Source organism: Streptomyces sp. NPDC050560, from assembly GCF_044457285.1.
Lineage (GTDB): Bacteria > Actinomycetota > Actinomycetes > Streptomycetales > Streptomycetaceae > Streptomyces.
The window spans coordinates 170,557-228,227 of sequence record NZ_JBITGT010000004.1 but is presented as its reverse complement, the minus strand read 5'-3'; the positions used below and the strand labels follow the sequence as shown (position 1 = coordinate 228,227).

Below are 57,671 nucleotides of genomic sequence, written 5' to 3'. Positions count from 1 at the left end.
AGACCGCGCTCGCGCTCCAGGGCCTCGGCGGATATCCGCTGCGGCTCGCGGGCGGCGAGGAGCAGCGCCGCCGCTGGCTGCCGGGCGTCACCGCGGGCTCCGCCGTCGCCGCCTTCGCGCTGAGCGAGCCAGGCGCCGGCTCCGACGCCGCCGCCCTCGAACTGACGGCGCATCAGGAAGCGGGCGGGGACTGGCGGCTCACCGGCACCAAGAGCTGGATCTCCAACGCCCCCGACGCCGACGTCTACACCGTCTTCGCGCGTACGGGCCCGGAGGCGGGCGCCCGCGGCATCACCGCGTTCCTGCTGCCGGGGGACCGGCCGGGGCTCACGGGGGAGCGCCTCGACATGCTCGCGCCGCACGCCATCGGCACCCTCGTCCTCGACGGGGTCCCGGTCGGCCCCGGCGACGTGCTCGGTGAGGTGGGCCGCGGCTTCGGCCTCGCCATGCGCACCCTGGACCTGTTCAGGCCGAGCGTGGGCGCCTTCGCGCTCGGCATGGCCGAGGCCGCGCTCGACGCCACGCTGCGGCACACCGCGAGCCGCGCCGCGTTCGGCGGCACCCTCGGCGACCTCCAGGCGGTCCGGCACCGCGCCGCCGAGATGGCCACCCGCACCGAGGCCGCCCGGCTGCTGGTGTACGCCGCGGCTGCCGCCTACGACCGCGGTGACGCGGGGGTCGCGAAGACGTCGGCCATGGCGAAGCTCTTCGCCACCGAGGCCGCGCAGTACGTGGTGGACAGCGCCGTCCAACTGCACGGCGCCCGCGCCCTGCGCCGCGGCCACCCGCTGGAACGGCTCTACCGTGAGGTGCGGGCGCCCAGGATCTACGAGGGCGCGAGCGAGGTGCAGCGCACCGTCATCGCCAGGGAGCTGTACCGGCGGCTGCCGCCCGAGGAGCCGCCTGCGGACGCCACCGCCCCCTCCCACACCGGGCCCGGCGCCACTCAGGAGACCCCGTGAGCGGCCTGCGGCGCCTCAACCCGCCGGGCCTCGCGCCCGCCACCGGCTTCTCGCACGCCGTGGCCGTCACCGGCTCCCGCCTCGTCTTCCTCGCCGGGCAGACCGCGCTCGACGCCGACGGGCGCGTCGTCGGGGCCACCCTGCCCGAGCAGTTCGCCATCGCCCTCGGCAACCTCCTCGCCGCGCTCGACGCCGCGGGCGGCACCCCCGGCACGCTCGCCCGTGCCACCGTCTACACCACCGACGTCGCCGCCTACCGCGGCCACGCCCCCGAACTCGGCAGGATCTGGCGCCGTCTGGCCGGCCGCGACTACCCCGCGATGGCGGTGATCGGCGTCGTACGGCTCTGGGACGACACGGCCCTCGTGGAGATCGACGGGATCGCCGTCCTGCCGTGAGCACACCCGCCGTGACACGCGGGCCCGGCCCCGTCGCACGGCCGCGGGCCCGGCGGTGGCAGGGTGACTGGGGGACGGCACCCCACGGGGGCGCGCCATGCCGACGGGAGGAGCGCGGATGCCACGGATCGAACTGACCCCGGGCACGATCGAGTACGAGGACACCGGCGGCGGGGGACCCGTCGTCGTCCTGCTGCACGGCCTGTTGCAGAACGCCACCGTGTGGCGGAAGATCGTGCCCGCGCTGAGCCCCACCCACCGGGTCATCACGCCCACCCTGCCGTACGGCGGCCACCGCATCCCGATGGACCCGTCCGTGCCGCTCGGCCCCGACGCGGTCAACGACCTCGTGGTCGAGTTCGTCGAGCGCCTCGGGCTGCGCGACGTCACCCTCGTGGAGAGCGACTGCGGCCGGGCCCAGACCGTCGCGGCCCGCCGCCCCGACCTGCTCGCCAGGCTCGTGCTGATCTCCTGCGAGGCGTTCGACAACTACCCGCCCGCACTGCCCGGCAAGATGCTCGTCTTCGCCTGCCGCACCCCAGGGGTGCTGCCGCTGCTGGTGCGGATGATGGGCCTCGGCTTCGTGCGGCACGGGCCCACCGGGCTCGGCGCGCTGGTGCGCCGCCGCATCCCCGACGACATCGTGGACGGCTGGTGGCACGGGCTGCGCACCGACCCCGCGATCCGTGCCGACTTCCGCCGCTACGGCCGCGCCGTCCGCGGAAGCGAACTCCTCGAAGCCGTCCCGGGGTTGCGCGCCTTCGACAAGCCCGCGCTGGTGGTGTGGGGCGCGGACGACCGGATGATGCCGCGCGAGCACGGCAGCAGGCTGGCCGCGCTGCTGCCCGGCGCACGCCTCGTGGTGATCGACGACTCCGGCACCCTGGTCCAGGAGGACCAGCCGCAGCGCCTCATCGCCGAACTCACCGGCTTCCTCGCCGAGTCCACACCACCCGGCGTCCCCTAGGAAGCATCGCGGCGCATCGGCTGCTCGGCGCGCCGCAGCCGCAGGGTGCGGATCTGGAACGGGCGCAGCGCGAGCCGCACCGCACCGCCGTCCACGGGCAGTTCGGCGCCCGGCGCCTCAAGGAGGTCACAGTCGTGCGCCGCCGCGAGCGGGAAGCCCGCGGTGAGGCGGGCGGTGGCCGCGCCGCCGCCCGCCTCGTAGAGCCGCACCACCACGTCACCGCTGCGGTCGTCGGCCAGCTTCACCGACTCCACCACCGCGTCCAGGGCGTCGTCCCCGGCGAGCGCCACCAGCGGCGCCGTCTCGGCGGCGGCGGGCCGCAGCGGCAGGTTGAGCGCGTAGCCGCCCGCCACCGCGTCGGCCAGGTCGGCGCCCGCCACCAGCGCGTACGTGAACGAGTGGCGGCCGCGGTCGGCGTCCGGGTCGGGGCTGTGCGGGGCCCGCAGCAGCGAGAGCCGCACCGTGGTCGTCGTACCGCCGTCCGCGCGGGTGTCGCGGCCCACGTCGTGGCCGTAGGTGGAGTCGGTCAGCAGTGCGGCGCCCCAGCGGCGTTCCCCGACGTGCACCCAGCGGTGCGCCCACAGCTCGAACCGCGCCGCGTCCCAACTGGTGTTCTCGTGCGTCGGCCGCTGCACATGGCCGAACTGGATCTCCGCGCTCTCCCAATCCGCGTGCACGTCCAGCGGCCAGGCCGCCTTCAGCATGGTGTCGCGCTCCTGCCAGTCGATCTCCGTACGCACCGTCAGCCGCCTGCTCTCCGCGGTGAGTTCGAGGTGCTGCACCAGTGTCGAGTCGCCGAAAACGCGCTCCACCCGCACCGACGCGAGCAGCGGCCCCCGCTCCGTCAGGGTCACCGACACCGCCTCGTCCAGGTCGCGCACGGTGTCGCGGTAGTACGGGTCGATGTTCCACGCCGACCACAGGTTCGGGTCGTCGGGGTGGAGCTGGAGCAGATTGCCCGCGGCGCCCGGCGCGATCGACTCGCGGCCCGCCCGGTGGTCGAAGACCGACCGTACGAGCCCGTCGCCGTCGACCACCACCGTCAGCAGCCCGTTCTCCAGCACGAAACCGCCGCCCTCGGCGCGCGCGGCCACCGGCGCCCCGGGCGCGCCCACGGGGCCGCCGCTGCCGAGGGCCGGCGCCTGCGCCAGCACCGCGGCCCGCCCGTCGGCGAGCCGCTGCGCGCCCGGGAGGGCGGCGGCGCCGTCGACCACGGCCACCTCGCGGCGGGCGAACGGGCCCGCGTTCAGCAGCGCGGGCCCGCCCCCGGGGCCGCCCGCCGCCTCCGCGATCACCGCCTCCAGCTCCTCGCGGATCTCCGCGTACACCCGCTCCGCCTCCCGGTGCACCCAGGCGATGGAGGAGCCGGGCAGGATGTCGTGGAACTGGTTCAGCAGCACCCGCCGCCACAGCGATTCAAGGCGCTCGTACGGGTACGGGGCGCCGGTGCGCACCGCTGCTGTCGCCGCCCACAGCTCCGCCTCCCGCAGCAGCGCCTCGGCGCGCCGGTTGCCGCGCTTGGTGCGGGCCTGGCTCGTGTAGGTGCCCCGGTGGTTCTCCAGGTACAGCTCGCCCCGCCACACCGGCAGGTGCTCGTACTCCTCGCGGGCCGCAGCGAAGAAGGGGCCCGGCGCCCCGACCTCGACGCGCGGCGAGCCCTCCAGATCGCGCAGCCTGCGGGCGCGCTCCAGCATGGAGCGGGTGGGGCCGCCGCCCCCGTCGCCGAAGCCGAACGGCGCGAGCGAGCGCGTCGCCACCCCCTTGTCCCTGAAGTTGTCCTCGGCATGCGCGAGTTCACGTGCCGCCAGCTCGGCGTTGTAGGTGTCGACGGGCGGGAAGTGCGTGAAGATGCGGGTGCCGTCGATGCCCTCCCAGGCGAAGGTGTGGTGCGGCAGCCGGTTGGTCTGGTTCCACGACAGCTTCTGCGTCAGGAACCACGACGCCCCCGCGAGCCGCGCCAGTTGGGGGTAGGCGGCGGTGTAGCCGAAGGAGTCCGGCAGCCATACCCCGTCCTGCCCGGTCCCGAACTCGGCCGCGAAGAACCGCCGCCCGTACACGAGCTGCCTGGCCAGCGCCTCACCGCCCGGGAGGTTGCCGTCCGCCTCCACCCACATCCCGCCCACCGGCACCCAACTGCCCGCGGCCGCCGCCCGCTTCATCCGAGAGAAGACCTCAGGGCGCTGCTCCTTCATCCACGCGTACTGCTGCGCCGACGAGCAGGCGAACACCAGCTCGGGGTACTCCTCGGCGAGCGTCGTCATGTTGGTGAAGGTGCGGGCGCACTTGCGCACCGTCTCGCGGACCGGCCACAGCCACGCCGAGTCGATGTGGGCGTGCCCGACCGCGGTGACGGTGTGCGCGGACGCGTGCGCGGGCCTGGCCAGCACGTCGGCGAGGCGTGCGCGCGCCGCCCCCGCCGTCCCGGCCACGTCCGCGGGGTCGACGGCGTCGGCGGCGCGGCGCAGCGCGTACAGGATCTCGTGCCGCCGCGACGAGCCCTCGGGCAGCTCGTGCATCAGCCCGTCCAGCACCTCGATGTCGTGGACGAGGTGCCACACGTCCTCCTCGCGCACCGCGATCTCGGCCTGGTCGAGCCGGTAGAGGTGCGCCTCGCCCGCGGTCTCCCTGAGGCCCTGGTGGGTGCCCCGTGCCTGGCTGCCGGAGATGTTCGGGTTGGCGGCCATCTCGACCAGCAGGTCCACCCGCTCCCCGCCCGCGGCGGCCCGGCTGAGCAGCACGCTGCGGCTGTACGGGTGCAGCCCCTGGAGGGGCGCGCCCGCCGCGTCGTGGACAAGACCCTCGGCCTGCCCGCCGGGGCCCCTCGTCAGGTCGAAGCCGAGGTCGAACACGGCCTCCACCCGGCGGCCCGCCCACTCGGCGGGGATCTCGGCGCGGGCCCTGATCCAGCTCGTCGACCAGGGGGCGCCCCAGGTCTCGCCCGTCTTCCACGGCTCGTAGGCGGCGGCGAGCGCGTCGGCGACGGGCACCGGCTCGCCCTCGACGTGCCAGACGGCGAGTTCCAGGGGCCGGGCGGGGCCGTAGAGGGCGGGACGGACGACTCGGTCGAGGAGTTTGCGGACGCGGTCTTCGATGATCCGGCGGTCGTCATGCACGGGGGCGGGTTCCCTTCCGGGGGTGCGCGGGACGTGGTGGTACGGGCGGTCGGGTGCCGGGGGAGGGGAAGCGGGCGGCGCGGTGGGTGCGGGGCCCGCGAGCGGTGCGGGTGTGTGGAGTGCCGGGGCCGGTGCGGCCGGGCGCGGGTGCGGGGGTCAGGCGTGCAGGTCCTCGTACGCCTTCTCGAACTCGGCGCGCGCCTTGTCGCCGACCTTCCTGCGCCAGTCCCGCACCGCGTCCCGCAGTTCGCCCCAGTCGGTGGAGCCGCGCATATAGCCCTTGATCGGGCCCTCGCGCAGCAGTTCCACGGCGGCGCCGCCGAGGGTGACATCGGTCTCGGAGTACAGGCCCTCGGCGGAGTTGGGCACCAGGACGGCCGTCGCCCGCTGCTGAAAGGCGTACTGCTTGCGGACGGCGTCCGTGTTCTTGGGGTAGTAGATGCTCTGCGGCGCGTCGGTGGTGAACCCGGTGGGCAGGCCGATGTCGAGGACGCCCTCGGGAGTGAGGAGGGGGTCGTGGCCCTTCCAGTGGAAGTCGTGTCCTGGGACGCCGTACTTGCGCAGCAGGTAGTGGTCCGTGCCGAACGGCGCGGCCATGAGGTCGAAGGCGCGCAGCAGTTGCTCGATGCGCTGTCTCGGCGCCTTCTTCAGGCAGAGCATGGCGAACGACGACAGGCCCGCCCAGTGGGTGCCAGGACCGCCGTCGAAGCCGGGGGCGACCATGGCGTCGATGGCGAAGTCGGGGTCGGTGGCGCCGTACTGGTCGAGGTAGTTGTTCCAGCCGGTGATCCCGTCATAGTTGACGGCGGTCTGCCCGGTGCCGAACCAGTCCTTCGTCTTGGCGTTGCCCGCGATGGTGAAGCCGTCCGGGTGGACGGCGCCCGCCTTCACGAGCTGCCGCATGGCGTCGAGGGCCCGGTGCAGCAGGTCCAGCTCCTCGACCCAGTAGGTGAAGCGGCCGCCCTTCTCGCGCCACAGGTTGGCGCCGCCCACCATCTCCAGGACGAAGTACAGCGCGAACAGCGGGTCGCCGATGGCGTACTTGGCGTGCTTCGGGTCCGACACGTCCGTGCAGAGCCGGAAGAACTCCCTGAAGCTGCCCGGGTGCGGGTCGACGCCCTTCTTCGCGAAGATGTCCGCCCGGTACATCATCGCGGAGCCGCTGTTCAGCCGCGGCATCGGCAGCCCGTACAGGCCGCCCGCGATGACGGAGTCCGCCCATGACTTGGCGGGGATGTTCGCCAGGTACGGGTACGCGCGCACGGCGGGGCCCGACAGGTGGGGCGACAGGTCCTCGAAGAGCGCGGGCATCATCTGGGACTGGGCGGCGGCGGTCGGCAGCACGAGCATGCCGTCCGGGAGCTGCCCGCCCGCGATCGTCAGCGGGAACTTCTGCGCGTAGTCGGTGGCCGGGGAGATCTCGAATTCCAGGTCGGTGCCCAGGGTCTCGTTCAGCCGCCGCCACATCGGGTTCTTCCCCGCGGGCGGTGGCACCGGGTTGTAGGTGATCGTCATGACCCGGATCGAGGGGCCCTTCGCGGGGGGCCCGTCGGGCGCGGCGGGCCGCGGGTGCTCCGGGTAGTGGAAGTAGCCCGCGAGCACCCCCTTGTCCGTCGCCGGCAGGTCGGCCGCGACGCCCTTGTAGGGGACGTGGTCGGGCAGCCGCACCTTGGCGTTGTCCCCGGCCCTCGCGGCGGGGCCGCCGTCGCCGCACCCGGCGAGCCCGGCCGCCGCCGCCACCCCGGCACCCGCACGCAGCAGGTTCCTCCGGCTGAGGTACGCACCCATCGCGCGCGCCTCCTTTCTCTGCGTCTCTCGGGGTTTCCCAGCGTGTCGCCGGGTTTCTCTGCGTTTGCTCGGCGTTGCCCTGCCGGGGCCGGTCAGCCCTTGACGGCGCCGACCATCACGCCCTTGCCCATGTGCCGTTGCAGGAAGGGGTAGATGACCGCGATCGGCAGGACCGACAGGATGAGGATGGCGGCCTGGAGGGACAGCGTGGGCGGCAGCGCCGCGCCCGGGTCGGCGGTCTGGCCCTGGCTGATCGCCGCGTTGTTGACGACGTAGGTGCGCAGCACGAGCTGCATCGGCCACTTCGCCGAGTCGTTCATGTACACCAGCGCGTTGAAGAACGCGTTCCAGTACGACACCGCGTAGAACAGCCCGATCACGGCGACCGACGCCTTCGACAGCGGCAGTACGATCCTGGTCAGAATGCCCCACTCGCTCGCACCGTCGATCCGGGCCGCGTCGATCAGCTCCGTCGGCAGACTGGCGAAGAACGACCGCAGCACGATCACATTGAATGCGTTGATCAGGGTGGGCAGGATCAGTGACCAGTAGCTGTCGATCAGCCCCAGGTTCTTGATCAGCAGATAGCTGGGGATGACACCCGGCACGAACAGCAGGGAGAGCACCAGCATCAGCAGGATCGGCCGCTGCCCGTACGCGCCCCTGCGGCTGAGCCCGTACGCGAGCCCGATCGAGGCGGCCAGGCTCAGCAGGGTGCCGACGACGGTGACGCCGATGCTCACCAGCATGGCGCGGGAGACGATGCCGCCGCCGAGTATCGCCTTGTAGGCGCCGAGCGTCGGGTGCTTCGGCCACATGACGAAGCCGCCGGTGTCGTTGAGCTGCCCGGCGTCCGCGACGGACGTCGCCAGCACCGCGAGGAAGGGGATCGCCACCAGCAGCACGCAGACGAGCAGGAGCACCGACTTCAGCGCGCGCCACGGCGGGGAGCCCGGGGCCTGCCCCGGTACCGCGCTGTATCCGCCCCGGGGCCCTCGGCGCACCGGCCGGGTGGGGGAGAGTGTGGTCATTTCTGGTAGACGCCTTCCTCACCGAAGATGTGGGCGACCTTGTTGGCGCCGAGGACGAGCGCCACCCCGACGAGCCCCTTCACCAGGCCGACGGCCGCGCTCACGCCCCACTCCCCGTAGACGAGACCGTTGTTGTACACATATGTGTCGAGGACTTCCGTCGTGTTACGTTCCAGGCCGGTCTGCTGGAGCACGATCTGCTCGAAGCCGACGCTCAGCGCGTCCCCGAGCCGCAGGATCAGCAGGAGGACGATCAGCCCCCGCAGCGAGGGCAGCGTCACGTGCCAGGTCTGCCGCAGCCTGCTCGCGCCGTCCACGGCCGCCGCCTCGTACAGGTCGTTGTCGACCCGGGACAGCGCGGCGAGGAACAGGATGGTGCCCCAGCCCGTGTCCTTCCAGATCACCTGCGAGGTCAGGACCTCCTTGAAGAGGTCGGGGTTGCCGACGATGTTCCAGGAGCCGAGGTCGTTCGCGTGCAGGAAGACGTTGACGAGCCCGGCGTTGCCCAGCATCTGCTGGAAGATCGCGACGACGACCACCCAGGACAGGAAGTGCGGCAGATAGAGGACGCTCTGGATGCTCTTCTTGACCCGCTCGCTGACCAGGCTGTTCAGCGCGAGCGCCAGCAGGATGGGCGCCGGGAAGACGAACACGACCTGGATCAGGGTCAGTTCGAGGGTGTTGACGAGCGCGTGCAGGAACGCGGGGTCGCCGTTGAAGAGCACCGTGAAGTTGTCCACCCCGGACCACCTGCTGTGCATGATGCCGATGAACGGCTGGTAGTCCTGGAACGCGATGACGTTCCCCAGCAGCGGCACATAGTGGAACAGCAGCAGGAGCACGGTGCCCGGCAGCGCGAACCAGAACAGCGCCAGGTCGCGCCGCCTGCGGGGGCGTTTGCGGCCCTGCCGCGCCGAGTCCCGGGGCGGGTCCGCCGTGTCCGGCCTGGGCGCCGGATCGTCGAGGGTCGTCATGTCGGAAAAGCCCTTTCGTGGTGATACGGGCGTCGTGCGGTCGCACCGGGACCGGCCGGGCCATGTAATTCCGGCCAGTTGGCCCCCGTCAATGCTTTGGGCAGGAAAAGCTTTCCCAGGGCGGTTTCCTGTGGTCTTGGCCGCGCTGGGATGCACTCCATAGAAAACGTATTCCTGCTGGTCGCCGCCGTCCGGGAGGGGCGGCCCGGCGCAGGTGTGCGCCAACAGGTCGATGCGCGTGGGCGGGAAGCACTCTGCCGCCCGCCCCGGCGCCGACGGCCGCACGCACTCCCGGCGCCCCTGCCTCCCCTGGCAGTGAACGCTTTCCTCATCTGTCCCCTTCACCTCCCCGGCCTCCTCGGAGGGTGAGTGGCGTACCGCCTGGTCGACGGCCCAAGAGTCCGTGCAAAGCGGCACGTTAAGGTCGCTTGCGGTCCCCCAGGACCCCGCCGCACCCGCCCCACCACCCATGTGAAGCGTTTACTATCCAATGGGTGCCGAGGCATTGACCCCGCGCCGCGCGGTGGCATTTCATGGCGGTCGCGGCGGGCCGTGGCCCCGCCCCGAGGGGCGCCCCGGTCGGACGCGCCTGCCGTCCCGCCCCACGCACCCCCGGGCCCGTGCGCCCCATGCCTGCGCACGCCGCTCTCCCCCGCTCCCGACCCGAGGAATCTCCCGCCCATGGACCCCTCCACCGCCGCCGCGCCAGGGCCGAGCAGGCTCGCGGACGTCTTCACGCCCGCCCTGGTGGCGGCCCGTATGCCCGCCATCGGCGCCTGGAGCCCCGTACCGTCGGCCGACGACCACGGCGCCTGGCCCTTCGACGACGCCGACAGGGCCCGGGTGCTGGAGACCGCGGGCGCCGCGCTGGGGGAGCCCTGGCCCGCGCTGCCCGCGTCGCTCTTCGCCCGGTTCGCGCGCGACGGCGACAGGGCCGCCTACCAGGCGCCCTCGGGGGCCCGCCGCACCCGGCTCGGCTGGGCGCTGCTCGCGCTGGCCGCCGCCGGGGGCGCGGACGCCGAGCGGTTCGCCGACGAGGTGATGGACGGGGTGTGGGCGCTGTGTGAGGAGACCTCCTGGGTGTGGCCCGCGCACGACTTCCGCGTCCTGGACGAGCGGCGCGGACTGCTGCCCGACCCCGCGGTGCCCACCCTCGACCTGGGCGCCGCCCACACCGCCGCACTGCTCGCGCTCGCCGACGCGATCGCCGGGAACGCGCTCGACCGGCGCGATCCGCTGCTGCGCGCCCGGCTGCGCCGCGAGGTCCACACCCGGGTGCTCGGCCCTTACCTGGAGCGCGCCGAGTGGGGCTGGTACGACGGCGGCACCGCCAAGCTCAACAACTGGAACCCCTGGGTCCACTCGAATCTGCTGCTCGCCACCGCCCTCACCACCGAGTCGGCAGAGCGCCGCGCCGCGCTCGTCGACCGCGTGGTGCGCGGCCTCGACAACTACCTCGCGGCGCAGCCGGGCGACGGCGGCTGTGACGAGGGGCCGCACTACTGGTGGCGGGCGGGCGCCTCGCTCTTCGAGTGCCTGGAGACCCTGGAGTCGCTGCTCGGCACCGGGGGCGCCCTCTTCGCCGACCCGCTGGTGCGGGCCATGGCGCGCTACCCGCTCGCGACGTGGATCGGCGACGGCTGGTCGGTGAGCTTCGCCGACGGACCCGCGCGCGCCCGCGAGACCGCCCCCGCCGTGCTGCACCGCTACGGGCGCCGCACCGGCCTGGCCGACGTCACCGCGCACGCCCGCGCGCTGCGCGGCGCCGCGGACGCCGTACTGCCAGGCCCCGGCGAGCCGTTCGACCTGCGGCGCGTCCTGGACGCGCTGTTCGACGCCGAGTGGTGCGGGCGGAAGGGCGCCGATGAAAGCGAGGGCGGGGCCGCGTTCCCGCTCCCGGAGCGCTGCTGGCTCCCCGACACCCAGGTCCTCGTCGCCCGCGCCACCGGCGGCACCACCCGGGGCCTGCTGCTGGCGGTGAAGGGCGGCCACAACGACGAGAGCCACAACCACAACGACGTCGGCTCGTTCCTCGTCGCCCTGGACGGGCGCCCGCTCGTGATCGACGTGGGCGTGGGCACGTACCGCCGCGAGACCTTCGGCCGCGAGCGGTACGGCATCTGGTCCATGACCAGCGAGTACCACAACCTGCCCGTGGTGAACGGCCAAGGCCAGTGCCACGGCGGGCAGTTCGCCGCCCGCCGCGTCGCCGCGCACCGCGACGGGCACACCGACGGGCTCACCCTGGACATCGCGGGCGCCTACCCGCCCGCCGCCGGGCTGCGCTCGTGGACCCGCACGGCCGCGCTGGTACGGGGCGAGGGGGAGCGGATCGAGGTCGGCGACGCCTGGCGCCTCGACAGCGCGCCCCGCAGCCTCGCCCTGCATCTGCTGCTGGGCGGCGCGGTCACCGGGCTCGGCGGTGGCCGCGCCACCGTGTCGGCCGACGGCGGCCGGGGCCTCCAACTCGCCTGGGACGACGCCGCGTTCGACGCCCGTGTCGAGACCGTCCCCCTCACCGACCCCGCCTTCGCCGACGTCTGGGGGCCCGAGGTGTACCGGCTGGTGCTCACCGCCCGCCGGCCGTTGGCGGCGGGCACCCACCGTCTGACCGCCGCGCCCGCCGCGCCATGACCGCCTGACACTCCCGGCCCGGCGCACCACCGGCACCACGGGCCCCACAAGGGTCCGCGCACGGCAGCCCGTACCCCCTCCGCACGGCCAAGGAGTCACCATGACGTCAGCAGCACACCCCGCGGCACCGCTCTCCAGACGCGCCGCGCTGACCGCGGGCGCCCTCGCCGCGGCCACCGTCGCCCTCGGCCGCACCCGCGCCGCCGCCGACATACCGGGGGAGTCCAATGGCGGCGTACGGATCATGCCGCTCGGCGACTCCCTCACCGATGGCTTCACGCCCTACCCCGGCGGCTACCGGGTGGTCCTGTGGCAGCTCCTCGCCGCCGACGGCACGGCCGTCGACTTCGTCGGCTCCCTCGCCAACGGCCCCGCGGAACTCGGCGACCACGACCACGAGGGCCACTCCGGATGGCGCATCGACCAGCTCGACACCGGCATCGACGCCTGGCTCACCGCCACCGCCCCGCACACCGTGCTCCTGCTGATCGGCACCAACGACCTCAACCAGAACCACGACGTGCCCCACGCGCCCGCCCGGCTCTCCGCGCTGATAGACCGGATACGGGCGCGCCGCCCCGACGCCGAGATCTTCGTGGCGACCGTGCCGCCCCAGGAGAACGCCACCCAGCAGGCCCGCGTCGTCGCCTACAACGCGGCGATACCCGGGGTCGTCGCGGGCAAGGACAACCGGGTCCATCTGGTGCCCATGTACGACGCGTTGACCACCGCCGACCTGGCCGACGGCATCCACCCCACCCGGGCCGGCTACGGCAAGATGGCCGCCGTCTGGCACGACGCGCTGCGCTCGGTGCCCACCGCCCTCGCCCCGCACGCGGCGCACACCGCGGCCGCGCGGCCCTGACCCCCGACCGGGGCCGGGCGGCGGGCCACCGCACCCCCGGCCCCACCCGCCCCGCGGCCCCGGCCGCGGGTTGGCGCCACCGTCCCCCACCCGAGCAGAGGTGTGCCGTGCACAGACGACAGAAGACCATGTTCCGTACGACGCTCGCGCTGGGCGCGGCCTCCGGCCTGATCTGGGCCGGGTTCGCCGCCGTGCCACCGGCGGGCGCGGCCCCGACAGCGAGCGGCGAGTCCGCCGCCAGGGCCGCCGCGGCGCCGAGCGTGAAGGGCAAGGTGTACGCGGGCTACCAGGGGTGGTTCGCGGCCGCGGGCGACGGCTCCCCGGTGAACGCGTGGCAGCACTGGGCCTCCGGCACCCCCGCCCCCGGCAACCAGAGCTTCGAGCTGTACCCGGACGTGTCCGCGTACCCCGACAGCGCCCTCCACCAGACCGGTTACGCCGCACTCGGCGACGGGCAGCCGTCGAAGCTGTTCTCGTCCTACGCGGACGCGGTCGTCGACCAGCACTTCAAGTGGATGCAGCAGTACGGCATCGACGGCGCCGCCATCCAGCGCTTCGGCGGTGACTTCACCTCGCCGGGCAACCCGCGCAACCTCCAGAAGAACGGCATCACCCAGAAGGCGAGGACCGCCGCAGAGAAGTACGGCCGGGGCTTCTACGTCGAGTACGACATCAGCGGCCTCACCGACGACAACCTGGTCTCGTCCGTGCAGAAGGACTGGACGGACACCGTCACCGGCTCCATGAAGCCGACCGACTCCGCCGCCTACGCCCACCAGGACGGCAGGCCCGTGGTGGAGCTGTGGGGCATCGGGGTCTCCGGCAGGAGCGGGACACCCGACCAATTCGTGCAGCTCGTCAACTGGTTCAAGGAGCGGGGGGTCTACGTCATCGGGGGTGTGCCGCGCGGCTGGCGCACCGACACCTCCGGGTTCGCGCCCGCGTACGACGCGCTGGACATGGTGTCGCCGTGGAACGTCGGCAACAAGACCGTCGACGACAAGCTGTTCGCCGACGACGAGGCCAGGCTGGAGGCGAACGGGCAGGACTACCAGCCGGTGATCTTCCCCGGCTTCGCCTGGTCGAACTGGCACGAGGGCTCCCCGAAGAACGAGATCCCGCGCGACGCGGGCCAGTTCCTGTGGGACCAGGCCCTCGGGGTGCGCAAGGCGGGCGCGAACTCGGCGTTCGTGGCGATGTTCGACGAGTACGACGAGGGCACCGCGATCGCACCGGCCGCCGAGGACGCGTCGATGATCCCGACGAACCAGTACTTCCTCACCCTGGACGCGGACGGCAAGCACATGTCCTCGGACTTCTATCTGCGCCTCGCCGCCGCGGCCACCAAGATGATCAACGGTTCCGCGGATATCAGCGAGACGGTCCCGATCCCGCTGGAGAACTGACAGGTTCCGATACGCCCCCGCGTCCCGCGGCACCGCGCACGGTCCGGCCCGCCCCCGGCGACCCAGCCAGGGGGCGGGCCCGTGCGCACCGCCCGCCGGGAGAGTGACGTTCGCCACATCCAGCCCCTCGGGGGGCGCCCCGGTGCGGCCTGCGGCCGGGACCGTGCGCCGCCGTCCACGGCCCCTCGCGCACCACCGCCCCGGCCGCCCCCACCGCGTGCCGCCGGGGGCGGGTCGAGCCAGGTGGGAGCCCGAAAATGAGTCGTTTCAATCAACGGCTACCGCATGCCGAAAGCCCCCTTCCGCACGCACCTCGCGCCGCCCGCCACACTCCTACGCCGCCCTTCGTGAGCGCCGCGGCGGCCGTTGCGCCGCCCCCGCGCGGCTCGCTGCGCGACCCTTGTGACCTTTGAGCGCGCTGTGCCACCGTCGAGCGACGATCTTCTGGAGTGCGGTCCTGGCCGGAAAACGCCGCCCGGGGCGCGCGGGAGCCTGCCCTTCCGCCGTGCCCGGCGCCGTATGGCGGGGCCGCTTCGCACGTGAGGAGTTGGGGTCGTGATCCGCCGTCGAGACGTCCTGAGAGGCTCCGCAGTACTGACCGTCTCCGCACTCGCCCCCGCCGCCGCGGGCGCCGCGGCCTCGGCCGCCACCGGCGCGGCGACCGGCGGCGGGGACGCGCTCGGTTGGCTGCCGTTCACCCACGAGATGCGCCCGTGGACCCGCTGGTGGTGGCTCGGCAGCGCGGTCACCGACGAGGGCCTGCGCGACCACCTCACCCGCTTCGCCGAGGTCGGCTTCGGCGGGGTGGAGATCCAGCCGATCTACGAGGCCCAGGGCTACGAGGACCAGATCCGCAGCTACCTCGGCCCCGCCTGGCTCGACGCCCTAGGCACCACCACCGCGACCGCCGCGGAACTCGGCCTCGGCGTCGACCTGACCACCGGCTCGGGATGGACGTTCGGCGGCCCCTGGGTCACCCCCGAGATCAGCGCCGGGCGCGCCCTGACCGAGACCTGGCACCTCACCGGCGGGCAGCGGCTCGACGCTCCGGTGCGCACCACGCAGCCCCCGCACCCCGCCCTCGTCGACGAGGAGAAGCTGTCACGCCCCGACCTGCGGCCGCCGATGCAGCCGCTGCCCGAGCCGCCGCTCGCCGCGCTCGTCGCCCGGGACGCCGACAGCGGCAGGACCGTCGACCTCACCCGGCACGTCGGCGCCGACCGGATGCTCGACTGGACCGCGCCTGCCGGCGACTGGCAGCTCCTCGGCGTGTTCAGCGGGCTCGTGCTCAAGCGTGTCGAGCGCGCGGGACCCGGCGGCAAGGGGCTGATGACGGACTACTTCGACGCCGGGTCCATCCGCCACCACCTCGACCACTTCGGCGACGCGGTCGGCGAACAGCCCGGTATCCGCGCCCTGTTCCACGACTCCTTCGAGCTGGAGCGCACCGACTGGACCGGCGCCGCACTCGCCGAGTTCGAGCGGCTGCGCGGCTACGACCTCGCCCCGCACCTGCCCGAGGTCTTCACTGGCGCGGGCTCCGCCGAGGTGCGCTCCCGGGTCATGACGGACGTACGGGAGACTTTCTCCGACCTGTTTTTGAAACGTTTCGCCCAGCCGTGGGCGGAGTGGAGCGGCGACCGGGGCTGGCTCACCCGCAACCAGGCCCACGGCTCCCCCGCCAACCTGCTCGACATCTACGGCGCAGCCGACATCCCCGAGACCGAGTACCTGGGCGCGGAGGAGCTGCCGATCCCCGGCCTGCGCAAGGGCGCGGGCTCGACCGAGCCGCCGAAGTCGCTGGTGTGGCGCATGGCGTCGTCCCCCGCACACCACCAGGGCAAGCCGCTGGTGGGCGCCGAGACCGCCACCTGGCGCGACGAGCACTACCAGGTGTCGCTGTCCCAGGTGAAGCCGCTGGTGGACGTGGTGTACGCGGCCGGGGTCAACCACGTGGTGTTCCACGGCACCGCCTACTCCCCGAAGGAGGCGCCCTGGCCCGGCTTCTCGTTCTACGCGGCCACGGAACTCAAGCCCGCCGACACCATCTGGCACGACCTGCCGCAGCTCACCGGCTACATCACCCGCTGCCAGTCCGTCCTCCAGACCGGCTCCCACGACAACGACGTCCTCGTCTACTGGCCCCAGCACGACCTGTGGGCCGAGCCGGACGCGGGTCTCGGCGACGCGGCCGAGGACCCCGAGCTGACACCCGACTACAAGTGGCAGGGCGACCCGTGGATGTACGGGCACCCCACCGGCGCCGACGACGTCGCGGGCGGTCTTGAGGCGCGCGGCTGGCAGTTCGACTGGGTGTCGGACCGGCAGCTCGCCGGCTTCCACGGCGGCAGGTCGGGGGTGGCGGGCGAGCACGCCGCCTACCGGGTGCTGGTCGTGCCGGGGGCGCGGCTCATGCCGCTCGACACCCTGGCCAGGATGCGGGACCTGGCGTCGGCGGGCGCCACCGTCGTCTTCCACGGCGGGCTGCCCGCCGACGTGCCGGGGCTCGCCGACCTCGACCACCGCCGCTCCCGCCTCGCCGGTCTGCTGCGCACCCTGAAGGCGCACCCGGTGCCCGGACGGCACGGCAGCTACCGCGTCGGCGCGGGCCGTGTGGTGGTCGCCGGGGACGCCACCGCGCTCGACCGCGCCCTCGCGGCGACCGGCGCGGTACGCGAGCCGGTGGCGGACTCGGGCCTGAAGGTGCTGCGCCGCAGGCACGGGGACGGGCACCACTACTTCCTGGCCAACTCCGGTGCCGAGCGGGTGGACGGCTGGTGGGCCCTCGGTACCGGGCCCGCGGCCGTCGGGGTGCTCGATCCGCTGCGCGACACCCGTGGCACGGCCCCGACCCGGCACCGCCGGGGCGCCCTTGAGGTGCGGCTCGCGCTCGACCCCGGCGAGTCCCTGATCCTGCGCACCTTCGACAAGCACCGCCCGCACGCCCCCGCGTACCGGGTCAGGGTGCCGACCGGCCGCGAGAAGACCCTCGAAGGCCCCTGGAAGCTGACGTTTCTCGACGGCGGCCCCAAACTGCCCGCGGACCGCGAGCTGAAGCGGCTGGTCTCCTGGACCGAACTCGGCGACGCCGAGGAGGAGTTCTCCGGCACCGCCCGCTACACCCTCACCTTCCGCTCACCCGGGCACGCCCGCCACGGCGGCGGCTGGCTGCTCGATCTCGGCGAGGTCAGGGAGAGCGCCCGGGTCCGCCTCAACGGCCACGACCTGGGCACCGCCTGGGCCATCCCGTTCCGCCTGCCCCTGGGCGAAGCGCTGCGCGACGGCGACAACGTCCTGGAACTCGACGTCACCAACCTCGCCTCCAACCGCGTCCGCGCCCTGGCCCGCCACGCCGAGCTGACCACCAACTTCTATATGAGCTGGCGCTCGACGCCCCCCGACCAGTGGGAGATCCAGCCGTCCGGGTTGCTGGGGGCGGTGCGGTTGGTGGAGGTGGCCGGCTGACCCGGGGCCCGGCCCCCGACGCGCGAGGTCGGGGGCCGGGACCTGTCGCTGTCAGCCGGTCACCTCCCGCAGCAGCCGGGTCGCGCGTCGGGGCCCGGCCATGCCGTCGTGGGCACGCGAGCCGATGAGGACGACCTCGGCCACGGAGGGCTCACGGGCCGAGGCGCGCCGCAGCGCTCCGAGGGCACAGGAGGCGGCCGGTCCCGCGGTGTCGGGGGGCGGGGAGGGTTCGGGGGTGTGGGGTGCGGAAGGCGTGGATGCCACGGAGGTCTCCATGACGGACGGCCCCGCCGCGTACGGGAGGGGCGGGGGAGGGAAAGGGGCTGCCCGTGTGGGACCGCCCCACCACCAGGCACGGACCCGGAGACTTCACGCCATGCCGGGGGCGGTAACACCGCAGGACGACGGCGTCCGCTCCTTTTCCGCGCAGGAGCCGGAGCCAGGGGGGTGCCGTACCCGGACCTTGCCCGGGGCCGCCCCGCTCCCGCGCACGATGGTGGCGAACGGCCGTGATGCCTACCATCGGGGGATGGGTTCCGCGGTTGTCGGGGTGGTTGGCGGGTTACTGGCGGCTGTCATCGGGGCGTGGGCGGTTTTGCGGGCGCGGCGTCCGGTGGACTCCCGGGTGGAGTTGGTCGACGTGTCGGTTCGCGTGGGCGCGCCTGAGCATGATGGCGAGGCCGAGGTGCCGGTCGTGGATATCAAGGTCCGCAACGTGGGCGGCCAGCCCGCTGTCCTCAGGAGGCTGGTCGTCGAGGTGGTCGAGGCGGGGCTGTTCCGGCAGGAGCCGCTGCACCCCGATATGCGGACCGGCGCCGGAATGCCGGTCTCCGGGCGCTACGACGTGCGGCTGCCCCCGTCCTACGAGGCCGCGGGGCACCGGCAGGCGGTGCCTCTCGACCAGGTGGTCCCGCCCTCGGACACGGACCGGTTCTTGGCACGCCTCGGCGCGGACCGCGAACCCGGTGATTTGGTCTATCTGCTGCGGTTCGAGGTCGTCCACGACGCCGCCGAGCGGCGGGTGACGTCTTCGCCGGTCGCCGTCGGCGTCCCCGTGGAGGACGAGATCGTCCGGGTGGGGTGCGCCCGTGAGGCCGTCGAGCGGTTCTGGTCCGAAGTCGAGGAGATCCGGAGCGGCGTCGACCGGGAGATGGCCGCGCGTGGTCTGCCGGTGCCCGACTGGCGGGCGCATCCCCCGCGGCGGCGCGGCGAGCTGCCCCGGGTGCTGGCCGCGGTGGACGGAGGCGTTCCCGGGGACGACGGCGGCATCGTCACGGACGGCGAGCACGTCCAGGTGAACGAGGCGTTCTGGGAGCCGGAGCGCGCCGTGGAGGAGTACCTTCGCGAGGCCGAGGAGCAGTGCCGGGCCCTCGTCGGCCTGGTGGCGCGTGCCGAGGAGGCCCCCGACAGTCTGCGGCGGTCCGCCCGGCTGGCCGCGGAGGAACTCGCGCAGCTTTCGGCCCTCCGGAGCCGCCCGAGTCGCTAGGCGCCACATACCGGCACCCCGGCTGTCGGCTCAGCGGACGCGCGCCCCCCTAGCCGTCCCCCGCGTACGCCCGCCGTCCGCCGTGAGACCGGCCGTCAGCGACGACCCGTGCGGCAGTGCGCTGGTGACCCGCAGGGTGAGGGACGCGGAGGCCCCCGGGGGCAGGGCGGCCGTCACGGGGACCGGGAACGCGTTCGGGTCGCGGCCGGCGACCTTCGGGGTGCCGTGGGTGTGCGTCAGGCTGTCGAGGCGTACGTCGTAGGCGGTGCCGCCGCCGTGGTTGGTGATCTCGACATGCCAGGTGCTGGTGCCGTGCCTGCCGCCGCGCCCCGTGACCCTGCCGGTGAGCCTGGCCCGCCCGCCATGCGCGCCGTCGTCGATCTCCAGTACCAGGGTGTCCCAGCCGTAGCCGCTCGCGACCGGTTCGACCGCGCGCGGTGCGAGCCCGCCGGGTGCGGCGTTGGTGAAGGCGATCGTGTTGTCACCTGCCCTCAGCAGCGACGCGGGGAAGCTGAGCACCGCGCGCCGCGGATAGGCGCTGCGGTCGGCCTGTCTGCCGATCGACGAGTCGTTGCCGCGCGGGAGTTCGCCCGAGACGCCGTCCGCGGTGCCGTTGACGGCGACGGCGGGCGGGGTGCCCTGCTGCATCGACGACGACACCGTGAGGTACGCGGTGCCCGACGGCGCCTCGTCGAGCGGGAAGTGGACCGTCCAGGTGCCCGGGTTCGGGTGCGCGTAGTACCAGTCCTCCGGCTCCCAGCTCGCACCGATGGTGAAGTGCAGATCGCCCGGGATGCGCGACGGCTTCTCGTACGCGCGCGGGCTCGGCCGCGCCGGGGACCCGGTGGCGAGGGCGTACTCGCCGCCCGTGCGGTCGGCGGTGCCGATCTGCCAGCGGAAGGTGCCATGCCGCGCGGGCGACCAGACGACGGTCGGCAGTTGGTGGTGCCGCCCGTGGAAGGTGAGCCCGGTCCTCTTGTACTGGTCCGTCGCCGAGCCCCCGGCGGAGAACACGTACAGGGTGTAGCTGCCCGGGGCCGTGCTGCCGGGGCGCCACGCGGGCGGCACGCCGGGGAGGGTGAACGAGCCGTCGGCGCCGGTCCGCACGAAGTGCACGCCCTCGTGGAGGGTGTACACGTCGTCGAGGTCCTGGGTGCTCAGCAGCACCCACAGGTCCGCGGCGGGCCGTCCGTCGGTGAGCCGCACCCTGCCGGAGACCGTGGTGCGCTGCTCGGGCTCCGGGTAGAGCGGGTCCCGCAACCAGGCCGCGCCCGCGCGGTGTTCGTCGATCTCGGCGTGCGCGGTGCGGGCCGCCTCGTCGATCATCGCGTCCGGGTCGTCGGGGTCGCCCGTGGTGAGGAAGGTGAACCAGGGGCCGTAGAGCCGCCGGTAGCCCGCCGGGAGTTCGTAGCCGGGCAGCCCGTAGTGATTCGGGCTGAAGTAGTTGAGGATCAGGGCGTCCTGATGGATCGCCAGGTCCTGGCGCTGCGGGCCGACGCCGTAGAAACCGGCGAGCGTACGGTCGGAGACACCGCTCAGCGGGGTGAACCAGGCCCCGAAGCCGTTGCCGTAGTGCCCGAACATCGGGTTCTGGTAGTGGTAAAGGCTCCAGTTGTACTTGGTGTAGACGGTGCCGGGCGCGAGGCCGCCCGCGTTGTTCTCCGGCGAGGGCAGGTCGGGGTTGTCGACGCCGTCGATCCGCCAGGTCTCGTCGCTGAGCGGTTCCTGGGTGGCGAGGTAGGCGTAGGTGGGCTGCTGGCCCTTGCCGCGCTCCCAGTTGAAGCAGTGGTCGAGGACGGCGCGGTCCCAGCGGGTGTTCATACGGACCTCGCCGATGGAGGTGTCCGCGGTCGCGGTGAGGATGTTGTACCCGTACAGACCGCGTCGGCCCGCCCGCATGACGAGGTGGTGCTCGTGGCGCAGCGGGTCGCTCGTGACGTCCGCGAACGCCACCTCCACCAGGTCGTGTTCGACGCGTACGACGTCGACGCGGGTGCACACCAGGCGGGACTTGCCGCCCGCCGCGTCGATGTAGAAGGAGTGCTGCCTGTCGGGGTCCCTGGGCTCGACGCCGCCCAGGTGGTGCGCCAGCTCGGTGCCGTCGACGACGACCGAGGTGGCGGTGATCGAGACGTCGTCCCAGCCGGTGACGATCCCGCCCGTGGCGTCGTCCCTGCCGAAGGTGAAGCGTACGAGGCCGTTGTCGAGCACGATCTCGGCGGCCTCGCCGGGGAAAGCGTACGAACCGGGCGCGGCCGGCTCGCCGTTCACCAGCACGGTGACCGCGCCGCCGCCCCGGCCGCCGCCCGCGCCGCCGGTGGCGTCCGCCTCGTCCGCCCGCGCGCCGCCCGCGGTGGCGGCGGTCAGCGCGACGGCTCCGCCGCCGATGAGGCCCAGGGTGGTACGGCGGTTCGGCTGGGGCTGGTCCCAGGACATCGCGAACTCCTCGCTGACTCGTGCCGACGGGATGGGGAACGGAGGGGAACGGAGGGGGCGGAAGGGAGGAAGGGGACGGAGGGGGGAGGAAGGGGCGGTGCCCCGGGGCGGGGAGGCGTGGGTGTCGGCGCCATGGTGGGCGCTGAAGTGCGGCGCCGCCGCCCTTCGGTCGGCGCGTCCCGGTCGCGGCCGGACCCGGTCCTGAGATGGGGACGGTGGGCGTGGTGTGCGGCCTGGCGTGGTGTGCGGGCGTGCGGGGGCCGCCGTCGGCGGGGCGCGGCCGGGGAGAGTCGGCCCCGCGCCATGTGGGGCCGAAGCAATTGAAACGTATCCAGAAAGCGCTTTCGCCGGTCAACGTAGCGAGTGATTCCCCGGAAGGGAAGAGGGGGGACGGAACGCCGCCGGGGGCCGGGTCGCGTACCGACCGCGGTCCTGGGCGCGGGACTTGCCCCGGAATGCCCCCGACCGGCCGCCCGACGGCCCGGCTGACCGGTTCAGGACCGGGGGACCGGGTGATTCCGGCTGCGGCCCCGCGGGCCGCCCAAGTCGCCTGCCGGGCAGCGGTGGAGTGCGCAAAAGGGTGTCGTGCGCGGCGCGGGGCCGCCCGCGCCCGCCGCCGGGGGCCGGAAAACCCCATGCCACGAAAAACGATTCAACTGCGCTGTTGACACCGCCGCTCGGACGGCCTTAGCTTCCCAGTCGAAACGGCTATATGAATCCGATGCGCGTACATGAACACCCGTTGAGCGGTGCGGGTGCGTTTGCACCGGCGCTCCCCGTGAACCAGGAGAGGCTGCCGCATGGGTCCATCCACGAGCCGGGCGACGATCGAGGGCGTCTCGGTGCGGGTCTTCCGCACCACCACGCGTCTTGTCACCGACTCGGACGGCCACGCCCACCCCGGTGAGCGGCACACCGTGACCCGGGCCCTGCTCACCCTCACCGACTCGGAGGGCGTCACGGGGCGCTGTCTCGCCGCGGAGGCCGACCTCGGCGAGGCCCAGGTGGCGGGCCATCTGCGCCCCGTCCTGCTGGGCCGCGACCCGTCGGAACGCGCCGCGCTCTGGCAGGAGTTGGCGCGCCGTCAGCGCGGCAGCGCCGGCACCCTGCGGGACCGTACGCTGGCCGCCGTGGAGCAGGCCCTGTGGGACCTGCTCGGGCACCGCCTCGGGCAGCCCGTGTGGCGGCTGCTCGGCGGGATGCGCGACCGGGTGCCCGCGTACGGCAGCACGATGTGCGGCGACGAGGTGCCCGGCGGCCTCGCCACCCCCGAGGACTACGCCGCGTTCGCCGAGAAGCTGGTCGCCGACGGCTACCACGCCGTCAAGCTCCACACCTGGATGCCCCCGGTGCCGTTCGCGCCCAGCGTCGACATGGACATCCGCGCCTGCGCGGCCGTACGCGAGGCCGTGGGCCCCGACGTGCCGCTGATGCTGGACGCCCACCACTGGTACAGCAGGGCCGACGCGCTGCGGCTCGGGCGGGCCCTCGACCGCCTCGGGTTCCTCTGGTACGAGGAGCCCATGGAGGAGTACTCCACCCAGTCCTACCGCTGGCTCGCGGACCAGCTCGACACGCTGGTGATCGGCCCGGAGAGCGTCGAGGGGCGGCTGCACGCGCGCGCCGAGTGGATCGCCGCTGGCGCCTGCGACATCCTGCGCGTCGGCGTCCCTACCTCGGGCGGTATCGACCCCGCGCTCAAGTCCGTACACCTCGCCGAGGCGTTCGGCATGGAGTGTGAGCTGCACGGCGGCGGCGCGGGCACCCTCGCCCTGCTCGGCGCCGTCCCCAACAGCCGCTGGTACGAGCGCGGACTGCTGCACCCGCACTACGACTTCGACGAGGTGCCGCCCCATCTGACGCGCGCCGCCGACCCGTTGGACGCCGAGGGCTGCGTCCGCCTCCGCGAGGAGCCCGGCCTCGGCGAGAGCTACGACCTCGACCACATCGAGGCCGAGACCGTGCGGCAGTGGTGACCGCCCGCCACCCCGCGCCCCGCGCGGCGCACTGACCCCCCGGCCGCGAGCACGCGTCCGGTCCCCGACCCCCGAACCGTCCCCGAAGGAGCAAGCACCATGAAGATCCCGGTCACCGTGGCGCGCCGTGTCCGGCCCGTCCACGCCGCCGCCATCGCCGCCCTGCTGCTCGCCTCGCCCGCCCTGGCCGCGTGCGGCGGGGACTCGGACGAGTCCGCGGACGGCACGGTCAGGCTCTCCTTCTCCTGGTGGGGCGACTCGTCACGGGCCAAGGCCACCGAGGCGGCGATCGACCAGTTCGAGAAGGCCAACCCGAAGATCAAGGTCAGCACCTCCTACGCCCAGTTCGGCCCGTACAACCAGAAGCTCGCCACCCAGATGGCGGGCGGCGGCGCCCCCGACGTCATCCAGATCGACTGGGGCAACCAGAGCCAGTACGCGGGCAGCAACACCCTGATGGACCTGGCCAAGGGGCCCGCGAAGGTGGACTTCTCCGGGCTCGACCCCAAGTTCGCGGGCAGTGGCAAGGACGGTGACAAGCAGGTCGCGCTGCCGTTCGGGCAGACCACCCAGAGCATCGTCGTCGACACCACCAAGCTGAAGGACCTCGGGGTGCCCGTGCCCAAGGCGGGCTGGACCTGGGACGACCTCGCCGAGTTCGGCAGGCAGGTGCACAACAAGTCCAAGGGCAAGCTGTACGGCATCACCGACCCGGGCGCCACCTGGGCCGCCTTCCAGTCCTGGCTCGACCAGAAGGGCACCGCCCTCTACACCGACGACGGCAAGCTGGGCTTCCAGCAGTCCGACCTGGAGGGGTTCTGGACGTACTGCGACGGGCTTCGCAAGTCGGGCGCCGCGACCCCCGCGAACCAGAGCACCACCTTCAACAACGGCCCCGCGGAAGACCCGTTGGCGAAGGGCACCGCCGCCGCCGAGTGGGACTACGACAGCATCTACGCCAGCCACGCCGCCGCGACCAAGGACACCCTGGCGCTGCTGCCGCTGCCGACGGTGGACGGCAAGACCGGTATGTACGCGAAGCCGTCGATGCTGCTCTCCGTGTACGCGCGCTCCAAGCACCCCCAGGAGGCCGCCAAGTTGCTGGGCTTCCTCGTCAACGACCCGGCGGCGGCGAAGTCCCTCGGCACCAGCCGGGGCCTCTTCCCGAACCTGGACGCCCGCAAGGAGCAGACGGCGAAGTTCACCGGCGGCGACAAGGTGGTCTCGGACTTCGAGGCGTCCGCGCAGTCCGGCCTCAGCCCGACCCCGCCCGCCCCGCCGAAGGGCGACGGACAGCTCATCACGCTGATGCAGCGCGAGTACGGCTCGGTCAGCTTCGGCCAGGAGAGCGTGGCGGCCGGGGCGAAGAACTTCATGACCCAGGCCCAGCAGGCGCTGTCCAAGTAGCCCGGAACCGAACCGCGTTGGGCACGCCACGACACGGAGCCCAGCAGCACGGAATCAGGCAAGCGAGGGAAGGAAGCCGGTGAGTTCGACGGCCAAGCTCGACGTCCGCACGCCGCCGCCCCGGGCCGCGGCGGGCAGGGGACGTCCCGGCGGGGGACAGCGGCGGGGGCTCGCCGACCGCACCGCGGGCTATGTGTTCCTGCTGCCCTGGTTCGCGGGGCTCGCGGTGTTCACCGTGGGCCCGCTGGTGTACTCGCTGTATCTGTCGTTCACGGACTACAGCCTGCTCCAGTCGCCGCGCTGGATCGGCCTCGCGAACTTCCGGGAGATGTTCACCGCCGACCCCCGCTTCTTCCACGCGGCCAAGGTCACCCTGGTCTACGTGGTGGTGTCGGTGCCGGTGAAGCTCGCGCTCGCGCTCGGGGTCGCGGTCCTGCTCAACCGCAGACGGCGCGCCACCGGGCTCTACCGCTCGCTCTTCTACCTGCCGTCGCTGCTGGGCACCAGCGTGGCCGTGGCGCTGGTGTGGCGCTCGCTGTTCGCGCAGGGCGGCGCGGTCGGCAACGGACTCGGCGCGCTGGGGCTGCCGAGGACCGACTTCGTCAACAACCCCACCTGGTCGCTGCCCGCGATCATCCTGCTGACGTGCTGGCAGTTCGGCGCCCCGATGGTCATCTTCCTCGCGGGCCTCAAACAGATCCCCACCGAGCTGTACGACGCGGTGTCGGTGGACGGCGCGGGGGCCTGGGGCCGCTTCCGGCACATCACACTGCCGCTGCTGTCGCCGGTGGTCTTCTTCAACATCCTGCTGGAGACCATCAACTCCTTCCAGGCGTTCACCCCCGCGTTCATCATCAGCAACGGCACCGGGGGACCCGCGGACTCCACGCTGTTCTACACGCTCTACCTCTACCAACGCGGCTTCACCGACTTCAGGTTCGGCTACGCCTCCGCCATGGCGTGGGTGCTGCTCGCCGTCGTCGGCGTGGTCACCGCGCTGATGTTCCGGGTGTCGAGGGTCTGGGTCTTCTACGGGGACGGAGCGGAGCGATGAGCCGTTTCTCCACCGCGCCGGGGCACACGCCCACGGTCGCGAAGGCGCCCGGGGCCCGCGGGGGCGCCCGGCGGCGCGGCAGGTCGGTGCTGTGGCACACCGCGGTGATCGTGGTGGTGCTCGTGGTGATCTACCCGGTGGTGTGGATGGTGGGCACCTCGTTCAAGCCCGCCACCGAGATCGTCACGTCCAACAGGCCCTGGCCGCTGCACGGCACCCTGCACAACTTCGGCGCGGGCTGGAGCGCCAACCCGGGTGTCACCTTCGGCAGGTTCTTCGCCAACTCCCTGCTGATCTCCGCGCTCGCGGTGGTCGGCACCCTGCTGTCCTGCGCGCTCGCCGCGTACGCGTTCAGCAGGCTCACCTTCCGCGGCAGGACGGTGCTCTTCGCGGTGATGGTGGTGACCATCCTGCTGCCCTACCACGTACTGATCGTGCCGCAGTACGCCATCTTCAAGCAGTTCGGCTGGATCAACACCATCCTGCCGGTGGTGGCGCCGAAGTTCCTCGCCACCGAGGCGTTCTTCATCTTCCTCATGGTGCAGTTCATGCGGGGGGTGCCGCGGGAGATCGACGAGGCGGCGCGCATCGACGGCTGCGGCCCGTACCGCACCTTCTGGTGGGTGGTGCTGCCGCTGACCAGGCCCGCGCTGATCACCAGCGCCATCTTCAGCTTCATCTGGACCTGGAACGACTTCTTCACCCAGCTCGTCTACCTCAACGACCAGAGCAAGTTCACGGTCCCCATCGGCCTCTCCCTCTTCGTCGACCAGACCGGCATGACCTCGTACGGGCCGATGATGGCGATGTCCGTCCTCGCGCTGCTGCCGGTGTTCCTGTTCTTCCTCGCCTTCCAGCGCCTGCTGGTGGACGGCGCCACGTCGAGCGGTCTGAAGGGGTGAGCCGCCGATGACCACCCACCCCCGGCCCGGCACCCGGGCGGCCCGCGGCGCCGAGCGCGTCGAGCTGGTACGGGTCGCCGCCGAGACCCTGGCGGTCGGCGCGCTGTTCGCCCTGTTCAGCCTGCCGGTGGTCACCGCGGGGGCGGCCTGGTGCGCCGCCGCCGAGACCACCGCGGCCTGGCACACCCACCGCGAGCCGCCGCTGCTGCGCACCTTCACGCGCGTGGTCGGGCGCGACCTGGCGGCCGGACTCGCCGGGCAGTGCGCGGTGCTGCTGGTGGGCGCCGTGGCCTGGTTCGAGATCCACGTCGTCGTACGGTCGCGGCTGCCCGGCTACCCCCTGGAGGCGGCGGCGCTCGGACTGCTGGCGACGGCGGCGCTGGCGTTCGTCCTGCTGACGGTGGCACACCGCGCCCATGACGCGGCCGGCGGCGCCGCCCCACGCTGGCAGGACGCGGCCCGCGCCACCGCCGCGCTCGTGCGCACCGCGCCCTCGGCACCGGTCCTGGTCGCCGCGGGCTGCGCGGCGACGGTGGCACTGGTGGCGGTGATCCCGGCGTTCGCCGCAGTCATGGCGGGGCCGCTCGCGTACGCGGTGTCGGCGGTGCTCACCCGGGCGCGGCGAGGCACGCGGGACGGGCGGGAAGCGGGCCCCGGCTCCCGTCAGGAGTGACACGGGACGGGAGGCGTCAGACGTCCCAACGGGCGTCGAGCCGGGCGGGTTTGCGGAAGACGAGGCCGTAGGGCGCGCTCGCCTCCGGGTCGGCCAGGCGCAGCGACGGCAGCCGTTCGAGGCAGGCGCGCAGCGCCACCCTGGTCTCCAGGCGCGCCAGATGGGCGCCGAGGCAGTAGTGCGGGCCGTGCGCGAAGGTGAGGTGGGAGCGGGCGTTCGCGCGGCGCGGGTCGAAGCGGTCGGGGTCGGGGAAGACGGCCGGATCGCGGTTGGCCCCGGCAAGCGACACCACGACCAGGTCGCCCGCGGCGATCCCGCCGCCCGCAAGTTCGGTGTCGCGCGCCGCGTAGCGGTCGACGACGGCCGCGCCCGGCTCCATCCGCAGCGACTCCTCGATCACACCGTCGAGCAGGCCGGGCTCCGCGGCGAGGAGTTCCGCGGTGCCCGGGGTGGTGAGGATGTGCAGCAGCGCGTTGGCGATCATGCCCTCGGTGGTCTCGATGCCGCCGAAGAGGAGCACCGCGGCGTTGGACGCGACCGCGGTCGTGTCCAGGGCGCCCCCCGCGGCGGCCCGTACCAGCAGCGAGTCGTCCCGCCCCGCGTCGAGGGTGCCCGCGACCGCGGCGCGCAGCGCGCCGTAGGCGGCGCCTCCCGCGTCCCCCGGGTCACCGCCCCTGGTGAGGGTGTCGACGGCGCGCACGATCGCGTCGTACCAGCCGAGGATGTCGGCCACCGGTACGTCCCGCAGGCCGAGGGCCTCCGCCATCACCACGGCGGCGAGCGGCCCGGCGAAGCCCCTGCGCAGCTCCGCGCCGCCGTCCGGTGCCAGGGCGTCGAGCAGCAGGGCGCTCTCGCGCTCGACGAGGCCGGCGAACGAGCCGTGCACCGCGCGGGGGCGGAAGGGCCCGGTGAACGGGTCCCGGTGCGCGGCGTGCGCGGCGCCGTCCAGGGAGAGCATGCTCGGGCCGATGACACGCGCGGTGGTGAACCTCGGGTCGTCCACGGTGAACCCGGCGGGGTCCCGCATCACCGCCACCGCGCTCTCGTACCCCGTCACCATCCACCCGCCGACGGCGGGCACCCAGGTCACGAGGGACGACGCGCGCAGCGCCGCGAGACGCGGATGCGGGTCGGCGGCGAGCGCCGCCGTCGACACGCCCGCGGCGCCGTGCGCTGTGTTCTGCCCGGTCACGGCCATCCCTGGAGTGTACGTCGGGCCCCCGCGGCCGGGCCGGGCCCGGGGTCATGCCGCCTTGAGGCCCAGCGCGTCCGCGGCGAGCGCGCCCACCTCGGCCAGTGAGGCCGCGTCCGGCATCCTGGCCACGCCGCGCTCTCCGGGGCGGTGCACGAGCACGGGCACGTACTCCCTGGTGTGGTAGCCGTGGCCGATGGTGGGGTCGTTGCCGTGGTCGGCGGTGACGAGGAGGCGGTCGCCCGGTGTGTCCAGGAGGCCGACGAGCGCGGCGAGCCCCGTGTCCACCTGTTCGAGGACCTCCCCGTAGCGGTCCGGGTCCTGCTGGTGGCCCGCGAGGTCGCTCTCCTGGACGTTGGCGACGACGAGCGCGTCGCCCGGCGCCCGCACCGCGTCGAGGGTGTGCGCCAGCACCTCGGAGGTGGCCACCGCGGGGTGTCGCACGGCCGGTTCGCAGGCGAGGATGTCGGCCGCCTTGCCGACCAGGGTCACGGGCACCCCGGCGCGCGCCGCGCGCTGCGGCAGTTGCCGGGTGGGGTCGAGCGGCGCGCCGAGGTGCTGCACCGCGAGGCCGCCGTTGCGGTAGAAGCCGCTGGCGGGGGTGGAGAAGCCGACGGTGCCGCCGTCGCCCTCGCGCACGAAGTCGCGCAGTGGGCCGTCGGCGTGCCCGCCGACCGCGATCACCCGCGCCACCGGCGCCACCGCGCGCACCGTGCGGGCGATGGCGAGGATGGCGTCGAAGGAGGTCTCGTCGAGGCTGCCCGAGGCGTTCCAGTTGATGCCGGGGTCGGCCTCCAGGCTGTCGTGGACGAGCACCGCCCCGTCCACCACCAGCAGCGGCCTGCCGTCGAGGAGCGCGGTGCGGTGGCCCGCGCGCTCCAGCGCGGCGCCCACCTCGTCCAGGTGCTCGGCGAGCCGCGCCACCGTCACCCGGCTGAAGTCGGCGCCCATCATGGTCTGGTGGCCCGCGTAGGTGTCCGCGCCCGGGTAGCCGAGCGCCGCGCGGCCCACCGCCACCGGCAGCCGGGTGCCCGTCGCGAGGTCGCGGTGCGGGTGGACGAGCCCGAGCCCCAGCGCGCCCAGCGCGGGCAGCCGCAGCGGGCGGCCCAGCGCGGCGCGGCAGTGGTCGAGCAGGTGCCCGCAGGTGTCGGCGCCGAGGTCGCCGGGGCGCAGCGCCCCCGCGTCCGGCATCGCGCCCACCCCGAACCCGTCGATGACGACGACCACCGTCCTTGTCACCGCAGCTCACCCCCCTGGGCGTCGTACAGCCCGACGAGCCGTGGCACCCCGGACGCGATGCCCTCGACCACGGCCACGGTCGAACGGGTCACGAACACCTGGGTGCGGAAGGCGAGCAGCGCGGTGTCACCGACCCGTACCGCGCCGTGTCCCGGCGGCGGGTCGAGCAGCCGGTAGTAGTCGATGTTCTCGGCGGGTGTCTCCTGGACGCCGAGCCGGGTGCCGGTGCGCGGCAGCAGGGCGGTCCTCGCATGGCCCCTGGGGTAGAAGCCGCCGCCGAAGATGGCGGGGCGGCCGTCCGCGAGCACCTGGGCGATCTCGCTCACGTACACGTACGCGGGCCGCTCCGGCTGGTGCGGGTCGGCGGCGTGCAGCGGGGTGGTGCCGGTGAGCGCGTGCCCCGGCTCGCCGTGGGTGGCGCCGCGCTCGGCGAGCAGCGGCAGCGACGCCACCGAGGTGGCGCTCGGCGCGCTCAGCTTCTGGCCGGTGTGGCCGCGGGAGGCCAGCACCTCGCGGGCCTTGACGGCGAGGTCGAAGGTGGGGGTGGCGTGCGGCGCCCCGGTCTCGGGGTCGCACAGCACACAGGGGAAGGCGGTGACCCCGGCGAGGCGGATGCCCGGCATCCGCTCGGCGGCCTCCGCGAACGCGTCGAGCCCGGCGAGCGGCACCCCGCCCTCCTGCCCCGGATACCCCGCGCCCTCGGCGGACTCGATCCGCACCAGCACGTCCTGTACGGTCCCCAGCAGCCGGGCCGCGTCGGAGACCGCGCGGGCGTTGCCGAGGTCGAAGACGGTGACGGCCTCGGGCCGCCAGGCCAGCAGCTCGGGCAGGGAGCGCCGGGGGATCTGCACCAGGTGGCCGAGGTTGCCGGGGCTCGCGCCCACGGCGTGCAGCCGCCGGGCCTCGGCCGCGTCGATCGCCGCGAACCGCGGGATGTGCCGGGCGATCGCACGGGCCAGGACGGGGTTGCGGCCGATCTGCTTGACCACGAACCACAGCCCGATACCGAGCCGTTCGGCCTCCGCGGCGAGCAGCGCCGCGTTGGCCTCGACGGCGTCGAGGTCCATGACGTAGGTGTCGGGCGGGATGTCACCTCGCCGGTGCAGGTCGGCGGCGACATCGGCGAGGCCGGGGTTGCGGGTGAGCAGGGAGGTGAGGAACACCGGTCAGTCCTTGGGGTCGTACGGCTCGTGCGGGGCGGCTGCGGGGTACGGGCCCGGTGGCGCGGCGTCCGTAGCGGGAGCGGTGGCGTCCGTACCGGGGGAGGGGCGCGGGGCGCCGTCGCCGCCGAGTGCGTCGAGGGAGCGGCGCAGGATGGCGAGCACCAGGTCGGCGCCCGCGCGCATCGGGTTGACGCGGACGGCCCAGTCGGCGAGCGCGGGCGCGTCGTCCAGGGCGGACCCGGAGAGCCGGTAGACCATCGGGGCGATCTCGTAACGGGAGTTGGCGCCGACCGGATAGGGGGCGGCCCCGAACCGGGCCGCAGCGCCTGGCAGTTCACGGGCGACCGGCCGCTCGCAGCGGACCAGCACACAGCGGTCCTGGGTGTTGGCGAGCCGGGCCTCGGCCACCCCCGGCACCTCGCCCGCGTTCAGCCGCTCGGCGACCTCGCCCGCCACCCGGGACTGCACCGCCCACATCACCGGCACATGGGTGAGCGCCCGCAGCGCGTCGAGCGCCTGGTGCCCCTGGACCTGGCCGCCGCCCGAGTAGTTGTCCGCGCGCACCCGCGCCACCAGCTCCCCGGCACCTGCCACCACACCGACGCCCTCGGGGCCGTGCAGCTTGAAAAGCGAGAAGCAGGAGGCGTCGGCGCCGAGTTCGACCCCGCACCGCGGCACCCGTAGCACGGCGTAGTTGTCGTCCACGACCGTGCGCACCCCCGCCGCCCGGCACGCCGCGACGACCTCGCCCGGATCGTACGCGTCACCGAGCCGCTGCCTGCTGTGCTGCACGTACGCCCACCCGAACTCCCCCGAGCCGAGGGCGCGTCGCAGCGCCGCCATGTCGTTGAAGTCCACCTCGACGGTCCGCACGCCGAGGCCGCGCAGGGTGGCGGCGGTGGTGCGGTACACCGGCGCGCGGTGGATCAGCAGCGGCTCGCCCGGGGAGAGGACGGCGGCGAGCGCCGCCCGGATCGCACCGGTGCCCGCGCCCTGGACGAGCGCCGCGTCCTCGGCGCCGAAGAAGTCCGCGAGCACCGCCTCGGCCCGTGCCGTGGTGCGCGGCCTGCCGAGTCCTGGGACGACCCCGGTGTCCGACTGGAAGAGCTGTTCGCCCTCGAAGTGCGCGGCGACGCACTCCAGGAGCCCGAACTGCCGCGCCACCGCGTCCTCGACGGGGACCGTCGGCAGCGGGTGGGTCAGAGGGAGCCGGGGCGCTGTCTCGGTCATCGCTTGTCCTCCTGCGGGGCGGCCGTGCCCGCGGGGGCGTCGGCGGTACGGGCGGTGCTGGTGCGCGGGGCGGCGCCCGGGCCTGAGCCGGTGAGGAAGCGCAAGGGATTGTACCGGGTGAGGAGGGCTTCGAGGTGCCCGTCGAGGCCGGCGGCGCGGGCGGCGGGGAGGAAACCGCGGAACAGGTGCCCGTACCCCCGGCCGCCCTCGGCGCGCAGATAGCCGTGCCGGGAGATGTCGCAGCTCAGCAGCGCCCGGTCGGCGTGGCCCGCGTCGAGCAGCGCGAGCAGCAGCCGCAGCCGCACCGCGTCCGGCTGGTAGCTCTCCTTGCCGACGGTGTCGAAGGCGACGTACGCGCCGCTCGCGGCGATCTCGGCGTGCGCGGCCGGGTCGTCGAGGAGGTCCTGGTGGCCGATGCAGATCCGGTGCGGCGCCAGCCCCTCGGAGGTGAGGATGTCCAGTTGCGCGAGGCCGCCGCGGCCGAGCTGGGCGTGGGTGCTGACGGAAAGGCCGGTGGCGAGGGCGGCGCGGGCGGCGGCCCGCAGCACCCTGGTCTCGGGTGCGCTCGGGGTGTCGCCGTGGCTGCCGACCTCGCCGATGACACCGGGCCTCGCACCGGCCACGCCCGCGCCGTCGATGCCGTGCTCGGCCTCCCGCACCAGCACCTCGGTGAGCGCGTCGACGTCCCCCGCCACCTCGGCCGGGTGGAACGGCTCGTAGTACCAGCCGGTCGAGGCGACCACCGGGACACCGCTCGCACGGGCGGCCCTCGCCAGCGCCGGGATGTCGCGGCCCATGCCGCGGCAGGTCAGCTCGACGACCAGGGAGAGGCCGAACTCCTGGCGCAGCTCCGCGAGTTCGGCCGCCACCTGCGGGCCGTGCCGGGCGGGGTCGAGGACCGCGGCGCCGTCGCCCGCCCGGTCGAGGTCGAGCACCAGGTGCTCGTGCGGCAGGACGGGGCCGCGGACCGCCGCCGGATCGAGGGGGCCCGTGACGGTGTGCAGCGCGGGGGCGTCGGGGGGAGCGGTGTGCATGGCGGGTTCCTTCGTGGCGCGGGGGCGCGCCCGGCGGGGGTGGGCGGCCTCAGCCCTTGATCGGGGTGAAGAGGTGGAGCCAGTGCAGGACGTTGAGGAGGATGCCGCCGACGATGACCGCGGCGGGCGCCGCCGCCATCCGCACCACGGGACGGCCCATGGCCTCGTTCAGCAGGTAGAGCCCGCCGACGATGAGGATGCCGAGCCCGGCGCCCATCGCGTTGGCGGCCATCAGGGAGCCGAAGAGGATCGCGAGCTGGAGCGTGTCGGTGATCGCGGCGCGCAGGTGCTCCGAGGAGTCGCGGACGGTGGGCAGCTTGCCGAGGACCCGGCCGATGGCGGACAGCGCGAGCACTTCGAGGGCGAAGACGGCCGCGCCCACCACCACCGCGAGGAACGGGTTCGGCAGCAGGTAGCCGATCGGGTAGACGAAGGTGAAGCCCGCGATGCCGTACGCGCCCGACGCCAGCGCGGTGGTCGCGATCAGTGGGATGAAGCCGAACACCCGGTAGAAGTCGACCTGGGCGGCCTCCGAGTACTGCCCCTTGGCGATGAGGAAGCTGGTCGCCTCGCCGCCGCCGAACACATGCATCTGGGCGAGCAGGCACACCCCGGCGCCGAGCACCATGAACAGCGGCAGATGACGCCGCAGCCGGGTGGCGTTCGCGCTGAACAGCGAGGCTATGGGGTCGTCGTCGGCCTCCTGGCCCTTCGCGGGCTCCGCCGCCGCGCCCCGCTCGGCGGCCGCCGCGGCCCGCTCGGCGCGCTGCCGCGCTATGTCGCGGTACGCGGCGAGCCCGATGAGGGTGAGGACGCCCGCGGCCATGGCGAGCGCCCCGGCGAACACGTTCGGCCAGAGCTTCATCGTCATCACGGTGAGCGCCAGTTCGAGCACGGCGGTGCCGCCCGCCCAGGCGCGCCCGAACTGCTTGGCGATGGCCAGCACGGGAAACAGCGTGAACAGGAACAGGATCGGCGTCGACATCTGCTGCATCGCCGTGAGGAAGTCCACGGGCAGTTTGTGCGCGACGTCGTTCGCGCCGTTCAGACCGAAGACGACCAGCGCGCCCCACGCGCCGCCGAGCAGCGGCGCGAGCCACCTCTTCGGCGACAGGATGCCGAGGATGTCGGTGGGCAGGAAGACCAGCCAGGGGTTGAGCACTCCGGACGACAGGGCCATCGGGGCGCCGAGGCCGAAGATGAACCCGGCCGAGAGGCCGAAGGAGACCGCGGTGGTGGCGCTGCGCGTCGTACGGCCCTGGATGAAGTCGAGCATGAAGGGGCGCACACCGTCGTTGAAGACGGCCAGGGCCATGTGCGAGATCAGCGCGGTCAGCGCGCAGAGCACGATCACGGTGAGCTGCTGGGCCAGCGAGAAGTGGAGGCTGGCGTCGGCTGCGAGAACGGTTCTCACGTCGGACTCCTTCCTGCCCGGGGCGGGGACGTGCCCCGGGGCGAGTGTTCCGGACGGGCTGGTCCGGAAGGGGGCCCGGAAGGGGCCGCCAGGAGGTGCCCGCCCGCTCGCGGTGAGCAGGCGGACGCTTGGTGCCCGCCGGGACGGGGACGGTCCCGGGGGCGGGGGCGGGCGTGGCCCGCCGGGGTTCAGGCGCGGGCGGCGATGGCGCGGGCCAGGGCGGGGGCGACGGCGTCGATCTGGTCGAGCGAGAAGCCGAACACCTTCTTGCCCTCGTCGAGCAGCGCCGTGATCTCCTCCTCGGCCGGCACGGAGCGCCCGAAGGTGTGGCAGGCGGGCCTGCCCATCAGCCCGACGAGCACGCCGAGCGAGGCACCGGCGCCGGTGTGGCAGGTGCCCAGGTAGTAGTCGGCCTTTCCCGCCCTGAGCTGCATCGCGGCCTCCATGTCGCTGGAGACGACCGTCTCGACACCGTCGAGCGCCAGGGCCCGTACCGCCTCGGCGACCTCGGCCTTGCCGACTCCGCCGGTGAGGATCTTCTTCATCGCTGACTCCTGTTCCGCGTCCGGCGCCGTCCGCCGTCCGCCGCGGGCCTGTCGTTCGTGGGGGTGGGGTGGGCGCCCACACCGTCCCGGCCGTCCGTTACGGCCATGCCGTTCATGCCGTCGGTGTCGTGCATACCGTTCATGTGGTGCCTGCCTCCGCCGTCGCTTCCCGTTGCCGTGCCGTCAGGCCGCCGGGCGCTGGGCCAGGACGGCGAGGTGCAGGGCGAGGAAGTTGACCTCGGAGTCCGGGAGGGCCGCGCCGAGGGTGCGCTCGGCGCGCCCGGCGACGGCCCTGGCCCGCTCCACCGCCTCGGGGTGGTCGGCCAGTTCGGCGGCGACCTGCTCGTCGGTGGTGAACTGCCCGATCGGCTCGCCGTCGAGCAGCCGGCCGAGCGCCATCGTCAGATGGCTGGTGAGCATGCCCGCGGTGGCCTCCGTCACGCGCGCGCCCCCGGCGGCGAGGGCCTCCAGCTCCGCCGTCACGAAGTCGACCACCTCGGGCCGTACTTCACCGCCCTCGCGGAACAGCCGCAGCCGCAGCGCCAACTGGTCGTCCATGCCAACCTCCCGGTAACACGGGGTTTTTCCACAGTAATCAGGATTCTGGATTCTCTGGCCGTACCGTTCCGCCGAAAGCCCCTGCCCGGCGGGTGGTTGACGGCCCGTCAGTACGAGGGCATGCGATCCCCCCGTACCACCTCGGCCTGGGTGGACACCACGGTGTCCGGGGCCAGCGCGTCCCGGAAGGCGGTGAGCGCCTTGCCCGCGCTGTCCGCGCGGCAGATGACGGCCGCGCTTGAGTTGCGCGGGGACAGGCCCCGCGTCACCTCGCCGTCCAGCGGGTGCACCTCGACGCCCATGCCGATGCGGTCCTGTACGTCGTCCAGGTTCCAGACGGTGGCGTCCGCCTGGTCGCGCGCGAACACGTCGCGCAACTGCATGTACGACGACTCGACCCAGACGGTGTCGGCGCGGTGCGCGAAGGCCCGCTCGGTGAGCAGCCGCTGGTCCTGCGAGGTGTGGTCTATGGCCACCCGGAGGCCGGGCTTGTCGAGGGAGACGCCCTCGCGCAGCAGCAGCCCGTGGGCGCCCACGTAGGTGCCGGGGCCGAGGTCGGCGACGATCTCCACCGCGTGCTCGGCGGCGATGCGGTCGGCGGCGAACCGGGAGAGCACGACCAGGTCGACCTTGCCCTCGACCAGCGCGGCCGCCCTGGCGTCGGAGCCCCGCATGAAGGTGATCGCGAACGGTGTCCCCGCCCGGTCGAAGGCCGCGCGCAGCCCGGTGGCGAGGCCCTCGTAGCGCCGCGAGTAGGGCAGTGGCATCGCGGCGAGCAGGGTGCCGAGCCCGGACAGCCGCCAGAGCACCGCACGGTCGGAGGCGACGAGGAAGGTGCCGAGGTGCCCGCGCGCGCTGGTCTCGATCCCGCCCGACTCCTCAAGCAGCCGCAGCGCCGCCTGCACGGTGCCGTTCCCGCACCCCAGCTCCTGGGCGAGGTCCCGGACCCGGGGCAGCCGGGTGTCGGGCGGCACGCCGAGCAGCAGCACGGCGAGCTGGCGCGCGGCCAGGCCGTTGCGGGTGAGGAAACGGTCATCCAGGGCATTCACGAATCGGACAGTAACCAGAATTCTGGATACTGACAAGACCCTCGGGGCATCGAATTTTCCGACTCGTAGAGATCGGATCTATGAGTGACGGGCGGCAGAGCTGCGTCATTCCGGCTGCCTGCCCGCGAGGCCCCGTACGCAAGCGCGCAGAGCTCGGGCGGCCGGGTGCGGGAAGCCTTGACAGGTTGCCCGTCTGGCGCCACCTTCAGAGCTATTCATCGGAGGACAACGATGTCAGACACCTGGGGTGGTGCGTGGGGTTCGCCCCGTACCGAGGGAGGCATGTCGATGGTCGAGCGATTCGATCCGCTCAGTAGGCGCGGTTTCCTCGTCGGGACGGGCGGTGCGGTGGCCACCGCAGTGGGCCCGGGCGGCACGGCGGCCGCGCAGGCGCCGTCCGGACCGTCCGCCGGGGCGCGCCCCGGCGCCGTGCCCGCGGGAGCGCGCGCCGCGGACGCCGTGGATCTGGTGAATCCGCTCACCGGGGCGCTCACCACCTCGCCCGACATCGCCTGCGGCAAGACCTTCCCCGGCGCGGTGGCGCCCTTCGGCCTTGTGCAGCTCAGCCCGGACACCGTCAACGGCGGTGACAACGGCAGCGGCTACTCGGCCGACATGACGACCATCGAGGGCTTCAGCTTCCTGCACCTAGGCCGTGTCGTTCGGATCTTCGCGGGGGTGCGACGCCAGCTACGGCACCTCGCCGCGTTGTCGGACCGTCCACGTACGCCCAGTACGAGGACGATCCTCCGCCTTGCGATGCTCCCCCACAGCCCGAAGGGCGTGGGAGGTACCCCCAGCATCTGACGCCGCACCCTGGTCCACGAAGATCCAAACGACACGACCTAGGCGGCGTCGGCTGCTACGGCGACCTGGGCAACCTCCAGGTGATGCCGGAGACCGGCGACCTGGTGACCGGGCGGGACGCGGCGAAGAGCCCGTTCCGGCGGGAGACCGAGACCGCGCGCGCCGGGTACTACGCCGTCGGCCTGGACCGCTACGGCGTCACGGCCGAACTCACCGCCGCCGCACGCGCGGGCATGCTCCGCTTCACCTTCCACGAGGCGGGCACCGGGCGCGTCAAGGTCGACCTGGCGCGCAGGATCGGCTTCGACGGCTCGCACTCCGTCGCCCAGGAGCTGCGGCTCGTGGACGAGCACACCGTCGAGGGCTCGATGCGCGCCGACCCCTCGGGCGGCGGCTGGATCTGCGGCAACGGCCCCACGTACACCGTGTACTTCTCGATGCGGTTCGCCGACCCGGTACGGGCGTTCGGCGTCTGGGACGGCGGGCGGGTGGCGCGGGACGTGCGCGCGCAGTCGAGCACGGGCGGGAGCGCCGGGTTCTTCGTCGAGTTCCCGGTGGCGGCGGGGCAGCGGGTCCTCGTCAAGGCCGGGGTGTCCTTCACCGGGGTCGACGGCGCGCGTGGCAACCTGGCCGACGCGCTGCCCGGCTGGGACTTCGACGCGGCGGCCGCGGACGCGCGCGACACCTGGGCGCGGGCCCTTCACCGGGTGGAGGTCACGGGCGGCTCCGCCACCCAGCGCGAGATCTTCTACTCGGCGCTCTACCACACCATGATCGACCCCAGGGTCGTGAGCGACGCGGACGGCACCGCGCGCTCCGGCGAGGGGCCGCCGCGCCGCGAGGGCTTCGCGCGGCGCACCGTCTTCAGCGGCTGGGACGTCTTCAGGGCGCAGTTCCCGCTGCTGACCCTCGTCGACGAGCAGACGGTACGCGACCAGGTCAACACCCTGCTCGCGCTCACCGACTCGGGCGCCGTGGGCGGCCTGGCCCGCTGGGAGCTGCTGGGCACCGACACCAACACCATGATCGGCGACCCGGCGGTGAACGTGATCGCCGAGGCCCATCTGAAGGGCGTCGGCGGCTTCGACGCGGAGAAGGCGTACGGGTACTGCCGCGACGTGGCGCTCGGCCCCGCCGAGCGGTCCAACCGCAACGACTTCGCGAACTGGACCGCCCTCGGCCACTGCGTCACCGACAGCCTCTCCGCCACCCTGGAGAACTGCTACTCCGACTTCGCGCTCGCCCGGTTCGCCGACGCCCTCGGGCACACCGAGGACGCCGCGCGGCTGGAGCGCACCGCCCGCAACTACACCAACGTCTTCAACGAGGACGTCGGCTGGTTCCGGGGCAGGCGTGCCGACGGCTCCTGGATGGGCGACCAGGACGGCTGTGTGGAGAGCAACCCCGAGCAGCAGGGCTGGTTCGTGCCGCACGACGTGCCGGGCCTCGCGCGACTCGCCGGCGGGAACGACGCGTTCAACACCCGGCTCGACGGTGTCTTCGCGCGCACCCCGCCCGAGGACATGATGCGGTGGAACGACAGGTACAACCACTCCAACGAGCCGGTGCACCAGATGGCGTTCCTCTTCGTGTACACCGGGGCGCCGTGGCTGACCCAGAAGTGGTCGCGCTATGTGTGCGAACACGCCTACGCCACCGGGCCCGCGGGGCTCGCGGGCAACGACGACTGCGGGCAGATGTCCGCCTGGTACGTGCTGGCCGCCGCCGGGTTCTACCCGGTGTCGCCGGTCAGCGGCGTCTACGTCCTCGGCAGCCCCGTCTTCCCGCGCACCGCGTTCACCACGAGCCGCGGCACCGTGTTCACCGTCGAGGCGCCCGACACCTGCGCGTCACACGTGTACGTGCGCGGGGCGCGGTTGAACGGGAAGGCGATCGACCGGGCCTGGATCACGCACGAGGAGACACTCGCCGGGGGCACGCTCCACTTCACCATGTCGAGCACCCCCACGTCCTGGGCGGCGTCGAGCACCCCGCCCGCGTCCTGAACCGGCCGGGCCACGGCCGCGCGAACCCGGGCGCCGCGTCGGGCACCATGTGTGCATGAGGAAGAGCGATATCTGGCGGCTGGTGGCGGGCATCCTGGCACTGACGCTGATGCCCGAGGAACCGTACGACGGTGAGCCGGACCGCCTGTCGCTGCTGATGGACGAACTGGCGAGACTCGACAAGGAGTTGCCCGACGGGGTGTCGGCCGCGGAGGCGGTGGCGCTCACCGAGCGCCGGGCCGAGGACCGGATCGCGCTGCTGACCGGCGGTTTCGCCGCGGCCTTCCTGCATCTGGCCGCCGCCTACGACGAGACGGACGCGGACACCTCGGCGCTCGACGTGGTGCGCGCGATGGCGCTCGAATGGGTCGACCGCGACGACTGAGCGCGGCCCCCGCGAGAGCAGGGGTGCGGGAAGGAGAGGACACGGGGGGTGGGCCCTGTCCCTCCCGCACCGCTCTGGTGCCGCGCGGCGCCGGCCGGGGGGTGCCGGGTGCGCGGCCACCGACCGACTCGCACGGCTGGGGGAGGGGGTGAAGCCGGCGGGTCGGTGCGGAAGCGGATGACCGCCCGGGCGAAATACCACCCCTGCGGAAATCCGGCGGAACATGTCCATCATACCTTTTCCAAGGGGCATTGCATAGCTTTCGGATTCCGCTCCGAAACGGAAATCCAGGGGTGTGCGTGGCCGCTCCCGCGGTCGCACTGTGGCTTCTTAGGGGTTGTAGCGCCCGGCCGCGCCGCTAGCTTGGAGATGAACGTGACGCGTCCTCGCCTAGACGAAATGGAGGTGGCAATTCCGATGGCCAACCCGGAGTTGCTGCACGCGGACCCTGAGCCGGTCACGGAGCCCGCCTGGATATTCAGCTACACGGCCACGGGGCCGCAGCTTGACTGGGAGTGGGCGCACAAACGGCTGCGGGAGTCGAAGAACTTCTGGATCACCACCCAGGGCCTCGACGGCCGCCCCCACACCCGTCCGGTCTGGGGGTTCTGGCTGGAAGGCGGGCTGTGGTTCTCCACGACGAACCGCTCCGTCGCCTACATCGAGGCGGACAACAACGTCACCGTGCACACCGAGAGCGGTGACGAGGTGGTGATCGTGGAGGGCCGCTGCGAAAGGCTCCACGGAAAAGACAGGCTCCAGGTGATCTCGGACAACTACAGGGAGTACTTCAGCCACGAGACCGTCGCCACCGACGAGGGTGTCTTCACCCCGCAGGGTTACGGCGGCCCCGGTTTCAAGATTACGCCGACGAAGGTGCTCGGCTGGAACGCCCCGTATTTCAACACGGCGACCCGCTGGGTGTTCCCGGAACCGGAAGGCGACTGAGTATCGATCTCGCCGTATCGGTCTCGCGCCGCACGCGGTAAGGGGGAGTCGGGAAACGGATTGAATCCGTTTCCCGACTCCCTCCTTTTTACGTGTTACCGGTGACGCGCACCGGGCCCCGGGCGCGTCAGGCGGCGCCGACCGCCTCGCGCTGCTCGGCCGGCTTCGGCTTCGCGGTGCGGATGACCGCCAGTACCAGGACGAGCCCGACGACGGCGAAGGCGAGACCGCCCAGGCACGTCGTCGCGATGCTGTCCGCGAGACCGGCCTTGGTGTGGCCGCCGCCGTTGCCGCGCAGCGCGCTGCCGAAGACCGTGACCAGCACCGCCGTGCCGATGGAGCCGCCGATCATGCCGACCGTCTGGAGGGCGCCTGACGCGCCGCCCGCCTCCTTCGGCGGGACGTTCGCGAGGATGGTCGCGGCCAGCGGCGCGTTGAGCATGCCCACGCCCGCACCCGCGAGGAGCATCGGGATCATGATGCCGCTGAAGTACCCGGTCGAGTCCGAGATCTGGGTCAGCCAGGTCATCGCGACGGCGACCATCACGAGGCCGACCGTCATTGACGTCTTGGGGCTGTACTTCTTCACGACCTTCGGCGTCAGCGTCCTCGGTACCACGACCATGCCGAGCGACATCGGCAGGAAGGCGAGTCCGGCCTGGATCGGGTTCATGTCGAGCACGTTCTGTACGAACTGGGTCAGGAAGAAGAACATGCCGAACATCGCGCCGCCGGAGCAGACGAACACGAGGAAGCCGCCCGCCCGGTTGCGGTCGGTGAAGAGCCCGAGGTTGAGGACCGGTTGGGCGTGGCGCTTCTCCGCCAGTACGAAGAGGCCGAGCAGGACGACGCCCGCGACGAAGGAGCCCACGGTGAGCGTGTTGGACCAGCCCTCGTCGGCGGCGTGCACGAATCCGTACACCAGCGCGCTCATCCCGGCGGTGCCGAGCAGCGCGCCCGTGCCGTCGAACCGGCCGCCCTGGGGCTCGGCGGCGGGGATCAGCCGCGGCGTCAGGATCAGCACCACGAGGCCGATGGGGACGTTGATGAAGAGCACCCAGCGCCACGAGGCGAGGTCCGTCAGGACGCCGCCGAGGAGCAGTCCGCCGGTGGAGCCGATGCCGGAGGCCATGACGGAGATGCCGAGCGCCTTGGTGCGCTCCTCCTGGCCGGTGAACGTCCTCACGATCAGCGCCAGGGTGGACGGCAGCGCCAGCGCGGCGCCGAGGCCCTGGAGCGCCCTGGCGGTCAGCAGCCACCAGGTCTCCTGGGCGCAGCCGCCGGCGAAGGAGGCGATCGTGAAGAGCGCGACTCCCGTCAGCAGCGCCCTGCGGTTGCCGAGGATGTCGCCCATCCGCCCGCCGAGGAGCAGGAAGCCGCCGTACACCAGGGTGTAGGCGTTGAGCACCCAGGACAGCCCGGTGGGGGAGACGTCGAGCGCGTTCTGGATCTTCGGCAGGGCCATGTTCATCACGGTGATGTCGATGGCGCTGAGCAGTTGGACGCAGAGGATGACGGTCAGGATGGCGCCGCGGTGCGCGGGGCCCCCCGCGGCCTGGCCGGGGGGTTCGGTGCTGGACAACTTTCGGAGCCTCCTTCGGCGAGACGACGCTCGCGGAACGGATGACGGCTGTGCAGGGAGGAGTGCCCGGCAAAGAAAGCGGGGAGTATTCTCCGGGTATAGCCCGTACGATACGGGGGATGCTCTCCGCATTGCAACATGGAGGACCGATGCAGCGTTCGAGACCGGCTCCGCCGAGCCTGCCCTCCCGTCCCACCAGGACGGACGCCAGACGCAACTACGACAGCCTGGTGGCCGCGGCGGACGAGCTGTTCGGCGAGCGGGGCACGGACGTACCGCTGGACGACGTCGTACGCCGGGCGGGCCTCGGCTCCGGCACGCTCTACCGGCACTTCTCCAGCCGCGACGCGCTGATGGCGGCGGTCTTCTGGGGGCGCATCGAGGCACTCTGCAAGGAGGCCGACCGGCTGCTGCTCGCCGACTCCCCGGTCGAGGGCATCGTGACCTGGCTGCGCAGCCTCATCGGTCTGACGATGCGGCGCGGCCTCGCCGCCGCGCTCGCCGCGGACAACAAGGACGGCGGCTCCGAGCTGTTCCGCTACTGCCGCCAGGCACTCGACACGGCGGCGACCCCGCTGCTGCGGCGGGCCAAGGAGGACGGCGCGTTCCACCCCGACCTGGAGGTCTCCGACCTGATCACCTTCACCCACGCCATCGCGGTGGCCGCCGAGCGGGCACCGGACAGCGAGGAGCACGCCGACCGGCTGCTCCGCATGCTGCTCGACGGCCTGCGCACCCGCGACAAGCCCACAGCACGCCTGTGAACGGGCGAAGACGGGCGCCGGTGGTGGAACCGGTCCTGTCGCGACGCTTACACCGAAACGGGGGAGAGAAGGATGGAGTACGGGGCATGAACGGCGGCGTCCAGGCACGTCGCTGGGGCGCGCATCCGGAGGCCGACGACCAGGGGACCTGGCCCTGGGCGGGGCGGCCGGCGTGGCCGCTGCTGGACCGGCACTACCAGTACCTGACACCGGACGAGCGGGCGGCCTTCCGGCGGCTCTCGGTGCTGGGCACCGAGTTCGACGCCGAGGCCGCGGCGGCGGTCTGCCGCGACAGCAGGCTCGGCGCGATGGACATCGTGGGAGCGCTCGCCGTGCTGGAGGCCAGGGGCCTTATCCAGCGGGTGCGCGGCGACTCGGAGAAGAGCAGGTTCCGCTGGTCCGAGGGGACCGTCGAGTACGGCGCGGCGCGCCTGGCCGAGTGCCTGGAGACGGTCTCGGTCAACGGCTTGCTGGTGGACTGGATATGGGACCACGTCCGCTGGCTGACCCACGCCTACATGCTCTCCAGGGAGCAGAGCGAGTGGTTCGCCGACCGGATGGACTACCTGGAGCGCGCCGTCGAGTGGACCTGGCGTACCGGCCACGACGACCGGCACGACCTGATGGTGGTCCTGCTCGCCAACCTCTGGCTGCACAGCGGCCGCCAGGACGCGGGACGCCGGCTCGTCGACCGGGCGCTGGGCCGCAGCGAGTACTCGCCCTACCGCAGCGACCTGCTGCTGTGGGGGCTGTGGTTCCGCAACGACGGCGAGTCGGGGGAGTACCTCGACGTCGTCCAGGGCGCCGTCGTCGCGGCCCGCGCCACCGGTACCGACTCCGTGCTGATGCGCGCGGTCACCTCGCTCGCCTGCGTGTATGTGCGCCTGGAGGACCACGAGTCGGCGCGGCGCTGCTTCGAGGAGGCCATGGGCCTCGCCCGGCAGTTGAACGACGACTTCAGCCTCTCCCTCTGCTCCCACATCTACGCCTGGTTCCTGCTCGGCACCGGCGAGCACGCCGAGGCGTGCGCCGCGATCTCCGTCACCACACCGGCCTTCGAGGAGCAGGCCGAGCCCTTCCAGTACGCCAGCTACCGCTTCGTCGCCGGGGCCACCGACCTGGCCACGGGCGCGCTCGACGCCGCCGAGGTGCACATGCGCGCCGCCGTCGGCATCTTCAACTCCTCGGGCCCGAGCTGCTTCTACCCCGTGGGCGGCCTCGCCCTCATCGCGCTGCTGCGCGGGCAGCCGAGCCGCTGCCTGATGCTGCTCGCCGCGTACGACAGGTTCCGTGCCGGGGCGGGCCGGCAGACCAGGGTCCCGCTCTGGTGGGAGCAGCGGCTGAGCGACGCCCGCCTCGCCGCGGGCGCCCGCCTGGAGGCCGACGAGATCCAGGACATCGGGCAGACCGCGCAGGGCTACACGGACCAGCAGCTCATCAGCTACGCCCTGGGCAGCGCCGACCGGCTGCCCCCGCGGCAGCCCTCGACGCTGACCAGACGCGAGCACGAGATCGCGCTGCTGGTCGCCCAGGGCCTGAGCAACCGGCGCATCGCCGACCACCTCCAGATCGCGGAGAGCACCGTGGCGTCGCACACCAAGCGGATCTACGCCAAGCTCGGCATCCGCTCCCGCACCCAGCTCGCCGGATGGGTGGCCGACAGATCCCCGCGCGGCGTGCCGCGCCCCCAGATCGCCACCCCGGCCCAGGAGTCGGCGTCGTCGGGGGACGGCCCCTTCCCCGGAGGTGTCGCGCTGCGGATGTGAGCCCGCGCCGTCCGCGCCGTCCGTGGGTGAGGGGCCTGACGGTACGGACGGGGCGGAAGGCCCGGACAGGAAGAGTGAGCAGGACAAGGGGGAGCAGCACCGTTGGCAGCATCGGCGATCTACTGCGTCATCTGTGAGACCCGTATCGTCGCACCCGCGGGCCAGGGCACCAGAACGCACAAGCAGTACTGCTCCAACGCCTGTCGGCAGCGGGCCTACCGGCGGCGGCTCGCCGCCCGCGAGATGTCGACCGCCCACCCGAGGCCGTCAGGCGCCCCCACCTTCCCGGTCCGGCTCGACAAGTTCGTCGGCAGGACGGCGGAGTTGGAAGGTCTCACCGCGCTGCGCGGCAAGCGGCTGCTGACGGTCACGGGAGCGCCGGGCGTCGGCAAGAGCCGGCTCGCGATGCAGTACGCCGAGGCGGCGTTCGCCGACGGCACGGAGGTCGTCTGGCTCGACCTGGAAAGGCTCCCCGACGACGCCCCCTTCCCCGCCGCCCTCGCCGACGCGCTCGACGGCACCGAGGGGGCGGGGCCCGACGAACGGCCCGTCCTGCTCGTCCTCGACAACTGCGAGGACGCGGTGGAGCGGCACGCCTCCCATGTCGAGACGGTCCTCTCCCGCCGCCCCGCGCTGCGGGTACTCGCCACCAGCAGGGAGGCGTTCCGTATCCCCGGCGAGACCGTCATCGGGCTCGACCCGCTGTCCCTGCCCCCGCGCGCCGAGGCCAGCCCCCGGGTGCTGCTGCGCTCGGACGCGGGCCAGCTCTTCGTGGAGCGCGCCTCGGCCGGAAACCCCAACTTCGCCCTGAGCTGCGACAACGCCGCCGCCATCGCCGAACTCTGCGTCGACCTCGACGGGCTGCCGCTGCTCATCGAGTTCGCCGCGCACTGGGTCGGCCTGCTCACGGTCACCGAACTGCTCAAGCGGCTGCGCCAGTCGGTGCGGTCCCTGACCGTGGCCAGCCGCACCGCGAGCGACCGGCACAGCAGCTTCCTCTCGGTCTTCGCGTCGAGCTACGACCGTCTCGACACCGCCGAGCAGTCCGTGTTCCGCCATCTGTCGGTGCTGACGGGTCCTTTCGACATCGAGCTCGCCACGGTGGTCTGCGGCGGCCTCACCGGCCAGCACAGCGCCGAACTCCTCACCAGGCTGCGGGCGAAGTCGCTGCTGGTGGCGACGGTGGACTCACCGCACGGCACGGAGCTGCGCCAGTACGACCCGGTGCGCCGGTACGCGAGCGAGCTGCTTGAGGAGGCCGGGGAGGCGGAGGCGGCCCGCGACCGGCTGGTCGAATGGCTCGTGGACCTCTGCCGCCCCCTGTCGCGGCACGTCACCGTGGACCGCGAACTGCTGCTGCGGGTCAGCCGCGTCCACCACCACATCATGACCGCCGCCGAGTGGACGGCGCGTACCGGCGACGCCCGGCACGTGGTGCTCGTCGCCGCGCTCACCAGGGCGCTGCGCGCCAGGGGCGAGCCCGACCTCAAGGGCTGGCTCGGCGACCGCGCCCTGCACATGGCGGCGGGCCGCACCGACCACGCGATCCTGCTGACGGAGCTGGCGGAGGCCAAACTCGCCGGGGGCAGCCTGGTGGACGCGGTCACCCACGCCTCCCGCGCGGTGGAGCTGATGGGCGACGAGGGCGCAGCGGGGGACGCGCCCGACCCGCGCGGGAGCGAGCACCACACCATAAGGGCCCGCGCCCTGCTCGCCCTCGCCTCCTGCCTGCGCAGGATCGGACAGCACACCGCGGCCGAGATGACGGCGCGTCAGGCCCTGGACATCGTGCGCGCCCACGGCGACGTCCGCGACGAGGCCGCCTGCCTCGAACACCTGGCGGTCACGAGCATGGCCGCGGGCGACCTCGACCGCGCCTCCCGGACCATCTCGGACGTCCTCTGTTCGCTGCCCGAGCACGACGAGGCGGGCACCGTGCAGGCCCTCGACGCCGCGACGGACATCGCGCTGGCCGCGGGGGAGACGGGCAGGGCCGCCGCCCACGCCGAGGAGATGCTGCGCAGACTGCCCGACGACGCGGGCCTGTTGCAGCGCCCGCTCAGCCGGCTCGCCGCGGCCGTCACCGCGGCGGGCGACCCGGTCCGCGCCCTGCGCCTCGCCGAAGTCGCCCGCGCCATGCGCGAACAGAGCGGCATGGGCGAGCAGATGTGGCTCGACGACGAAGTGGAGCGCAGGCTGCGGGAGTTCGTGCGCGGCCGGCGCCCCGCCGAGGTGCGGCAGACCCGCAAGGTCGCGGTCACCCTGTCGCCGCGGTTCGCCAGGGCCTTCGCGCTGGGCGGCAACTGGCCCGACGACAGCGAGGAGGAGCGCGACGGGCTGCTGTCCTCCCGCAAGGTGGACATCGCGCTGTTCGTGGCCGAAGGGCTGACGAACAGTCAGATAGCCAACCGCCTCGGGGTGTCCCCGCGGACGGTGTCCACCCACCTGGCCCGGCTGCGCAGCGAACTGAACATCGAGTCACGCGCCCAGGTCGCCGCATGGGCGAGGACCGCGCTTGGTGGGTAGCACCGCCGCGGGGGAGACCGCCCCGTCGGGGGATCACGGGACGGCCCCGGGGCTCACGCCTTCCTGGCGACGGGGGTCACCCGCACCGACGCGGGGCCGAGCGTCATCTCGGTCAGCGGCTTGACGGGGTTGCTCTCCGGCGCCAGACGCAGGTGCCAGCGCTGCGCGATGGTGGCCATCGCGATGGTGGACTCGGTGAGGGCGAACGCGTCGCCGATGCACTTGTGCACCCCGGCGCCGAACGGGATGAAGGAGCTGCGCGGGATGCCGGGCTGCCGCCCCCGCCGGTCGGGGTCGAACACCTCGGGCTCGTCGAACACCCGCGGGTCGCGTTGCAGCGCGTACGGGCTCACCGCGAACTGGGTGCCCTCGGAGAACTTGTGCGGGCCGAGCGTGGTGGGCCGCAGCGCCCGCCGGGTGAGCATCCACAGCGGCGGGTACATGCGCAGCGTCTCGTCCAGGATCGCGTTGGTGTACGAGAGCGAGCGGATGCTCTCGTACGACACGTCCTCGCCGTCGAGGAGTTCGTCGATCTCGGCCTGGAACCGCTGTTGCACGTCCGGGTACTGCGCGGTCAGACCGAGCGCCCAGGAGAGGGTGTTGGCGGTGGTGTCGATTCCGGCGGCCAGGAACGTGATGACCTGGTCGTGGAGTTCGGTGTCGCTGAACGTGGAGCCGGTCTCCTCGTCGCGCGCCGCCATCAGCAGCCCGAGCAGGTCGTCGCGGGCCGTGGTGCGGCGCTGGTCGGCGATGATCCGGTCGACGGTCTCGTCGAACTGCCGTACCGCCTCCTGGTGGCGCCGGTTCGCGGCCGTCGGGAGCTTGCCGAGGATCGCGAGCGGCGCCGTCATCTGCTGGTACATGCCCGCCGCGATGCGGTCGAGCGAGTCCGCCGCCTGGCTGACGGTGTCCTGCGCGCTCGAACCCCCGGTCGACATCGTGAAGAAGCAGCGCAGCGTCACCCGGGTGGTGAGGTCGTGCATCTCCTTGATGATGTCGACCTCCTCACCCGGCTGCCAGCGCTCCGCCATCGCGGTCGCCTCCTCCTGCATGACCCGCATGTACGACTTGATGTGCTGCGAGTGGAAGGCGGGCTGCGACATCCGCCGCTGGCGCATGTGCTCGGGTCCCGTCGACGTCGCGAGCCCGTTGCCCATGACCGTCTTGGACCGTTCGAGGAACGGGCCGCCGCGCCCGAAGTCCTTGGAGCGTTCGACCATCAGGTGGTGCGCGAGGTCGTGGCGGCACAGCACGTTCAGCGGCGTCGGGCCCATGCGTATCGAGACGATGTCGCCGTACTGGTGCAGGGAACTGAGGAAGCCCAGCGGGTCCTGGCGCATCTGGCGCGAATGGCCGAGCACCGGCAGCGCTCCGGGAGCCGCTCCCACCGTCCATGCTCCGTCCTTGACGGAAGTAGGCATGCCGTCGATCTCCTTCGTGTGCAGGGAGGACCGTGCCCCGCGGTCTCCGCGTGCGGCGGGGGCGCGATCCCTGGTCGTCGGGCAGCGGGCGCAGCTTTCGGCCCGTCGGATCGTGTGGTTCTGCGGTACGGTGCGGTGCGGTTCAGCCGAGCTTGGCGCGCAGTTGCTGCCGCCCCGAGACACCGAGCTTCTTGTAGGTGTGCGTGAGGTGCTGTTCGACCGTGCTGATGCTCAGCGACAGGGAGCGGGCGATGACCCGGTTGCTGCTGCCCTTGGCCGCCAGCACGGCCACCTTCCTTTCGGAGAAGGTGAGTTTGTCGAGATAGCGCGAGAAGCGGTCCTCTATCCGGTAGCGGGCGGGCCGTGGGCTGGGCGGCGCCGCCTCGTTGCGGGTCAGGAGCCTGATGGACTCGATGACCTCGCCGCACTCCACGCCGCCGCTGAGGGTGTCGTAGACGTGCTCGCGCGCCGAGCGGTGTGTGTCGTCGGCCCTGGCGGGGCCGCCGTCCGCGGTGAGGTTGGCGCCGCGCTCGTCGACGACGTCCACCGCCGCCTCCTGGTCGCCGCGCACCAGGTGGGCCGCGGCCGCCGCGAGCCGCCACGGCAGTACGTGCTCGTGGTCGACGCCCCAGGCGGTCATGAGCCGCCCGCAGGTGAGGAAGTCGGCGAGCGCCGCGTCGGCCCTGCCGTCCGCCAGGTTGACCTGGCCGCGGGCGAACAGGAACCGCAGCCCGTGCCGGGTGTCGAGCGCGGCGGCCGGGAGCGGCTGCTCCAGCCACCGCTTGGCCTCGGCGAGTTCGCCCGTCATGACGCGGGCGAGCAGCAGGGAGGCCAGCGGCCCGCCGAACCTCGCGCCCCAGGACTGCGGGGGCAGTGTGGCCATCGCCTCCTCGGCGGCGGCCGCGGCCTCGCGGTAGCGGCCCTCGTCCAGCGACGCCTCGGCCCGTATCGCGAGGAACCTGGCCTGCCACACCGGCGCCCGCCGCACCGCCGCCTCGTCGACGAGCTTGTCCGTGAGGGAGTGCACCAGCTTCAGCTCCCCCGCGTACAGCAGCGCGGAGAGGGCGGCGAGCACCGCGGGCGCGGAGTCCTCCGTGAAGGTGGACGCGTACAGCGCCGTCGCCGCGGCCTCGGCGGCGCCGGGGTCGGGCCGGCCGGACGTCAGCATCCGTACCAGCGGCCAGGCCGCCGCGAAGCGGGGCGAGGCGGAGCCGAACGCCGCGGTGCGCGCCGGGTCGTCGAGGCACAGCGCCGTGGTCCTGGTCAGCGCCGGGTAGTCCCCGCACAGCAGCAGCCGGTCGGCCTCCAGTTCGGCGTGCGCCGCGACCCCCAGGGGGTCGAGCCCGGCGGCCAGCGCGTCCAGTTCCGCGATCGCGTCTGCCGCCTTGCCGCGCCGCGCCATCTGCTCGCTGAGCAGCGAGGACTGGTTCTGCCACAGGGCCTCGGCGCCGATCAGCGCGCGCACCTCGTGCAGGCACTGGGCGCAGAGTTCCGGGTTGCTCGCCGACTGGATCTCCGCGATGTGGGCCAGTATCCCGGCGCGCTGCGCGCCGTCCGCCATGCCGCGCACCGCCAGCCAGAGCGCCTTGACCGCCACATCGCGCTCGCCGAGCGCCAGCGCCTGCGCGGCGGCCTCCTGGGCCAGGAAGTCGGTCCAGGACGGGTCCGTGTGGTCGGCCTCGATCAGGACCCGCGCCACCTTGACGGCCTGCGCGCCCACCGCGCGCAGCACCGTGGCGGCCCTGCGGCGCAGCGCGGTGCCCTCGGGCAGCGGCATCGACGCGAGGACGGCGCGCGCGGCCGCCGGGTGCCGGAAGCGGCCCTCGGCGAGCAGCCCGGCCGCCTCCAGCTCCGTCAGCGCCTCGGCGGCGTCCTCGGGGGCCGTCCCCGCCACCTCGGCGACGGCGTGCGCGGTGCTATGGGTGTCGAGGACGGCGACGGCCTGGGCCGCCCTGCGCACCGCGGCGGAGCAGCGGTAGTACCGGCTCAGGGCCGCGTCGCGGTAGTGCGCGCCCGGCGCCTGGGAGACCGGGACGACGGCGCTGGGGCTGGTCTCCAGCAGCCGCCTGTAGTCCAGCAGCAGCGCCCTGAGCAGGGCCAGGTTGGCGCCCGCGAGCCGGGTCAGCTCCGCGGCGGTGGCGCTGTTCAGGGACAGTCCGAACCGCCGGGCGGCCATCCTGGCGACGGCCGTCGCGGGCAGCGGCTCCAGGCGGACGGTGCGGCAGTGCGGCTGGTCCGCGAGCCCGGCGAGCCCGTGGTGGTGTGCGGGGTGCTGTGTGGACCTCTCCCCGAGGACGACGAGCACAGGCTGTGTCCGAACCTTCCGTGCGAACGCGAGGACGGCCCCGAGCGAGGCCGCGTCGGCCGCCTGCACCTCGTCGAGGCAGAGCAGCCTGGGAGCGGTTCCCGGCCGTTCCAGGGCCTCGGCCGAGAGGGGGCCGGAGGGGTGCGGGAACGTGAGGGTGTCCACCTCGAACCCGCGCGACGCCGCCGTTTCCGCGACGGCCGACATCAGTGTCGTCTTGCCGGAACCGGGTGGACCGAGAACGATCACGACGCTGCCTGCGCGATGCGCGGCATTTCTCAGGAGAGTGTTGAAAACGGCGAATTCGGTGACCCTTTCCAGGTGTTCCACGGATGCCCCCGCTCGGTATTCGTCCATGCCTTAGCGGTACGCGACCTCATCGGCGCGGAAATAATCGGACGGGTCCCGCTGCCCGCCCATAACGTGGCCGGCCTCGCCCGCCCCATGTGGTTCAAGGTCCGGTCCTCCGTGATCGAACATTTGATCATTCTTGCTGTGTCCCTGATCGTTGCTCACCGCGCGCAGGCGTCGCCACCCCCCATTAGGGAAGTCTCGTGCCGTAACGCGGGCAGCGTTACGGCGCATCATGCGCGACGCGGCCCCGTGGTCGGCGGTTTTCCGACCCCCGAGGTGGAGCTTTTACCTCCGTTTTCGCTGTGGATTCTTAGGGGGCCGCAGCGAACCGGCCGTAAAGTAGCGTGCTTTCCGCTGCGGAACGGTCAAGGCTGCCTTACAGACTCGGAGGCCCCAGCGGCATGCTTGAAAACAAACAGAGTGGACCCGGGACACGTCTCCCGTCGCTGACTGGAATGCGTTTTATCGCTGCCCTGCTGGTCTTCTTTACACACGCGTCGATCGAGTCGGTCTTCAGCGACCAGGGCGTCGCCTCGTGGACGCACCACGTACTGGAGCCCGGCGGGCGCTACGGCGTCTCGTTCTTCTTCGTCCTCAGCGGCTTCGTGCTGACCTGGTCGGCGCGGCCGCACGACACCGTGCGCGGCTTCTGGCGGCGGCGGGTCGCGAAGATCTACCCGTTGCACTTCGTGACCTGGGCGCTCGCGCTGCTGCTGCTGGCCACCGTCAAGTCCCCGGGGCTGGTGCTGAACTGGCACGTGGCGACCCTCAACCTGTTCCTGCTGCACGCCTGGTTCCCCTGGTCGGACACCATGGTCAGCCTGAACTCGCCCTCCTGGTCGCTGTGCTGCGAGGCGCTCTTCTACCTCGCGTTCCCGCTGCTCATCTGGCTGGTGCGCAAGATACGCCCGGCGCTGCTGTGGCCCGCGGCCGCCGTGTGCGCCGCCGTCGTGATGTGCACCCCGCTCATCACGGAGCTGCTGCCGCAGCAGCCCGTGGTGCCGGTGTACAACGTCACCTTCTACGGCTCCTGGTTCATGAAGGTGTTCCCGCTCGCCCACCTCTTCGAGTTCGTGGTGGGCATCGTGATGGCCCGCATCGTGCTGGCGGGCCGCTGGATCAACCTGGGCTTCACCCCCGCGATGATCCTCGCGGTGTGCGACTACTACGCCGTGGTGAAGGTCCCGATGTTCTACTCCTTCGCCGCCGCGGGCATCATCCCGCTGGCGCTCCTGGTCGCGGCCGGCGCCGAGGCCGACCGCCGCGGCACCAGCACCTGGGGCCTGCGCGGCAAGGTGATGGTCAGGCTCGGCGAGGTCTCCTTCGCGTTCTACATGGTGCACTGGCTGGTGCTGCACTACGGCCACCGCCTCATCGGGACACGCACCTGGAGCACCCCTGCGGGCATCGGCCTGTGGGCCGCGGGGTTCGTGGTGGCGCTGGCCGCCGCGTGGCTGCTGCACACCGCCGTGGAGATGCCCGTCATGCGGCGCTGGAGCAAGCCGCGCTCCGCACGGACGGCCGTACCCCCCAAGCCCCCTGAGCCCGTCGACCGGGTCCCCGCGCAGGCGCGCAGGGAACAGCCCGAACTCAACTAGGTCGTGTCCCCGTACCGGCCCGCACACCGCGGTGCCCCGGCTCCGGCGCTCGCCGGGCCGGGGCACCGCGGCCCGTGCGCACGTCAGTCGCGGGGTGCCGCGGGGGCGAGGTCGAGGCCGAGCTGCGCGAACATCGTGAGCACGTCGTTGACCGCCCAGTGCTCGGCCACGCGGCCGTCACGCACCCGCAGCATGTCGAGGGCGAGCACCTCGAACGTGCGGCCCGAGCCCGGCACCCCCATGAAGTCACCGGTGTGGGTGCCCCGTACGGTGTGCCGGTTGCACACCAGGTCGCCGCTGACGACGGTCTGCTCGACGGTGGACCTGAGGTCGGGGAAGCCCGCGCGCATGGCCGCCCACTTGTGCCGCCACCCCTCGGGGCCCGGGGGTGTGCCGGGCGGCGCCACATGGTCGACCACGTCGTCCGCGAAGAGCGCCGGGTCGAACTCCCCGGCGTTGAAGCAGGCCACGACCCTGCGGACCACCTCCGCGGGATCGGCGCCAGGACCGCCGGGTGTCACATCGGGTGTCGCGTCGTCCGCCATCGGGACCTCTCGTCGTCATGGGTGGGGGCGGCGCGCCGCGGTGGCGCACCGCCCGGGCGGGTACGGCGCTCACTCCGCGATGGCGGTGCGCGCCGTCCAGTCGAACACGGCGAGCCGCTCGCCGCCGCGGGTGGTGAAGTCGCCCCGGTGGACGAAGTGCTCGTAGCCCGCCCCGAGCCGGTGCTTGACCTTCTCGGTGAGCGAGGCCGCGAACTGCACGCGGTCGTCGTCGGGGAAGTAGGACGGGCCGCCTACCAGGAGCACCTTGATCTGGGACATCGTGGGCACCTCCGTACCACGGACGGGGAAGGGCCGGCCGGCCGGCGGCCGGGCCACGTCGGCGCCTCCCGCACACAGGGAACACGCCCGCCCGTCCGCACGGCACGGCGGCATCGTCAGAAGAATCTCGCAGCGGCCCCCGGGCGGAACAACCCCTAAATACCCGGAAAGAACGCGGGCCGCACCGCGGGCTCATCCGGCCCGCCGACTGTGGTTTCCTAGGGGCCGCGAGCCCCATGTCCCACCGCTGCCGTACCGGTTTTCTAGGGGTTGTGAACCGGGGGTCGGCGACGGAGCCTCAAAGGACGCATTGTCTGGCACGGGAGAGGGTTGATGGTTACAACTCGGGCCGCTGTTCTCCGCGACAGGTCGGGGGATTTCCGCATTGAAGAGATATCCGTCGCGGACGAATTGCGTCCCGACGAGGTACGGGTACGGATCGTCGCCAGCGGCCTCTGCCACACCGACCTCCTCGTACGCGACCAGGTGCTGCCCCCGGCGCTGCCCGCCGTCCTCGGGCACGAGGGCAGCGGCATCGTGGAGGCCGTCGGCGTCGCCGTCGCCACCTGCGCCCCCGGCGACCGTGTCGTGCTCGCCCCGCTGAGCTGCGGGCGCTGCCGCAACTGCCAGTCGGCGCACCCGATGCACTGCGTCTACTGGGGCCCGCTGAACCTGCGCGGCCGCAGGAGCGACGGCAGCACCGTCTACCGCGGCGCGGACGGCGAGGAGCTGAACGGCCACTTCTTCGGGCAGTCGTCCTTCTCCGGCCAGGTCGTCGTCCCGCAGCGTTCGGTGGTCAAGGTCAGGGACGACCTGGACCTGACCCTCGCGGGCCCCCTCGGCTGCGGGCTCCAGGCGGGCGCGGGCGCCGTCCTCAACGTCCTCGCCCCCCGCCCCGGCGCCTCCATCGCGGTGTTCGGCGCGGGCGCCGTGGGACTCGCGGGCATCATGGCCGCCAGGATCGCGGGTTGCGACCCCGTATACGCCGTCGACCTGCACCCCGGCCGCCTCGACCTCGCCCTGGAACTCGGCGCCACCCATGTCGTGGACGCCGCGGAGGACGACATCGCGGGACAGCTCGTACGCGCCACCGGCGGCGGGGTCGACTTCGCCCTGGACGCCGTCGGACTGCCGCAGACCGCGCGCAGCGCCGTCGACGCGCTCACCATGGCGGGCGCCGCCGCCATCGCGGGCTCAGCGGGCAGCGGAAAGGACGTCTCCCTCGGCCTCACCCAACTGATGGGCCGCTCCGTGCACGGCGTCCTCGAAGGCGACACCGTGCCCGCCCTGTTCATTCCGCAGCTCATGGACCTCCACGCCGCCGGGCGTTTCCCCTTCGAAAAACTCGTGCGCACCTACGACTTCGACGACATCGCCGCGGCCGTCAAGGACTCCGAAAGCGGAGAGACGGTCAAACCGATTCTCCTGCACTGAAATTCAACCAGCCGTACTGCCGCTTAATTCACCACGGGGAGCGACGATGCGCGAAGCAGGTCACGTCACAGCCGGTAAACCCCGGACGGCCGCCACGCCGGAGGACGCCGTCGCGATCATCGGTATCTCCTGCCGCCTTCCGCGGGCCGACGGGCCCGGCCCCCTGTGGTCCCTGCTGAGCGACGGCGGGGACGCGGTCACCGACGTGCCGGCCGAGCGCTGGGACACCGCCGCCCTGGCGGACCTCCCCGGCCTCGGCGACACCGCGGGCCTGCGCCGGGGCGCCTTCCTCGACCGGGTCGCCGACTTCGACGCCGACTTCTTCCACACCTCCGCCCGCGAGGCCCGGTTCATGGACCCCCAGCAGCGCCTGATGCTGGAACTCGGCTGGGAGGCCCTGGAGGACGCCCGCATCCGCCCCTCCACCCTCCGGGGCGCCGCCGCCGGTGTCTACATCGGCGTCAACGCGGACGACTACGCGCGGCTCCTGCACCGCGACGCCGCCGCCCTGCCCGGCGCCCACCACGCCATGCCCGGCGCCCAGCGCGCCCTCGTCGCCAACCGGCTCTCCTACTTCCTGGGGCTGCGCGGCCCCAGCCTCACCCTCGACTCCGCCCAGTCCTCGTCCCTCGTTGCCGTCCACCTCGCCTGCGAGAGCCTGCGCAGGGGCGAGACCGGGCTCGCCCTCGTCGGCGGCGTCAACCTCCACCTCCTCGGCGAGAGCCCCCTCCTCGCCGCACGCTGGGGCGGACTCTCCCCCGACGGCCGCTGCCACACCTTCGACGCCCGCGCCAACGGCTACGTCCCCGGCGAGGGCGGCGGCGCACTCGTACTGAAACCGCTCGCCCGCGCCCTCGCCGACGGCGACCGCGTGCACTGCCTCATCCGCGGCAGCGCCACCAACAACGACGGCGGCGGACGCGCCCTCACCACCCCCGACCCCGACGCCCAGAGCGACGTCCTGCGCCAGGCGTACCGGCAGGCCGGAGTCCCGCCCGAGGCCGTGCAGTACGTGGAACTGCACGGCACGGGCACCCGCGCGGGCGACCCCGTCGAGGCGGCCGCGCTCGGCGCCGTCCTCGGCACCGGGCGCCCCACGGGCGACCCGCTCTCCGTCGGCTCCGTGAAGACCAACATCGGCCACCTCAGCGGCGCCGCCGGGATCGCCGGACTCCTCAAGACCGTCCTCAGCCTCAAGCACCGCATGCTCCCCGCCAGCCTCCACTACGAGACCCCCAACCCCGACATCCCCCTCGACCGCCTCGGCCTGCGCGTCCAGCAGCGGCTCACTCCCTGGCCGCACCCGGAACGCCCGCTCATCGCCGGTGTCAGCTCCTTCGGCATGGGCGGCACCAACGCGCACGTCGTCCTCCAGGAAGCCCCCCGCACCCCACCGCGGCACGAACCCGCCGGGCCCGCGGCCGACACCGCCCCCCTGCTGTTCTGGCCGCTGTCCGCCACCTCCGCACCCGCCCTGCGCGCCCAGGCACGCAACCTGCTCGACCTCACCACCGCCGACACCCCGCCCGCACCGGCCGACATCGCCCGCTCCCTGCTGCACACCCGCGAGACCTTCCCGCACCGCGCGGTCGCCGTCGGCGCCGACCTGCCCTCCCTCACCCGCGCCCTCGCCGCCCTCGCGGACGGCGCCACCGCCCCCGGCACGGCACGCGGCGAGGCCGCCCCCACCGGCCTCGCCCTGCTCTTCACCGGACAGGGCGCCCAGCGCGTCGGCATGGGCCGCGAACTCCACGCCGCACAGCCCGAGTTCGCCCGCGCCTTCGACGAGGTCTGCGCCGCCTTCGCCCCCCACCTCGAAGGCGACCTCCGCGACATCGTGCTGAACGGCCCGGCCGAACTGCTCGACAGGACCGCATGGGCCCAGCCCGCCCTGTTCGCCGTCGAGACCGCCCTCCACCGGCTCGTACGCTCCTGGGGCCTGCGGCCCGACGCGCTCGCCGGACACTCCGTCGGCGAACTCGCCGCCGCA

The 57,671-nt window shown here is 73.1% G+C and carries 43 protein-coding genes (2 of these 43 only partly in view); 23 read left to right on the top strand and 20 right to left on the bottom strand.

From position 1 onward, the window contains the following. The 3 genes from ACIBIW_RS10820 to ACIBIW_RS10810 form a co-directional block, all read left to right on the top strand. Positions 1–962 carry the 3' portion of an acyl-CoA dehydrogenase family protein gene (locus ACIBIW_RS10820; RefSeq protein WP_399334314.1) on the top strand. It extends 310 nt beyond the left edge of the window, so only the last 962 of its 1,272 coding nucleotides appear in the window; the start codon falls outside the window, past its left edge; its stop codon occupies positions 960–962. Then, entirely contained in the window at positions 959–1,360 is a 402-nt protein-coding gene (locus ACIBIW_RS10815) for a RidA family protein (RefSeq protein WP_399334312.1), read from the top strand. The genes ACIBIW_RS10820 and ACIBIW_RS10815 overlap by 4 nt, the downstream gene beginning before the upstream one ends. 118 nt (positions 1,361–1,478) lie before the next feature. After that, positions 1,479–2,327 carry an alpha/beta fold hydrolase gene (locus ACIBIW_RS10810; RefSeq protein WP_399334310.1) on the top strand — a complete coding sequence of 283 codons (849 nt, stop codon included), beginning with the start codon at positions 1,479–1,481 and terminating at the stop codon, positions 2,325–2,327. Here ACIBIW_RS10810 and ACIBIW_RS10805 read toward each other — a convergent pair. From ACIBIW_RS10805 to ACIBIW_RS10790, 4 genes are all read right to left on the bottom strand, one after another. Next, positions 2,324–5,440, bottom strand: coding sequence for an alpha-mannosidase (locus tag ACIBIW_RS10805; RefSeq protein ID WP_399334308.1), 3,117 nt, complete (start codon positions 5,438–5,440; stop codon positions 2,324–2,326). The two genes, ACIBIW_RS10810 and ACIBIW_RS10805, sit on opposite strands and share 4 nt — an antisense overlap. Positions 5,441–5,596: 156 nt before the next feature. Further along, the gene (locus ACIBIW_RS10800) at positions 5,597–7,228 is read right to left on the bottom strand and encodes an ABC transporter substrate-binding protein (protein WP_399334306.1); all 1,632 of its coding nucleotides are present in this window, start codon (positions 7,226–7,228) and stop codon (positions 5,597–5,599) included. A gap of 92 nt (positions 7,229–7,320) precedes the next feature. After that, positions 7,321–8,259 carry a carbohydrate ABC transporter permease gene (locus ACIBIW_RS10795; RefSeq protein ID WP_399334304.1) on the bottom strand — a complete coding sequence of 313 codons (939 nt, stop codon included), beginning with the start codon at positions 8,257–8,259 and terminating at the stop codon, positions 7,321–7,323. Further along, complete coding sequence (locus tag ACIBIW_RS10790) at positions 8,256–9,233, bottom strand: ABC transporter permease (RefSeq protein ID WP_399334302.1); 978 nt, start codon at positions 9,231–9,233, stop codon at positions 8,256–8,258. Before ACIBIW_RS10790 ends, ACIBIW_RS10795 begins: the two co-directional genes overlap by 4 nt. Before the next feature lie 681 nt (positions 9,234–9,914). Here ACIBIW_RS10790 and ACIBIW_RS10785 point away from each other — a divergent pair. From ACIBIW_RS10785 to ACIBIW_RS10770, 4 genes are all read left to right on the top strand, one after another. Beyond that, positions 9,915–11,867: a heparinase II/III family protein gene (locus ACIBIW_RS10785; protein ID WP_399334300.1), complete on the top strand. Its 1,953-nt coding sequence runs from the start codon at positions 9,915–9,917 to the stop codon at positions 11,865–11,867. A gap of 100 nt (positions 11,868–11,967) precedes the next feature. Next, positions 11,968–12,732 carry an SGNH/GDSL hydrolase family protein gene (locus tag ACIBIW_RS10780; protein ID WP_399334298.1) on the top strand — a complete coding sequence of 255 codons (765 nt, stop codon included), beginning with the start codon at positions 11,968–11,970 and terminating at the stop codon, positions 12,730–12,732. Positions 12,733–12,839: 107 nt separating this feature from the next. Further along, positions 12,840–14,138 carry a glycoside hydrolase family 71/99-like protein gene (locus ACIBIW_RS10775; protein WP_399334296.1) on the top strand — a complete coding sequence of 433 codons (1,299 nt, stop codon included), beginning with the start codon at positions 12,840–12,842 and terminating at the stop codon, positions 14,136–14,138. Positions 14,139–14,693: 555 nt separating this feature from the next. Continuing rightward, positions 14,694–17,603 carry a glycosyl hydrolase gene (locus tag ACIBIW_RS10770; protein WP_399334294.1) on the top strand — a complete coding sequence of 970 codons (2,910 nt, stop codon included), beginning with the start codon at positions 14,694–14,696 and terminating at the stop codon, positions 17,601–17,603. Positions 17,604–17,654: 51 nt separating this feature from the next. Here the strand turns inward: ACIBIW_RS10770 and ACIBIW_RS10765 are convergent, their stop codons facing one another. Further along, positions 17,655–17,867, bottom strand: coding sequence for a hypothetical protein (locus ACIBIW_RS10765; RefSeq protein WP_399334292.1), 213 nt, complete (start codon positions 17,865–17,867; stop codon positions 17,655–17,657). Between the two features lie 430 nt (positions 17,868–18,297). On the opposite strand from ACIBIW_RS10765, the gene ACIBIW_RS10760 reads away from it, so the two are divergent. Continuing rightward, entirely contained in the window at positions 18,298–19,089 is a 792-nt protein-coding gene (locus tag ACIBIW_RS10760) for a hypothetical protein (RefSeq protein ID WP_399334290.1), read from the top strand. Between the two features lie 30 nt (positions 19,090–19,119). Here the strand turns inward: ACIBIW_RS10760 and ACIBIW_RS10755 are convergent, their stop codons facing one another. After that, positions 19,120–21,525 (bottom strand): polysaccharide lyase family protein, encoded by a 2,406-nt coding sequence (locus ACIBIW_RS10755; RefSeq protein WP_399334288.1) that lies wholly within the window; start codon positions 21,523–21,525, stop codon positions 19,120–19,122. Between the two features lie 800 nt (positions 21,526–22,325). Between ACIBIW_RS10755 and ACIBIW_RS10750 the strand changes: the two genes are divergently transcribed. The 5 genes from ACIBIW_RS10750 to ACIBIW_RS10730 all read left to right on the top strand — a co-directional run bounded on the left by ACIBIW_RS10750 (position 22,326) and on the right by ACIBIW_RS10730 (position 27,537). Then, positions 22,326–23,501: an enolase C-terminal domain-like protein gene (locus ACIBIW_RS10750; RefSeq protein ID WP_399334286.1), complete on the top strand. Its 1,176-nt coding sequence runs from the start codon at positions 22,326–22,328 to the stop codon at positions 23,499–23,501. A gap of 99 nt (positions 23,502–23,600) precedes the next feature. Then, positions 23,601–24,908 carry an ABC transporter substrate-binding protein gene (locus ACIBIW_RS10745; RefSeq protein WP_399334284.1) on the top strand — a complete coding sequence of 436 codons (1,308 nt, stop codon included), beginning with the start codon at positions 23,601–23,603 and terminating at the stop codon, positions 24,906–24,908. Positions 24,909–24,987: 79 nt separating this feature from the next. Beyond that, on the top strand, positions 24,988–25,962 hold the full coding sequence (locus ACIBIW_RS10740) for a carbohydrate ABC transporter permease (protein ID WP_399334281.1): 975 nt from the start codon (positions 24,988–24,990) through the stop codon (positions 25,960–25,962). Further along, complete coding sequence (locus ACIBIW_RS10735; RefSeq protein ID WP_399334279.1) at positions 25,959–26,864, top strand: carbohydrate ABC transporter permease; 906 nt, start codon at positions 25,959–25,961, stop codon at positions 26,862–26,864. The genes ACIBIW_RS10740 and ACIBIW_RS10735 overlap by 4 nt, the downstream gene beginning before the upstream one ends. A gap of 7 nt (positions 26,865–26,871) precedes the next feature. Then, entirely contained in the window at positions 26,872–27,537 is a 666-nt protein-coding gene (locus tag ACIBIW_RS10730; protein ID WP_399334277.1) for a hypothetical protein, read from the top strand. A 16-nt stretch (positions 27,538–27,553) separates the two neighbouring features. Here the strand turns inward: ACIBIW_RS10730 and ACIBIW_RS10725 are convergent, their stop codons facing one another. The 9 genes from ACIBIW_RS10725 to yhfZ form a co-directional block, all read right to left on the bottom strand. Then, positions 27,554–28,735 (bottom strand): cytochrome P450, encoded by a 1,182-nt coding sequence (locus ACIBIW_RS10725; protein WP_399334275.1) that lies wholly within the window; start codon positions 28,733–28,735, stop codon positions 27,554–27,556. A gap of 45 nt (positions 28,736–28,780) precedes the next feature. Continuing rightward, positions 28,781–29,968, bottom strand: a complete 1,188-nt coding sequence (locus ACIBIW_RS10720) for a phosphopentomutase (RefSeq protein WP_399334273.1) — start codon at positions 29,966–29,968, stop codon at positions 28,781–28,783. Continuing rightward, positions 29,965–31,131: an alanine racemase gene (locus tag ACIBIW_RS10715; RefSeq protein ID WP_399334271.1), complete on the bottom strand. Its 1,167-nt coding sequence runs from the start codon at positions 31,129–31,131 to the stop codon at positions 29,965–29,967. The genes ACIBIW_RS10720 and ACIBIW_RS10715 overlap by 4 nt, the downstream gene beginning before the upstream one ends. 3 nt (positions 31,132–31,134) lie before the next feature. Next, on the bottom strand, positions 31,135–32,361 hold the full coding sequence (locus ACIBIW_RS10710) for an aminotransferase class V-fold PLP-dependent enzyme (RefSeq protein ID WP_399334269.1): 1,227 nt from the start codon (positions 32,359–32,361) through the stop codon (positions 31,135–31,137). Further along, entirely contained in the window at positions 32,358–33,395 is a 1,038-nt protein-coding gene (locus tag ACIBIW_RS10705; protein ID WP_399334267.1) for a phosphotriesterase, read from the bottom strand. The genes ACIBIW_RS10710 and ACIBIW_RS10705 overlap by 4 nt, the downstream gene beginning before the upstream one ends. Positions 33,396–33,444: 49 nt before the next feature. Next, entirely contained in the window at positions 33,445–34,809 is a 1,365-nt protein-coding gene (locus tag ACIBIW_RS10700; RefSeq protein ID WP_399334265.1) for a YhfT family protein, read from the bottom strand. Positions 34,810–34,997: 188 nt separating this feature from the next. Continuing rightward, on the bottom strand, positions 34,998–35,354 hold the full coding sequence (locus ACIBIW_RS10695) for a DUF2620 domain-containing protein (RefSeq protein WP_399334263.1): 357 nt from the start codon (positions 35,352–35,354) through the stop codon (positions 34,998–35,000). 183 nt (positions 35,355–35,537) lie between these two features. Then, positions 35,538–35,912 (bottom strand): PRD domain-containing protein, encoded by a 375-nt coding sequence (locus ACIBIW_RS10690; protein ID WP_399334261.1) that lies wholly within the window; start codon positions 35,910–35,912, stop codon positions 35,538–35,540. A gap of 107 nt (positions 35,913–36,019) precedes the next feature. Next, the gene (yhfZ, locus tag ACIBIW_RS10685) at positions 36,020–36,961 is read right to left on the bottom strand and encodes a GntR family transcriptional regulator YhfZ (RefSeq protein ID WP_399334259.1); all 942 of its coding nucleotides are present in this window, start codon (positions 36,959–36,961) and stop codon (positions 36,020–36,022) included. 288 nt (positions 36,962–37,249) lie between these two features. On the opposite strand from yhfZ, the gene ACIBIW_RS10680 reads away from it, so the two are divergent. The 4 genes from ACIBIW_RS10680 (at position 37,250) to ACIBIW_RS10665 (ending at position 41,107) form a co-directional block, all read left to right on the top strand. Continuing rightward, on the top strand, positions 37,250–37,768 hold the full coding sequence (locus ACIBIW_RS10680; protein ID WP_399334257.1) for a hypothetical protein: 519 nt from the start codon (positions 37,250–37,252) through the stop codon (positions 37,766–37,768). Continuing rightward, complete coding sequence (locus ACIBIW_RS10675) at positions 37,765–39,774, top strand: GH92 family glycosyl hydrolase (protein ID WP_399334851.1); 2,010 nt, start codon at positions 37,765–37,767, stop codon at positions 39,772–39,774. The genes ACIBIW_RS10680 and ACIBIW_RS10675 overlap by 4 nt, the downstream gene beginning before the upstream one ends. Before the next feature lie 55 nt (positions 39,775–39,829). Beyond that, entirely contained in the window at positions 39,830–40,159 is a 330-nt protein-coding gene (locus ACIBIW_RS10670; protein ID WP_399334255.1) for a hypothetical protein, read from the top strand. A 399-nt stretch (positions 40,160–40,558) separates the two neighbouring features. Beyond that, positions 40,559–41,107, top strand: coding sequence for a pyridoxamine 5'-phosphate oxidase family protein (locus ACIBIW_RS10665; RefSeq protein WP_399334253.1), 549 nt, complete (start codon positions 40,559–40,561; stop codon positions 41,105–41,107). Positions 41,108–41,234: 127 nt separating this feature from the next. Here ACIBIW_RS10665 and ACIBIW_RS10660 read toward each other — a convergent pair whose 3' ends face one another. Next, a complete protein-coding gene (locus ACIBIW_RS10660) occupies positions 41,235–42,689 on the bottom strand; it encodes an MFS transporter (protein ID WP_399334251.1) in 1,455 nt (484 codons plus the stop codon). Between the two features lie 149 nt (positions 42,690–42,838). Here ACIBIW_RS10660 and ACIBIW_RS10655 point away from each other — a divergent pair, with 149 nt between their 5' ends. The 3 genes from ACIBIW_RS10655 (at position 42,839) to ACIBIW_RS10645 (ending at position 47,745) form a co-directional block, all read left to right on the top strand. Then, positions 42,839–43,453, top strand: coding sequence for a TetR/AcrR family transcriptional regulator (locus tag ACIBIW_RS10655; protein WP_399334249.1), 615 nt, complete (start codon positions 42,839–42,841; stop codon positions 43,451–43,453). An 86-nt stretch (positions 43,454–43,539) separates the two neighbouring features. Continuing rightward, entirely contained in the window at positions 43,540–45,219 is a 1,680-nt protein-coding gene (locus ACIBIW_RS10650) for a response regulator transcription factor (RefSeq protein ID WP_399334247.1), read from the top strand. Between the two features lie 102 nt (positions 45,220–45,321). Continuing rightward, positions 45,322–47,745 (top strand): ATP-binding protein, encoded by a 2,424-nt coding sequence (locus ACIBIW_RS10645; protein WP_399334245.1) that lies wholly within the window; start codon positions 45,322–45,324, stop codon positions 47,743–47,745. A 53-nt stretch (positions 47,746–47,798) separates the two neighbouring features. Here the strand turns inward: ACIBIW_RS10645 and ACIBIW_RS10640 are convergent, their stop codons facing one another. Next, the gene (locus tag ACIBIW_RS10640; protein ID WP_399334243.1) at positions 47,799–49,166 is read right to left on the bottom strand and encodes a cytochrome P450; all 1,368 of its coding nucleotides are present in this window, start codon (positions 49,164–49,166) and stop codon (positions 47,799–47,801) included. 142 nt (positions 49,167–49,308) lie between these two features. Further along, positions 49,309–49,806: a LuxR C-terminal-related transcriptional regulator gene (locus ACIBIW_RS10635; RefSeq protein WP_399334849.1), complete on the bottom strand. Its 498-nt coding sequence runs from the start codon at positions 49,804–49,806 to the stop codon at positions 49,309–49,311. A gap of 2,474 nt (positions 49,807–52,280) precedes the next feature. Between ACIBIW_RS10635 and ACIBIW_RS10630 the strand changes: the two genes are divergently transcribed. Beyond that, positions 52,281–53,423: an acyltransferase family protein gene (locus tag ACIBIW_RS10630; protein ID WP_399334241.1), complete on the top strand. Its 1,143-nt coding sequence runs from the start codon at positions 52,281–52,283 to the stop codon at positions 53,421–53,423. Positions 53,424–53,506: 83 nt separating this feature from the next. On the opposite strand, the gene ACIBIW_RS10625 is transcribed toward ACIBIW_RS10630, so the two are convergent. Then, a complete protein-coding gene (locus ACIBIW_RS10625; protein WP_399334239.1) occupies positions 53,507–53,968 on the bottom strand; it encodes an ester cyclase in 462 nt (153 codons plus the stop codon). A gap of 69 nt (positions 53,969–54,037) precedes the next feature. After that, positions 54,038–54,247: a DUF5988 family protein gene (locus ACIBIW_RS10620; protein ID WP_399334237.1), complete on the bottom strand. Its 210-nt coding sequence runs from the start codon at positions 54,245–54,247 to the stop codon at positions 54,038–54,040. A gap of 333 nt (positions 54,248–54,580) precedes the next feature. Between ACIBIW_RS10620 and ACIBIW_RS10615 the strand changes: the two genes are divergently transcribed. After that, positions 54,581–55,681, top strand: a complete 1,101-nt coding sequence (locus ACIBIW_RS10615) for an NAD(P)-dependent alcohol dehydrogenase (RefSeq protein ID WP_399334235.1) — start codon at positions 54,581–54,583, stop codon at positions 55,679–55,681. 46 nt (positions 55,682–55,727) lie between these two features. Beyond that, on the top strand, positions 55,728–57,671 hold the beginning of the coding sequence (locus ACIBIW_RS10610; RefSeq protein WP_399334233.1) for a type I polyketide synthase. The gene runs 11,166 nt beyond the window's last position; 1,944 of the gene's 13,110 nt are visible here — the first part of the coding sequence; its start codon is at positions 55,728–55,730; its stop codon lies off the right edge, out of view.

Coding starts and splice junctions, on each gene's coding strand:
- ACIBIW_RS10810 (WP_399334310.1), top strand. CDS start 1,479: ATGCCACGGATCGAACTGACCCCGGGCACGATCGAGTACGAGGACACC.
- ACIBIW_RS10800 (WP_399334306.1), bottom strand. CDS start 7,228: ATGGGTGCGTACCTCAGCCGGAGGAACCTGCTGCGTGCGGGTGCCGGG.
- ACIBIW_RS10795 (WP_399334304.1), bottom strand. CDS start 8,259: ATGACCACACTCTCCCCCACCCGGCCGGTGCGCCGAGGGCCCCGGGGC.
- ACIBIW_RS10790 (WP_399334302.1), bottom strand. CDS start 9,233: ATGACGACCCTCGACGATCCGGCGCCCAGGCCGGACACGGCGGACCCG.
- ACIBIW_RS10785 (WP_399334300.1), top strand. CDS start 9,915: ATGGACCCCTCCACCGCCGCCGCGCCAGGGCCGAGCAGGCTCGCGGAC.
- ACIBIW_RS10780 (WP_399334298.1), top strand. CDS start 11,968: ATGACGTCAGCAGCACACCCCGCGGCACCGCTCTCCAGACGCGCCGCG.
- ACIBIW_RS10755 (WP_399334288.1), bottom strand. CDS start 21,525: ATGTCCTGGGACCAGCCCCAGCCGAACCGCCGTACCACCCTGGGCCTC.
- ACIBIW_RS10750 (WP_399334286.1), top strand. CDS start 22,326: ATGGGTCCATCCACGAGCCGGGCGACGATCGAGGGCGTCTCGGTGCGG.
- ACIBIW_RS10745 (WP_399334284.1), top strand. CDS start 23,601: ATGAAGATCCCGGTCACCGTGGCGCGCCGTGTCCGGCCCGTCCACGCC.
- ACIBIW_RS10735 (WP_399334279.1), top strand. CDS start 25,959: ATGAGCCGTTTCTCCACCGCGCCGGGGCACACGCCCACGGTCGCGAAG.
- ACIBIW_RS10730 (WP_399334277.1), top strand. CDS start 26,872: ATGACCACCCACCCCCGGCCCGGCACCCGGGCGGCCCGCGGCGCCGAG.
- ACIBIW_RS10725 (WP_399334275.1), bottom strand. CDS start 28,735: ATGGCCGTGACCGGGCAGAACACAGCGCACGGCGCCGCGGGCGTGTCG.
- ACIBIW_RS10710 (WP_399334269.1), bottom strand. CDS start 32,361: ATGACCGAGACAGCGCCCCGGCTCCCTCTGACCCACCCGCTGCCGACG.
- ACIBIW_RS10705 (WP_399334267.1), bottom strand. CDS start 33,395: ATGCACACCGCTCCCCCCGACGCCCCCGCGCTGCACACCGTCACGGGC.
- ACIBIW_RS10695 (WP_399334263.1), bottom strand. CDS start 35,354: ATGAAGAAGATCCTCACCGGCGGAGTCGGCAAGGCCGAGGTCGCCGAG.
- ACIBIW_RS10690 (WP_399334261.1), bottom strand. CDS start 35,912: ATGGACGACCAGTTGGCGCTGCGGCTGCGGCTGTTCCGCGAGGGCGGT.
- ACIBIW_RS10680 (WP_399334257.1), top strand. CDS start 37,250: ATGGTCGAGCGATTCGATCCGCTCAGTAGGCGCGGTTTCCTCGTCGGG.
- ACIBIW_RS10670 (WP_399334255.1), top strand. CDS start 39,830: ATGAGGAAGAGCGATATCTGGCGGCTGGTGGCGGGCATCCTGGCACTG.
- ACIBIW_RS10665 (WP_399334253.1), top strand. CDS start 40,559: ATGGAGGTGGCAATTCCGATGGCCAACCCGGAGTTGCTGCACGCGGAC.
- ACIBIW_RS10655 (WP_399334249.1), top strand. CDS start 42,839: ATGCAGCGTTCGAGACCGGCTCCGCCGAGCCTGCCCTCCCGTCCCACC.
- ACIBIW_RS10650 (WP_399334247.1), top strand. CDS start 43,540: ATGAACGGCGGCGTCCAGGCACGTCGCTGGGGCGCGCATCCGGAGGCC.
- ACIBIW_RS10640 (WP_399334243.1), bottom strand. CDS start 49,166: ATGCCTACTTCCGTCAAGGACGGAGCATGGACGGTGGGAGCGGCTCCC.
- ACIBIW_RS10635 (WP_399334849.1), bottom strand. CDS start 49,806: ATGACCGCCTGGGGCGTCGACCACGAGCACGTACTGCCGTGGCGGCTC.
- ACIBIW_RS10630 (WP_399334241.1), top strand. CDS start 52,281: ATGCGTTTTATCGCTGCCCTGCTGGTCTTCTTTACACACGCGTCGATC.
- ACIBIW_RS10625 (WP_399334239.1), bottom strand. CDS start 53,968: ATGGCGGACGACGCGACACCCGATGTGACACCCGGCGGTCCTGGCGCC.
- ACIBIW_RS10620 (WP_399334237.1), bottom strand. CDS start 54,247: ATGTCCCAGATCAAGGTGCTCCTGGTAGGCGGCCCGTCCTACTTCCCC.
- ACIBIW_RS10615 (WP_399334235.1), top strand. CDS start 54,581: ATGGTTACAACTCGGGCCGCTGTTCTCCGCGACAGGTCGGGGGATTTC.